Annotated in this window: 55 protein-coding genes (1 of these 55 cut by a window edge); 48 read left to right on the top strand and 7 right to left on the bottom strand. The window is 71.0% G+C overall.

The genetic code is table 11. From position 1 onward, the window contains the following. Positions 1 to 376 carry the 5' portion of a potassium channel family protein gene (locus ACIQ7D_RS31595; protein ID WP_403943502.1) on the bottom strand. The gene continues 290 nt to the left of window position 1, outside the view, so the window shows 376 of its 666 coding nt (coding positions 1-376); its start codon is at positions 374 to 376; the stop codon falls past the left edge of the window. 66 nt (positions 377 to 442) lie between these two features. On the opposite strand from ACIQ7D_RS31595, the gene ACIQ7D_RS31590 reads away from it, so the two are divergent. Further along, on the top strand, positions 443 to 1,006 hold the full coding sequence (locus ACIQ7D_RS31590; protein ID WP_403943500.1) for an HIT family protein: 564 nt from the start codon (positions 443 to 445) through the stop codon (positions 1,004 to 1,006). A 125-nt stretch (positions 1,007 to 1,131) separates the two neighbouring features. On the opposite strand, the gene ACIQ7D_RS31585 is transcribed toward ACIQ7D_RS31590, so the two are convergent. Then, on the bottom strand, positions 1,132 to 2,787 hold the full coding sequence (locus ACIQ7D_RS31585) for a hypothetical protein (RefSeq protein WP_403943498.1): 1,656 nt from the start codon (positions 2,785 to 2,787) through the stop codon (positions 1,132 to 1,134). Between the two features lie 237 nt (positions 2,788 to 3,024). After that, a complete protein-coding gene (locus ACIQ7D_RS31580; protein ID WP_403943497.1) occupies positions 3,025 to 5,241 on the bottom strand; it encodes an elongation factor G-like protein EF-G2 in 2,217 nt (738 codons plus the stop codon). Positions 5,242 to 5,494: 253 nt separating this feature from the next. Between ACIQ7D_RS31580 and pgsA the strand changes: the two genes are divergently transcribed. The 15 genes from pgsA (at position 5,495) to ACIQ7D_RS31505 (ending at position 20,687) form a co-directional block, all read left to right on the top strand. Beyond that, positions 5,495 to 6,184 carry a phosphatidylinositol phosphate synthase gene (pgsA, locus tag ACIQ7D_RS31575; protein WP_403943608.1) on the top strand — a complete coding sequence of 230 codons (690 nt, stop codon included), beginning with the start codon at positions 5,495 to 5,497 and terminating at the stop codon, positions 6,182 to 6,184. Beyond that, complete coding sequence (locus ACIQ7D_RS31570) at positions 6,181 to 7,086, top strand: phosphatidylinositol mannoside acyltransferase (RefSeq protein ID WP_403943495.1); 906 nt, start codon at positions 6,181 to 6,183, stop codon at positions 7,084 to 7,086. The genes pgsA and ACIQ7D_RS31570 overlap by 4 nt, the downstream gene beginning before the upstream one ends. Next, positions 7,083 to 8,243 carry a glycosyltransferase family 4 protein gene (locus tag ACIQ7D_RS31565; RefSeq protein ID WP_403943493.1) on the top strand — a complete coding sequence of 387 codons (1,161 nt, stop codon included), beginning with the start codon at positions 7,083 to 7,085 and terminating at the stop codon, positions 8,241 to 8,243. The genes ACIQ7D_RS31570 and ACIQ7D_RS31565 overlap by 4 nt, the downstream gene beginning before the upstream one ends. Before the next feature lie 58 nt (positions 8,244 to 8,301). Beyond that, positions 8,302 to 8,853, top strand: a complete 552-nt coding sequence (locus ACIQ7D_RS31560; RefSeq protein ID WP_403943606.1) for a hypothetical protein — start codon at positions 8,302 to 8,304, stop codon at positions 8,851 to 8,853. 92 nt (positions 8,854 to 8,945) lie between these two features. Continuing rightward, on the top strand, positions 8,946 to 9,848 hold the full coding sequence (gene pdxS / locus ACIQ7D_RS31555) for a pyridoxal 5'-phosphate synthase lyase subunit PdxS (protein ID WP_384997154.1): 903 nt from the start codon (positions 8,946 to 8,948) through the stop codon (positions 9,846 to 9,848). Next, on the top strand, positions 9,848 to 10,438 hold the full coding sequence (pdxT, locus tag ACIQ7D_RS31550) for a pyridoxal 5'-phosphate synthase glutaminase subunit PdxT (RefSeq protein ID WP_403943489.1): 591 nt from the start codon (positions 9,848 to 9,850) through the stop codon (positions 10,436 to 10,438). Before pdxS ends, pdxT begins: the two co-directional genes overlap by 1 nt. 63 nt (positions 10,439 to 10,501) lie before the next feature. Beyond that, complete coding sequence (locus ACIQ7D_RS31545; RefSeq protein ID WP_403943486.1) at positions 10,502 to 11,254, top strand: YebC/PmpR family DNA-binding transcriptional regulator; 753 nt, start codon at positions 10,502 to 10,504, stop codon at positions 11,252 to 11,254. A 122-nt stretch (positions 11,255 to 11,376) separates the two neighbouring features. Continuing rightward, positions 11,377 to 11,934 carry a crossover junction endodeoxyribonuclease RuvC gene (ruvC, locus tag ACIQ7D_RS31540; RefSeq protein WP_403943485.1) on the top strand — a complete coding sequence of 186 codons (558 nt, stop codon included), beginning with the start codon at positions 11,377 to 11,379 and terminating at the stop codon, positions 11,932 to 11,934. Further along, a complete protein-coding gene (ruvA, locus tag ACIQ7D_RS31535; RefSeq protein ID WP_403943482.1) occupies positions 11,931 to 12,554 on the top strand; it encodes a Holliday junction branch migration protein RuvA in 624 nt (207 codons plus the stop codon). The genes ruvC and ruvA overlap by 4 nt, the downstream gene beginning before the upstream one ends. 78 nt (positions 12,555 to 12,632) lie before the next feature. Next, positions 12,633 to 13,700, top strand: coding sequence for a Holliday junction branch migration DNA helicase RuvB (gene ruvB, locus ACIQ7D_RS31530; protein ID WP_403943480.1), 1,068 nt, complete (start codon positions 12,633 to 12,635; stop codon positions 13,698 to 13,700). A gap of 164 nt (positions 13,701 to 13,864) precedes the next feature. Continuing rightward, positions 13,865 to 14,368, top strand: a complete 504-nt coding sequence (gene yajC, locus ACIQ7D_RS31525) for a preprotein translocase subunit YajC (protein WP_403943478.1) — start codon at positions 13,865 to 13,867, stop codon at positions 14,366 to 14,368. Positions 14,369 to 14,512: 144 nt separating this feature from the next. Further along, the gene (gene secD, locus ACIQ7D_RS31520; protein ID WP_403943476.1) at positions 14,513 to 16,312 is read left to right on the top strand and encodes a protein translocase subunit SecD; all 1,800 of its coding nucleotides are present in this window, start codon (positions 14,513 to 14,515) and stop codon (positions 16,310 to 16,312) included. A 1-nt stretch (position 16,313) separates the two neighbouring features. Further along, complete coding sequence (secF, locus tag ACIQ7D_RS31515; RefSeq protein WP_403943474.1) at positions 16,314 to 17,450, top strand: protein translocase subunit SecF; 1,137 nt, start codon at positions 16,314 to 16,316, stop codon at positions 17,448 to 17,450. Next, complete coding sequence (locus ACIQ7D_RS31510; protein ID WP_403943472.1) at positions 17,447 to 18,007, top strand: adenine phosphoribosyltransferase; 561 nt, start codon at positions 17,447 to 17,449, stop codon at positions 18,005 to 18,007. Before secF ends, ACIQ7D_RS31510 begins: the two co-directional genes overlap by 4 nt. A 181-nt stretch (positions 18,008 to 18,188) precedes the next feature. Then, a complete protein-coding gene (locus ACIQ7D_RS31505; RefSeq protein ID WP_403943470.1) occupies positions 18,189 to 20,687 on the top strand; it encodes a RelA/SpoT family protein in 2,499 nt (832 codons plus the stop codon). A 92-nt stretch (positions 20,688 to 20,779) separates the two neighbouring features. Here the strand turns inward: ACIQ7D_RS31505 and ACIQ7D_RS31500 are convergent, their stop codons facing one another. After that, the gene (locus tag ACIQ7D_RS31500; RefSeq protein WP_403943469.1) at positions 20,780 to 22,009 is read right to left on the bottom strand and encodes a DUF349 domain-containing protein; all 1,230 of its coding nucleotides are present in this window, start codon (positions 22,007 to 22,009) and stop codon (positions 20,780 to 20,782) included. Between the two features lie 149 nt (positions 22,010 to 22,158). Beyond that, a complete protein-coding gene (locus ACIQ7D_RS31495; protein WP_403943466.1) occupies positions 22,159 to 22,950 on the bottom strand; it encodes a peptidylprolyl isomerase in 792 nt (263 codons plus the stop codon). A 203-nt stretch (positions 22,951 to 23,153) separates the two neighbouring features. Here ACIQ7D_RS31495 and ACIQ7D_RS31490 point away from each other — a divergent pair, with 203 nt between their 5' ends. From ACIQ7D_RS31490 to ACIQ7D_RS31475, 4 genes are all read left to right on the top strand, one after another. After that, the gene (locus tag ACIQ7D_RS31490) at positions 23,154 to 23,867 is read left to right on the top strand and encodes an MBL fold metallo-hydrolase (RefSeq protein WP_403943464.1); all 714 of its coding nucleotides are present in this window, start codon (positions 23,154 to 23,156) and stop codon (positions 23,865 to 23,867) included. Positions 23,868 to 23,880: 13 nt separating this feature from the next. Then, positions 23,881 to 25,143: a histidine--tRNA ligase gene (hisS, locus tag ACIQ7D_RS31485; protein WP_403943462.1), complete on the top strand. Its 1,263-nt coding sequence runs from the start codon at positions 23,881 to 23,883 to the stop codon at positions 25,141 to 25,143. A gap of 119 nt (positions 25,144 to 25,262) precedes the next feature. Next, complete coding sequence (locus ACIQ7D_RS31480; RefSeq protein ID WP_403943460.1) at positions 25,263 to 25,898, top strand: vitamin K epoxide reductase family protein; 636 nt, start codon at positions 25,263 to 25,265, stop codon at positions 25,896 to 25,898. 59 nt (positions 25,899 to 25,957) lie between these two features. Continuing rightward, complete coding sequence (locus ACIQ7D_RS31475; RefSeq protein WP_403943458.1) at positions 25,958 to 27,313, top strand: replication-associated recombination protein A; 1,356 nt, start codon at positions 25,958 to 25,960, stop codon at positions 27,311 to 27,313. A 63-nt stretch (positions 27,314 to 27,376) separates the two neighbouring features. Here ACIQ7D_RS31475 and ACIQ7D_RS31470 read toward each other — a convergent pair whose 3' ends face one another. Then, a complete protein-coding gene (locus ACIQ7D_RS31470) occupies positions 27,377 to 28,069 on the bottom strand; it encodes a DUF2470 domain-containing protein (protein WP_403943603.1) in 693 nt (230 codons plus the stop codon). Positions 28,070 to 28,254: 185 nt separating this feature from the next. On the opposite strand from ACIQ7D_RS31470, the gene rpsD reads away from it, so the two are divergent. The 15 genes from rpsD to nusB all read left to right on the top strand — a co-directional run bounded on the left by rpsD (position 28,255) and on the right by nusB (position 42,606). Next, positions 28,255 to 28,869 (top strand): 30S ribosomal protein S4, encoded by a 615-nt coding sequence (gene rpsD / locus ACIQ7D_RS31465; protein WP_114622954.1) that lies wholly within the window; start codon positions 28,255 to 28,257, stop codon positions 28,867 to 28,869. Between the two features lie 211 nt (positions 28,870 to 29,080). Continuing rightward, positions 29,081 to 29,527, top strand: a complete 447-nt coding sequence (locus tag ACIQ7D_RS31460; protein WP_403943455.1) for a DUF948 domain-containing protein — start codon at positions 29,081 to 29,083, stop codon at positions 29,525 to 29,527. A gap of 8 nt (positions 29,528 to 29,535) precedes the next feature. Next, positions 29,536 to 29,862 carry a DUF6167 family protein gene (locus ACIQ7D_RS31455; RefSeq protein WP_403943453.1) on the top strand — a complete coding sequence of 109 codons (327 nt, stop codon included), beginning with the start codon at positions 29,536 to 29,538 and terminating at the stop codon, positions 29,860 to 29,862. Beyond that, a complete protein-coding gene (gene alaS / locus ACIQ7D_RS31450) occupies positions 29,862 to 32,531 on the top strand; it encodes an alanine--tRNA ligase (RefSeq protein WP_403943452.1) in 2,670 nt (889 codons plus the stop codon). Before ACIQ7D_RS31455 ends, alaS begins: the two co-directional genes overlap by 1 nt. A gap of 6 nt (positions 32,532 to 32,537) precedes the next feature. Next, entirely contained in the window at positions 32,538 to 33,002 is a 465-nt protein-coding gene (ruvX, locus tag ACIQ7D_RS31445; protein WP_403943451.1) for a Holliday junction resolvase RuvX, read from the top strand. A gap of 122 nt (positions 33,003 to 33,124) precedes the next feature. Then, positions 33,125 to 34,948 carry an endolytic transglycosylase MltG gene (gene mltG / locus ACIQ7D_RS31440; RefSeq protein WP_403943450.1) on the top strand — a complete coding sequence of 608 codons (1,824 nt, stop codon included), beginning with the start codon at positions 33,125 to 33,127 and terminating at the stop codon, positions 34,946 to 34,948. Next, complete coding sequence (locus tag ACIQ7D_RS31435; protein ID WP_403943447.1) at positions 34,948 to 35,772, top strand: shikimate dehydrogenase; 825 nt, start codon at positions 34,948 to 34,950, stop codon at positions 35,770 to 35,772. Before mltG ends, ACIQ7D_RS31435 begins: the two co-directional genes overlap by 1 nt. 155 nt (positions 35,773 to 35,927) lie before the next feature. Next, positions 35,928 to 37,112 carry a chorismate synthase gene (gene aroC, locus ACIQ7D_RS31430; protein ID WP_403943445.1) on the top strand — a complete coding sequence of 395 codons (1,185 nt, stop codon included), beginning with the start codon at positions 35,928 to 35,930 and terminating at the stop codon, positions 37,110 to 37,112. Then, positions 37,109 to 37,708, top strand: a complete 600-nt coding sequence (locus ACIQ7D_RS31425; protein ID WP_403943442.1) for a shikimate kinase — start codon at positions 37,109 to 37,111, stop codon at positions 37,706 to 37,708. Before aroC ends, ACIQ7D_RS31425 begins: the two co-directional genes overlap by 4 nt. Next, complete coding sequence (aroB, locus tag ACIQ7D_RS31420; RefSeq protein ID WP_403943440.1) at positions 37,705 to 38,799, top strand: 3-dehydroquinate synthase; 1,095 nt, start codon at positions 37,705 to 37,707, stop codon at positions 38,797 to 38,799. Before ACIQ7D_RS31425 ends, aroB begins: the two co-directional genes overlap by 4 nt. Next, the gene (gene aroQ / locus ACIQ7D_RS31415) at positions 38,796 to 39,236 is read left to right on the top strand and encodes a type II 3-dehydroquinate dehydratase (RefSeq protein ID WP_403943438.1); all 441 of its coding nucleotides are present in this window, start codon (positions 38,796 to 38,798) and stop codon (positions 39,234 to 39,236) included. The genes aroB and aroQ overlap by 4 nt, the downstream gene beginning before the upstream one ends. A gap of 130 nt (positions 39,237 to 39,366) precedes the next feature. After that, complete coding sequence (locus ACIQ7D_RS31410; protein WP_403943436.1) at positions 39,367 to 40,311, top strand: AAA family ATPase; 945 nt, start codon at positions 39,367 to 39,369, stop codon at positions 40,309 to 40,311. A gap of 75 nt (positions 40,312 to 40,386) precedes the next feature. Further along, on the top strand, positions 40,387 to 41,490 hold the full coding sequence (locus tag ACIQ7D_RS31405; RefSeq protein ID WP_403943433.1) for an aminopeptidase P family protein: 1,104 nt from the start codon (positions 40,387 to 40,389) through the stop codon (positions 41,488 to 41,490). Positions 41,491 to 41,608: 118 nt separating this feature from the next. Further along, positions 41,609 to 42,175, top strand: coding sequence for an elongation factor P (gene efp / locus ACIQ7D_RS31400; RefSeq protein WP_365813198.1), 567 nt, complete (start codon positions 41,609 to 41,611; stop codon positions 42,173 to 42,175). A gap of 2 nt (positions 42,176 to 42,177) precedes the next feature. Beyond that, the gene (gene nusB, locus ACIQ7D_RS31395) at positions 42,178 to 42,606 is read left to right on the top strand and encodes a transcription antitermination factor NusB (RefSeq protein ID WP_403943430.1); all 429 of its coding nucleotides are present in this window, start codon (positions 42,178 to 42,180) and stop codon (positions 42,604 to 42,606) included. 185 nt (positions 42,607 to 42,791) lie between these two features. On the opposite strand, the gene bldD is transcribed toward nusB, so the two are convergent. Beyond that, positions 42,792 to 43,292 (bottom strand): transcriptional regulator BldD, encoded by a 501-nt coding sequence (bldD, locus tag ACIQ7D_RS31390; protein WP_329828429.1) that lies wholly within the window; start codon positions 43,290 to 43,292, stop codon positions 42,792 to 42,794. Positions 43,293 to 43,569: 277 nt separating this feature from the next. Here bldD and pyrR point away from each other — a divergent pair, with 277 nt between their 5' ends. The 13 genes from pyrR to ACIQ7D_RS31325 all read left to right on the top strand — a co-directional run. Continuing rightward, positions 43,570 to 44,187 (top strand): bifunctional pyr operon transcriptional regulator/uracil phosphoribosyltransferase PyrR, encoded by a 618-nt coding sequence (pyrR, locus tag ACIQ7D_RS31385; protein ID WP_403943428.1) that lies wholly within the window; start codon positions 43,570 to 43,572, stop codon positions 44,185 to 44,187. Between the two features lie 91 nt (positions 44,188 to 44,278). Next, positions 44,279 to 45,316 carry an aspartate carbamoyltransferase catalytic subunit gene (locus tag ACIQ7D_RS31380; RefSeq protein WP_403943426.1) on the top strand — a complete coding sequence of 346 codons (1,038 nt, stop codon included), beginning with the start codon at positions 44,279 to 44,281 and terminating at the stop codon, positions 45,314 to 45,316. Positions 45,317 to 45,318: 2 nt separating this feature from the next. After that, positions 45,319 to 46,611, top strand: a complete 1,293-nt coding sequence (locus ACIQ7D_RS31375; RefSeq protein ID WP_403943424.1) for a dihydroorotase — start codon at positions 45,319 to 45,321, stop codon at positions 46,609 to 46,611. Next, complete coding sequence (locus ACIQ7D_RS31370) at positions 46,608 to 47,204, top strand: hypothetical protein (RefSeq protein ID WP_403943422.1); 597 nt, start codon at positions 46,608 to 46,610, stop codon at positions 47,202 to 47,204. The genes ACIQ7D_RS31375 and ACIQ7D_RS31370 overlap by 4 nt, the downstream gene beginning before the upstream one ends. Continuing rightward, entirely contained in the window at positions 47,201 to 48,373 is a 1,173-nt protein-coding gene (carA, locus tag ACIQ7D_RS31365; RefSeq protein WP_403943419.1) for a glutamine-hydrolyzing carbamoyl-phosphate synthase small subunit, read from the top strand. The genes ACIQ7D_RS31370 and carA overlap by 4 nt, the downstream gene beginning before the upstream one ends. Further along, the gene (gene carB / locus ACIQ7D_RS31360; RefSeq protein ID WP_403943416.1) at positions 48,366 to 51,677 is read left to right on the top strand and encodes a carbamoyl-phosphate synthase large subunit; all 3,312 of its coding nucleotides are present in this window, start codon (positions 48,366 to 48,368) and stop codon (positions 51,675 to 51,677) included. The genes carA and carB overlap by 8 nt, the downstream gene beginning before the upstream one ends. Positions 51,678 to 51,700: 23 nt before the next feature. Next, entirely contained in the window at positions 51,701 to 52,837 is a 1,137-nt protein-coding gene (locus ACIQ7D_RS31355; RefSeq protein ID WP_403943601.1) for a quinone-dependent dihydroorotate dehydrogenase, read from the top strand. After that, the gene (pyrF, locus tag ACIQ7D_RS31350; protein WP_403943414.1) at positions 52,834 to 53,730 is read left to right on the top strand and encodes an orotidine-5'-phosphate decarboxylase; all 897 of its coding nucleotides are present in this window, start codon (positions 52,834 to 52,836) and stop codon (positions 53,728 to 53,730) included. Before ACIQ7D_RS31355 ends, pyrF begins: the two co-directional genes overlap by 4 nt. Before the next feature lie 233 nt (positions 53,731 to 53,963). Continuing rightward, positions 53,964 to 54,287, top strand: coding sequence for an integration host factor (locus ACIQ7D_RS31345; protein WP_329828420.1), 324 nt, complete (start codon positions 53,964 to 53,966; stop codon positions 54,285 to 54,287). A 38-nt stretch (positions 54,288 to 54,325) separates the two neighbouring features. Next, entirely contained in the window at positions 54,326 to 54,889 is a 564-nt protein-coding gene (gene gmk / locus ACIQ7D_RS31340; protein ID WP_403943411.1) for a guanylate kinase, read from the top strand. A gap of 141 nt (positions 54,890 to 55,030) precedes the next feature. Next, a complete protein-coding gene (gene rpoZ / locus ACIQ7D_RS31335; RefSeq protein WP_003970369.1) occupies positions 55,031 to 55,303 on the top strand; it encodes a DNA-directed RNA polymerase subunit omega in 273 nt (90 codons plus the stop codon). Between the two features lie 162 nt (positions 55,304 to 55,465). Further along, entirely contained in the window at positions 55,466 to 56,674 is a 1,209-nt protein-coding gene (gene coaBC / locus ACIQ7D_RS31330; protein WP_403943599.1) for a bifunctional phosphopantothenoylcysteine decarboxylase/phosphopantothenate--cysteine ligase CoaBC, read from the top strand. 310 nt (positions 56,675 to 56,984) lie between these two features. Next, positions 56,985 to 57,157: S-adenosylmethionine synthetase N-terminal domain-containing protein (locus tag ACIQ7D_RS31325; protein ID WP_403943596.1), on the top strand; the 173-nt coding region annotated here is incomplete at its 3' end.

Below are 57,157 nucleotides of genomic sequence, written 5' to 3'. Positions count from 1 at the left end.
CGCCCGCGTACAGCATCACCCGCCCGTACAGGCTCAGCCGGGGGCGGTCGCGCCGCCGCTGGATCGCGATGTACGTGTTCACGATCCGCAGCGGCCGCAGCAGCGGCAGCACCGTCACGACCGTGTCCAGCCAGTGTGTCCGGACGAAGCGCGCGCCCTGGCCGCTGAGGACCAGCCGCACGCAGAAGTCCACCACGAAGACCCCCCAGATCAGCAGGACCAGGGCCAGCGCGACATCCCGCCAGAACGGGGCGGCGCCCTCGGCGAGGACGCGTACCGCGTAGCAGGCGAGGAAGAGCGGCGAGGCCACGAGCAGCGGCAGCTCCGTACGCCGCTCCCAGCCGCGCAGCCGGTCGGGGCCGTTGCGGACGTGCATCGGCCCAGCATCGCCGGGCGGCGGCCGGTGCGGGCCCGGCGACACGCTTCACACGGGCGAAGTCATATGCTGCACAGCATGACGAGTGAGCCGGAGCAGCAGATCGGAGTGGGGACCCAGGACGCGTTCCAGCGCCTGTGGACGCCCCATCGGATGGCCTACATCCAGGGTGAGAACAAGCCCACCGGGCCGGGCGCCGAGGACGGCTGTCCCTTCTGCTCCATCCCGTCCAAATCCGACGAGGACGGGCTGGTCATCGCGCGTGGCGAGCGGGTCTACGCCGTGCTCAACCTCTACCCGTACAACGGCGGGCACCTGATGATCGTCCCCTTCCGCCATGTCGCCGACTACACGGAGCTGGACGAGGCGGAGACCGCCGAGCTCGGGCTCCTCACCCAGCGGGCGATGACCGCGCTCCGTACCGCGTCGGGGGCGCACGGCTTCAACATCGGGATGAACCAGGGCGTTTCGGCGGGCGCCGGGATCGCCGCGCATCTCCACCAGCATGTGGTGCCGCGCTGGGGCGGGGACACCAACTTCATGCCCGTCGTCGGCCACACGAGGGTGCTGCCACAGCTTCTGGCGGACACCCGGGCGATGCTGGCCGACGCCTGGCCGACCGGCGCGTAGCCCCTGCCCCGAGCGCCCGCCGCGGCGTGGGCGCATGGTCCGTGGGATTCCACGCCGTGAGCCGTGGGATCCCGCGCCGTGAGTGCCCGCCCCGGCCGGCCGGCCGGGGCGGGCACTCACGGGTTCTACGCGTCGTACGCGTCGATCTTCTTCGGTGACGGGTCCTGCACCGCCCCTATCAGCGACGACGAACGGTTGCTGAAGCGCTCGGTGTCCACCCCGTGCTCGTCCAGCACGCGCATCGCCGCGTTGTGCGCCACCCGCAGGACCGGGGTGGCGGCGCGCATCGCGTCGTCGGCCATGAAGCGGTGACGCCACGGCTGGTCGGCCCAGGCGTGCCGCATACCGAACGGCTCGGGCAGGCTGAGCTTGCCGCCGAGGAAGTCCAGGACCGGCGGGTACCAGGTGAACGGGGCCCGCACCGCGAGCCTGACCGCCTCACGCGGCTCGACCAGGGGCAGGTTCCTCGACGTGGTCTCCCAGAACCGGACGGTCTTGGGGCGCGAGACCTTCTTGGGCGACGGCTTCGCGAAGAACAGCGAGTGCACCGGGCCCAGCGCGTACCCCGAGACCTCGATGCGCAGCGTCTCGTGGAGGACCGTGACCGAGATCATCATCGTGATGACCAACTGGCTCTCCCAGAGCGTGAACTGCACCCCCAGATAGTGCCGGTTCCCGCTGCCGAACTGCTGGTGGTTGCAGATCCGCTGTATCTCGTGGCTCTTGATCTGGAACGCCTCCACCTCCGGGCCCTCGGGCCAGGAGACCGAGCCGGCGCCCTCACCGATCGGTGACACGATCCAGTGCTTGACCGAAGGCGTCGGGAAGCCGCCGGAGTTGAGGGGGCCGCGCTCCAGCAGCTTCATCTGGTCGTGGATCGCCCGTATCACGTCGTAGCTGCGGAACTGGTGGATCTCCTTGCCGGCGTCCTTGGGGATCAGCTCCTCCGCGAGCTGCCAGCTTCCCCAGCGCGTGCCCATGCCGAGTATCCCCTTGGGGCCGGCGTAGAAGACCACATTGGAGCGCTGCTCGGCGCTCAGCTTCTCCAGCCCCTGGCGCAACACCTCCCGCGAGGTGTCGCCGGGGTTCCCCGGGACGGCCTCGGGGATCTTGGCGCCGGTGCCGCCGCCGGAGAGCAGGCTCTCCCAGCGGGCCCGCAGGTCCTTGGCGGTCGACTCGCAGATCTGCTTGGCGAGCAGCCAGCCGATGACCGGGGCGACGAGCATGGCCCGCAGATACCAGTTCAGCAGGCCGTCCAGCGGCAGCTTGACCAGGACGATCACCGCGAGTACGGCGACCGCCGCGAGCAGGGCGCTGCCGATGGCCCCGGCCCGGCGGTCCTTGGCGCCCGCCAAAGTGCGGCGCAACTGGAAGACGCCCAGCCAGATCAGCAGCCCGGGCAGGAAGAGCAGCCCGAAGAGCGCGGTCACCGCCGTGAGCTTCTGGTCCCGCTCCTTGCGGATGTGGTTCGCGGCGAGGCAGTGCTCGACCACGGCCTGCGGGTCCATGCCGAAGGACTGGATGATCGGGCCCCGGCCGCCGCCCAGCGTCCTGAGCTGGACGGCCCGCGCGAACGCCTCGCCGAGATTCGGTTCGAAGAGCGAGAACTTGCCTTTGGTCACACCCGACTTGTGCCAGTCGTTGTCGGCCTTGGAGATCTCTTCGAGCGGACTGTCCCGGTACGCGGCCGAGGCGAGGGCGAACGTCGCCGCCGTACCCCCCGCCGCACCCTGGAGGGGAACCTGTGCCCCCGGGCTGAAGTCGAATAGATCGTCCGCCACTGCCGCCCCCTCGCCGCAAGGATTCGCTGCCGCGGCCTCTTCCCGGCCCGCGCGCCCCGCACACCTGCTGGAGCTGGGCACCCCAGCGTAACGGTGCGATGCCGCCCGCGTCAGGGGAGTGGCCCTCTTTCGCCAACCGGCATCAAGGGCCCGCCCGCCGGGTATCAGGTGCCGCCGAACGGACGTGCGGACGCGACCTGTTGACCGGTCGGCCGGGCGGGACGTCTCGGACAGCTCCTACACCGTGCTCTCCTCGCGGGCGAGCTGACGGTCCGCCACCGCCCGCGGCATCGGCTCGTGGCGGGCGTACGCGCGGCTGAAGCGGCCGGCGCCGTGCGAGAGCGAGCGCAGGTCCACCGCGTACCGCCCGATCTCCAGTTCGGGCACCTCGGCCCGGACCAAGGTCCGTCCGGGGCCCGCCTGTTCGGTGCCCACCACCCGGCCGCGCCGACCCGACAGATCGCTCATGACGGGCCCCACGTACTCGTCGGGCACCAGGACCGCCACCTCGGCGACCGGCTCCAGCAGATGGATCGCCGCCGCGCCCGCCGCCTCCCGCAGGGCCAGCGCGCCCGCCGTCTGGAACGCGGCGTCCGAGGAGTCCACCGAGTGGGCCTTGCCGTCGAGCAGCGTCACCCGGATGTCGACCAGCGGATGGCCGGCCGCGACCCCGCGCGCCGCCTGCGCCCGTACGCCCTTCTCGACGGACGGGACGAACTGCCGGGGCACCGCCCCGCCCACCACCTTGTCGACGAACTCGACCCCGGACCCGGCGGGCAGCGGCTCCACCTCGATCTCGCAGATCGCGAACTGGCCGTGACCGCCGGACTGCTTCACGTGCCGACCGCGCCCCGTGGCGCCCGCGCCGAACGTCTCGCGCAGGGCGACCCGGAACGGTACGGCGTCGACCTGGACCCCGTACCGGCCGCGCAGCCGGTCCAGCGCCACGTCCCGGTGCGCCTCGCCCAGGCACCAGAGCACCACCTGATGGGTGTCCGGGTTCTGTTCGAGCCGCATCGTCGGATCCTCCGCCACCAGCCGCGCGAGCCCCTGGGACAGCCGGTCCTCGTCCGCCTTGCTGTGCGCGCGTACGGCGAGCGGCAGCAGCGGGTCCGGCATGGTCCACGCCTCCACCAGCAGCGGATCGTCCTTCGCGGAGAGCGTGTCCCCGGTCTCGGCGCGCGCCAGCTTCCCCACGCACGCGAGATCGCCCGCCGCACAGTGCGCCAGCACCCGCTGCTGCTTGCCGAAGGGCGAGGAGAGCGAACCCACCCGCTCCTCGACGTCGTGGTCCTCGTGCCCCCGGTCGGTGAGCCCGTGCCCGGACACGTGCACCGTCTCGTCGGGGCGCAGCGTCCCCGAGAAGACCCGTACGAGAGAGATCCGGCCGACATAGGGATCGGAGGCGGTTTTGACCACCTCGGCGACCAGCGGCCCCTGGGGGTCGCAGCAGATCTCCGGACGCGGGGCGCCGAGCGGTGTGGTGACGGCGGGCGTCGGGCGCTCCATCGGGGTCGGGAAACCGCCGGTGACCAGATCGAGCAGTTCGACCGTGCCCAGCCCCTGCCGGGCCCCGGGCCGCGCGGGCGCCGCGGCGAGCACCGGATGGAAGACCCCGCGCGTCACCGCCTTCTCCAGGTCCTCCATCAGCGTCTTGACGTCGACCTCGCCGCCGCCCAGATAGCGGTCCATGAGGGTCTCGTCCTCGCTCTCGGCGATGATCCCCTCGATCAGCCGGGCCCTGGCCTGCGCGATCTCCGGCAGCCGGGCGGGATCGGGCGGGTCCACCCGCCGCTCCCCGGAGGAGTAGTCGAAGATCTTCCGCGAGAGCAGCCCCACGAGCCCGGTGGCCGGCGCGTGCCCGTCGGGGCCCTCCGCGCCGTGCACCGGAAGGTAGAGCGGCAGGACGGCGTCCGGGTCGTCCCCGCCGAAGATCCGGGCGCACAGCCCGGTCATCTCGTCGAAGCCGGTGCGCGCCGTGTCGAGATGCGTGACGACGATGGCCCGCGGCATCCCCACCGCCGCGCACTCCTCCCAGACGGCCCGGGTCGCCCCCGCCACCGCGTCCGCCTCCTGGGCCGCCGAGACCACGAAAAGGGCCGCGTCCGCGGCGCGCAGACCGGCCCTGAGCTCCCCGACGAAATCGGCGTAGCCGGGGGTGTCCAGCAGGTTTATCCTGCACCCGCCCCACTCCACCGGGACGAGCGAGAGCTGTACGGAGCGCTGCTGGCGGTGCTCGATCTCGTCGTAGTCGGAGACCGTCGCACCGTCCTCGACCCGGCCCGCCCGGTTCACGGCCCCCGCGGTGAGCGCCAGGGCCTCGACGAGGGTGGTCTTGCCCGAACCGCTGTGGCCCACCAGCACCACGTTCCGCACGGACGCGGGCCGGTCGGCCGCCGTAGCCCTGCCGGCGGCCCCGGGGTGTGTCGGTTCCTTGGCGACTTTGTCACCCATGACTGCTGCCTCCCGATCGGTTCCACCGAGTGGGTCGGTGAGGGGATGGAGAGAGGCGGGCCGGGGGAGCCGCGGGGCAGCTCCGGCGATGCCCGCGGTGGTCCTTCGAGCTTCGCACTCCCGTCATGGCGCGTCCATACGTCGTACGGCGCGGCATGGGCCGGGTACCCGGCGGTGCCCCGTGGCGGTCGTGGCTACGATGGGCCAGCCGACGGCCGCAGGGGCCCTCGGCCCACCGAACCTCGGGAAGGCCATGCTGAACAAGTACGCGCGTGCATTCTTCACGCGTGTCCTCACACCGTTCGCGGCGTTTCTGCTCCGTCGCGGAGTCACTCCGGACGCGGTCACGCTCATCGGCACGGCCGGAGTGATGGCGGGTGCGCTGGTCTTCTTCCCCCGCGGGGAGTTCTTCTGGGGCACGATCGTCATCACCCTCTTCGTCTTCTCCGACCTCGTCGACGGCAACATGGCACGCCAGGCCGGCATCTCCAGCCGCTGGGGGGCCTTCCTCGACTCGACCCTCGACCGGGTCGCGGACGGTGCGATCTTCGCCGGCTTCGCGCTCTGGTACGCGGGCGACGGTGACAACACCATGCTGTGCGCGGTCGCCATCTTCTGCCTGGCCAGCGGTCAGGTCGTGTCGTACACGAAGGCCAGGGGCGAGTCCATCGGGCTGCCGGTGGCGGTGAACGGGCTGATCGAGCGCGCGGAGCGGCTGGTCATCTCCCTCGTCGCGGCCGGCCTCGCCGGGCTGCACGCCTTCGGCGTCCCCGGTATCGACATCCTGCTGCCGATCGCGCTGTGGATCGTCGCCGCGGGCAGCCTCGTCACCCTCGGCCAGCGCGTGGTGACCGTACGCCGTGAGTCCGCCGAGGCCGATGCCGCCGCGGCGGCCGGCCCCGCCGGGACCGACCACGCCCGGGGGAGTGGAGCCACGTCATGAGCACGGCGAGCGACCGGCTGACCGACGCGCTGTACGGGCTCGGCTGGAGCACGGTCAAGAAGCTCCCCGAACCCGTGGCCGCGGCCCTCGGCAGGACCATCGCGGACACCGTGTGGAAACGGCGCGGCAAGAGCGTGCTGCGGCTGGAGTCCAATCTGGCCCGGGTCGTGCCCGACGCGGGCCCACAGCGTCTCGCCGCCCTCTCCAAGGCGGGCATGCGCTCCTACACGCGGTACTGGATGGAGTCGTTCCGGCTGCCCGCCTGGAGCCGGGAACGGGTACGCGACGGCGTCGAGATCAAGGACATCGACCGGCTCTTCGACGGGCTCACCACCGGGCGGGGTGTTGTCCTGGCACTGCCCCACATGGCCAACTGGGACCTGGCGGGAGCCTGGCTCACCCGGGCCCGCGACGTGCCCTTCACGACCGTCGCTGAGCGGCTCAAGCCCGAGACGCTGTACGACCGCTTCGTCGCCTACCGCGAGAGCCTGGGCATGGAGGTCCTTCCGCACACCGGCGGCTCCGCCTTCGGCACCCTGGCCCGGCGGCTGCGGGGCGGCGGTCTCGTCGCCCTCGTCGCCGACCGTGACCTGTCGTCGTCCGGCGTCGAGGTCGAGTTCTTCGGGGACACCGCCCGGATGCCGGCGGGCCCCGCGCTGCTGGCGCAGCAGACCGGGGCGCTGCTGCTGCCCGTCTCGCTGTGGTTCGACGACTCCCGGGTGATGCGGGGGCAGGTCTTTCCCGCCGTCCCCGTACCGGAGACAGGCACCCGCGCCGAGAAGACGTCTGTGATGACACAGGCGGTGGCCGACGCCTTCGCCACGGGAATCGCCGAACACCCGGAGGACTGGCACATGCTGCAACGGCTGTGGGTCGCCGACCTGGACCGGGGGCCCGAGTGAAGATCGGCATCGTCTGCCCGTACTCCTGGGACGTACCGGGCGGCGTCCAGTTCCACATCAGGGACCTCGCGGAACACCTCATCCGGCTCGGCCACGACGTCTCCGTACTGGCCCCCGCGGACGACGAGACACCGCTCCCGCCGTACGTCGTCTCGGCGGGCCGCGCCGTACCCGTCCCGTACAACGGCTCGGTCGCCCGCCTCAACTTCGGCTTCCTGTCGGCGGCGCGGGTACGGCGCTGGCTGCACGAGGGCACGTTCGACGTCATCCACATCCACGAGCCCGCCTCGCCGTCGCTGGGGCTGCTGAGCTGCTGGGCGGCGCAGGGGCCGATCGTCGCGACGTTCCACACCTCCAACCCGCGCTCGCGCGCCATGATCGCGGCGTACCCGATCCTCCAGCCCGCGCTGGAGAAGATCAGCGCCCGGATCGCGGTGAGCGAGTACGCCCGGCGCACGCTGGTGGAACACCTCGGTGGTGACGCCGTGGTCATCCCGAACGGCGTCGACGTCGACTTCTTCGCCGAGGCCGAGGCCGAACCGGCCTGGCAGGGCGGCACGATCGGCTTCATAGGACGCATCGACGAGCCGCGCAAGGGGCTGCCGGTGCTGATGCGGGCCCTCCCGAAGATCCTCGACGTCCACCCGGAGACCCGGCTGCTGGTGGCGGGGCGCGGGGACGAGAAGGAGGCGGTGGAGTCCCTGCCGAAGGAGATGCGCCGCCGCGTCGAGTTCCTCGGGATGGTCAGCGACGAGGACAAGGCGCGGCTGCTGCGCAGCGTCGACCTGTACGTCGCGCCCAACACCGGCGGCGAGAGCTTCGGCATCATCCTCGTCGAGGCGCTGTCGGCGGGCGCGGCGGTCCTGGCGAGCGACCTGGACGCGTTCGCGCAGGTCCTGGACCACGGGGCGGCGGGCGAACTCTTCACCAACGAGGACGCGGACGCGCTCGCCGGCGCGGCGGTACGGCTCCTGGGCGACCCGGGCCGGCGGGCGGAGCTGCGCGAACGGGGCAGCGCGCATGTACGGCGCTTCGACTGGTCGACGGTCGGCGCGGACATCCTCGCGGTGTACGAGACGGTGACGGACGGGGCGGCGTCGGTGGCGGCGGACGAACGGACCGGGCTCCGGGCGCGGTTCGGGCTGGCCCGGGAGTAGGACCTGGGCGGTCCGCCGTCCCGGCTGAGGTGGGTGGCCAGGTGGCCGTCCGCGTAATCTGCCGTGCGTGACCACCTTCGTCTGGATCGCCGTCGCCGTTGTCGCGATCGCGCTCTACCTCAGTTGGACCGCCGGCCGCCTCGACCGTCTGCACACCCGGATCGACGCCGCCCGTGCCGCCCTCGACGCCCAACTGCTGCGGCGTGCCTCGGTCGCCCAGGAGCTGGCCACCTCCGGGGTGCTCGATCCGGCCGCCTCGATCGTGCTGTACCAGGCCGCGCACGCCGCGCGGCAGTCCGAAGAGGAGCAGCGGGAGGTCGCCGAGAGCGAGTTGAGCCAGGCGCTGCGGGCCGTGTTCGGGGAGGCCGCCCAGGTGGAGGCCGTACAGGAGGCGCCCGGAGGGGAGGACGCCGCCGGGGAACTCGCCGCGGCGGTACGGCGCGTGCCCATGGCGCGGCGGTTCCACAACGACGCCGTACGCGCCGCCCGTGCGCTGCGGCGCCACCGGAAGGTGCGGTGGTTCCGGCTCGCGGGGCACGCGCCGTTCCCGCTCGCCTTCGAGATGGACGACGAGCCGCCCGTCGCGCTCGCGGACCGGCCGGGGTCCTGAACGATCCACCGGCTTCCCATTGGCCCTTGCTGTGGACTGGTTCCGGGGCGTTCTCTGGAGATCCACCGCCGTACGAGTCAGTGAGGTCGCCCGTGTCCACCACCGCCCAGAACCCCGAGACCGGCACCGCGCGCGTCAAGCGCGGTATGGCCGAACAGCTCAAGGGCGGTGTGATCATGGATGTGGTCACACCGGAGCAGGCGAAGATCGCCGAGGATGCCGGCGCGGTCGCCGTGATGGCGCTGGAGCGGGTGCCCGCAGACATCCGCAAGGACGGCGGCGTCGCGCGGATGTCCGACCCCGACATGATCGAGGGGATCATCGACGCGGTCTCGATCCCGGTCATGGCGAAGTCCCGGATCGGCCACTTCGTCGAGGCCCAGGTGCTCCAGTCGCTGGGCGTGGACTACATCGACGAGTCGGAGGTGCTGACCCCGGCCGACGAGGTCAACCACTCGGACAAGTGGGCGTTCACCACTCCCTTCGTCTGTGGTGCCACCAACCTCGGCGAGGCGCTGCGCCGGATCGCCGAGGGCGCGGCCATGATCCGTTCGAAGGGCGAGGCCGGGACGGGCAATGTCGTCGAGGCGGTCAGGCACCTGCGGCAGATCAAGAACGAGATCGCCCGGCTGAGGGGGTACGACAACAACGAGCTGTACGCGGCCGCCAAGGAGCTGCGTGCCCCGTACGAGATCGTCAAGGAGGTCGCCGAGCTGGGCAAGCTGCCGGTGGTCCTCTTCTCCGCGGGCGGTGTCGCCACCCCCGCCGACGCCGCGCTGATGCGCCAGCTCGGCGCCGAGGGCGTCTTCGTGGGCTCCGGCATCTTCAAGTCGGGCGACCCCGCCAAGCGCGCCGCCGCGATCGTCAAGGCCACCACGTTCTACGACGACCCGAAGATCATCGCGGAGGCGTCGCGGAACCTGGGCGAGGCGATGGTCGGCATCAACTGCGACACGCTGCCCGAGACCGAGCGCTACGCGAACCGCGGCTGGTGATGAGTACCCCCGCGATCGGCGTCCTGGCGCTCCAGGGGGACGTCCGGGAGCACTTGGGCGCCCTGGCCGCGGCGGGAGCCGTGGCCAGGACGGTCCGGCGGCCCGAGGAGCTGGCCGAGGTCGACGGCCTGGTGATCCCGGGCGGCGAGTCCACCACGATGTCCAAACTGGCCGCGCTCTTCGGCATGCTGGAGCCGCTGCGCGCCCGGGTGCGGGCCGGGATGCCGGTGTACGGCACCTGCGCCGGGATGATCATGCTCGCCGAGAAGATCCTCGATCCGCGGTCGGGCCAGGAGACCGTCGGCGGCATCGACATGATCGTGCGGCGCAACGCCTTCGGCCGGCAGAACGAGTCCTTCGAGGCGGCCGTGGAGGTCGCCGGGGTGGAGGGCGGCCCTGTGGAGGGCGTCTTCATCCGGGCCCCGTGGGTCGAGTCGGTGGGGGCCGAGGTCCAGGTGCTCGCCGAGTACGGGGGGCATGTCGTCGCCGTACGGCAGGGCGGCGCGCTGGCGACGTCCTTCCACCCCGAACTGACGGGCGACCACCGGCTGCACCGTTTCTTCACCGACATGGTGCGCTCCGCACAGTGACCTCCGCCCGGTAGGATCGCTGCCGAACGGGAGCAGTACCGGTTACGCGAAGGAGACAGGCAGATGTCCGGCCACTCTAAATGGGCTACGACGAAGCACAAGAAGGCCGTGATCGATGCCAAGCGCGGCAAGCTCTTCGCGAAGCTGATCAAGAACATCGAGGTCGCGGCGCGGACCGGCGGCGCGGACGTCGACGGCAACCCGACTCTTTTCGACGCCATCCAGAAGGCGAAGAAGAGTTCGGTCCCGAACAAGAACATCGACTCGGCCGTCAAGCGCGGCGCCGGCCTGGAGGCCGGTGGCGCCGACTACGAGACGATCATGTACGAGGGGTACGGCCCGAACGGTGTCGCGGTGCTCATCGAGTGCCTCACCGACAACCGCAACCGCGCCGCCTCCGACGTGCGGGTGGCGATGACCCGCAACGGCGGCTCGATGGCCGACCCCGGCTCCGTCTCGTATCTCTTCAACCGCAAGGGCGTCGTGATCGTCCCCAAGGGTGAGCTGGGCGAGGACGACGTGCTCGGCGCGGTGCTGGACGCGGGCGCCGAAGAGGTCAACGACCTCGGCGAGTCCTTCGAGGTGCTCAGCGAGGCCACCGACCTGGTCGCGGTCCGCACCGCGCTCCAGTCGGCCGGCATCGACTACGACTCGGCCGACGCCAACTTCGTGCCGACCATGCAGGTCGAGCTGGACGAGGAGGGGGCGCGCAAGATCTTCAAGCTGATCGACGCCCTGGAGGACAGTGACGACGTCCAGAACGTCTTCGCCAACTTCGACGTCTCCGACGACGTGATGGAGAAGGTCGACGCCTGACCCCGCCCTTCGCACCCCCCTCTCCTCGATGTCGGTCCGGTCCGTTGTCAGTGCCGACCGATACTGTCTGATCAGGGCTTCTCCCCTCGGGGGGAACGTATGACCGAGAGAGTGGGGGCGCGATGCGGGTGCTGGGTGTGGACCCCGGACTGACGCGGTGCGGGATCGGTGTCGTCGAGGGGGTCGCCGGACGGCCGCTGACCATGCTGGGCGTCGGCGTGGTGCGCACGCCCTCCGACGAGGAGATCGGCCCCCGTCTCGTCGCCATCGAGCAGGGCATCGACGCCTGGCTGGACGAGCACCGGCCCGAACACGTCGCCGTGGAGCGGGTGTTCGCGCAACACAATGTGCGTACGGTCATGGGCACCGCCCAGGCCAGCGCGGTCGCCGTGCTCTGCGCCTCGCGCCGCGGCATCCCCGTCGCCCTGCACACCCCCAGCGAGGTCAAGGCCGCCGTCACCGGCAGCGGCCGGGCCGACAAGGCGCAGGTCGGCGCGATGGTCACCCGGCTGCTGCGGCTCGCGGCGCCGCCCAGGCCGGCCGACGCGGCGGACGCCCTCGCGCTCGCCATCTGCCACATCTGGCGCGCCCCGGCCATGAACCGCCTCCAGCAGGCCCAGGCCCAGGCCCAGGCCGCGGCCCGTCCCTCCCGTATCCCCGTCCGGAAGGTCACGCGATGATCGCGTTCGTCAGCGGCCCGGTCGCCGCCCTCGCCCCGACCACCGCGGTCATCGAGGTCGGCGGGATCGGCATGGCCGTCCAGTGCGCCCCCGGCACCCTCGCGGCGCTGCGCGTCGGCCAGGAGGCCAGACTCGCCACCTCGCTGGTCGTCCGGGAGGACTCCCTGACGCTGTACGGCTTCGCCGACGACGACGAACGCCAGGTGTTCGAGCTGCTCCAGACCGCCAGCGGCGTCGGCCCCCGGCTCGCACAGGCGATGCTCGCCGTGCACAGCCCCGACGCGCTGCGCCTCGCCGTCTCCACCGGCGACGAGAAGGCGCTGACGGCGGTCCCCGGCATCGGGAAGAAGGGCGCCCAGAAGCTGCTGCTGGAGCTGAGGGACCGGCTCGGCGCGCCACGGGGCGCCACCGTGGGACGGCAGGCCGGCGCGGCGGCCGCGGCCTCCTGGAGCGACCAGCTCCACGCCGCGCTCATCGGCCTGGGGTACGCCGGACGCGAGGCCGAGGAAGCGGTCGCCCAGGTCACCCCCGAGGCCGAGGCAGCCCTCGCCGCGGGCTCCCGGCCACCGGTGCCCCAACTGCTGCGCGCCGCGCTCCAGAGCCTCAACCGCACCCGTTGAGCCCACCGGGCCGGACCCGCTCCCGCCGTACTCCATTCGGGCCGTTCTCGTACGCGCCCTCCCCCGAGGTGAGACTGAGTGAACTGGGACGACACCGCCGACGACGCGGCCGAGCGACTGGTCGGCGCCGCCGCGGACGGTGAGGACCAGGCCGTCGAGGCGGCGCTGCGGCCCAAGTCGCTGGACGAGTTCGTCGGACAGGAGCGGGTACGGGTCCAGCTCGACCTGGTGCTCAAGGCGGCCCTCGCACGCGGCGCCACCGCCGACCACGTGCTGCTCTCCGGCGCGCCGGGGCTCGGCAAGACGACCCTCTCGATGATCATCGCGGCGGAGATGAACGCCCCGATCCGCATCACCTCGGGCCCGGCGATCCAGCACGCGGGCGATCTCGCCGCGATCCTCTCCTCCCTCCAGGAGGGCGAGGTCCTCTTCCTCGACGAGATCCACCGCATGTCCCGGCCCGCCGAGGAGATGCTCTACATGGCGATGGAGGACTTCCGCGTCGACGTGATCGTCGGCAAGGGCCCCGGCGCCACCGCCATCCCGCTGGAACTGCCGCCCTTCACCCTGGTCGGCGCCACCACCCGGGCCGGACTGCTGCCGCCCCCGCTGCGCGACCGCTTCGGCTTCACCGGCCACATGGAGTTCTACGAGAGCGTCGAACTGGAGCGCGTCATCCACCGCTCCGCCCAGCTCCTGGACCTGGAGATAGACGCCGAGGGGGCCGCGGAGATCGCCGGACGCTCCCGCGGCACGCCCCGTATCGCCAACCGGCTGCTGCGCCGCGTACGGGACTACGCCCAGGTCAAGGTGGACGGGCGGATCACCCGTGAGGTGGCCGAGGTGGCCCTCGCGGTGTACGAGGTCGACGCGCGCGGTCTCGACCGGCTCGACCGGGCCGTGCTCCAGGCGCTGCTCAAACTCTTCGGCGGCGGGCCCGTGGGGCTCTCGACCCTGGCGGTGGCCGTGGGGGAGGAGCGCGAGACGGTCGAGGAGGTCGCCGAGCCCTTTCTCGTACGGGAAGGACTGCTCGCCCGTACACCGCGCGGCCGGGTCGCGACCCCGGCGGCGTGGGCGCATCTCGGGCTCGTCCCGCCCCAGCAGGCGTCCGGTGCGCCCGGACAACCCGGCCTGTTCGGGGCGTGACGGCATGAACACGCGCACGGCAGGAACCCCGGTGCGACGCTGGGCGTTGTTCCAACGAAGCGGACTCGCTTAGACTCCGCCGATGCCGCCCTTCCGGAGCGGCATGCCCACCCCCGTATATCAGGCCGCTCGACAGCGCGGTCGTGCGAAGGAAGTTCCCTCCCGTGAGTCTCGTGACCCTTCTCCCCTTCATCGTGCTCATCGGGGCCATGTTCCTGATGACCCGGTCCGCCAAGAAGAAGCAGCAGGCCGCCGCGCAGATGCGCGACGAGATGCAGCCCGGCACCGGCATCCGCACCATCGGGGGCATGTACGCCACCGTCAAGGAGGTGCACGCTGACATGGTCCTCCTGGAGGTGGCTCCCGGCGTCCACGCGGTCTACGCCAAGAACGCCATCGGCGCGGTGCTGGACGACGACGAGTACAACCGCATCGTGCACGGCGACGACCCGAGCGACTCCGAGACGCCGGTCGTGCCCGACGACGCCTCCTCGCTGACCGGTCCCGCCGACTCCGACTCCGCGGACGAGGCCAGGATCGACCTTGGCAAGAAGCCCGAGGAGACCACGGACGCCGAGTCCGCCGACGCCACGACCGAGGCGAAGGCCGACGAGAAGGCCGAGAACAAGGCCGAGGGCAAGACCGACGGCGAGTCCGGCGCGAAGTAGCCGGGTCCGCGCCGACCGGCCGCACCACGGCCGCCGGCGACTCACGGTCGCGCTGATTTCTGCGGGGGCAGGTCCCCACAACACTTCGTGGCCGCTCCGGCGCACACCCGGCGTGGGGGCGGTTGGACAGGGAGAAACGAGAAGGTGGCAGCACCTAATAAGGGCCGAAGGCAAGCGGGGTCCCCAGGCAGGCCAGGGCGCACCCTGGCGCTGTTCCTGATTGCCATGGTGGCCCTCACGGGCGGGATGTTCTGGTCCGGCCATGTCACGCCACGTCTGGGGATCGACCTCGCGGGCGGCACCAGCATCACGCTCCAGGCGAAGAACACGCCGGGCAAGCCGAACGCGATCAACAAGACCAACATGGACACCGCCGTCAGCATCATCGAGCGGCGCGTCAACGGTCTTGGTGTCTCGGAGGCCGAGGTTCAGACCCAGGGCAACGAGAACATCATCGTCAACATCCCCCGGGGCACGAACGAGAAGCAGGCCCGTGAGCAGGTCGGCACCACCGCCCAGCTCTACTTCCGGCCGGTGCTGACCGTCGCCGCCGGGAGCCCGACGAAGCCGCAGCCCTCGGGCAGCGGCTCGCCGAGGGCGACCCCCTCCTCCTCGACCAGCGCCTCGACCGGCGACAAGGCGGGCGACAAGGCCGGGTCCACGGCGTCGCCCGAGACGTCCACCACCTCCCAGGGCCGGGCCGTCACGGACGCGCTGAAGGCGGACGCCACGCCGTCGCCCGACGCCTCCGCCTCGGACACGTCGTCGGACAAGCCGTCGGACAAGAAGAACGAGTCCCCGGCCCCCGCCCCCTCCGCGAGCGCGTCCAGCGACCCGGCCACCGCCGCCCTGGAGAAGAAGTTCACGGAGCTGGACTGCACCAACAAGAAGGCGCGCACCGAGGTCAACCAGAGCGCGGCCCCCAAGGACACGATCGTCGCCTGCGGCCAGAACTCCGGCGGCGAGTGGGAGAAGTACGTCCTGGGCCCGGCCGAGCTGGAGGGCACGGACGTCGACGACGCCAAGGGCGTGCTCGACCAGCAGCGCGGTATGTGGATCGTCACGATGGACTTCACCGGTGCCGGCACCAAGAAGTTCCAGTCGATCACCGGCAAGCTCTCGCAGCAGCAGGCGCCGATGAACCAGTTCGCCATCGTCCTCGACGGCAACGTCGTCTCCGCGCCGTCGGTGAGCCAGACGCTCGGCGGCAGCGCCGAGATCTCCGGCAGCTTCACCCAGCAGTCCGCCCAGGACCTGGGCAACATCCTGTCGTACGGCGCGCTGCCCCTGACCTTCCAGGAGCAGTCCGTCACCACGGTCACCGCCGCGCTCGGCGGGGAGCAGCTCGAAGCGGGCCTGATCGCCGGCGCGATCGGTCTCGTCCTGGTCATCATCTACCTGGTGGCGTACTACCGGGGTCTCTCCGCGATCGCCATCCTCAGCCTCGGCGCCTCCGGCATCATGACGTACACGATCATGTCGCTCCTCGGCCCCGGCATCGGCTTCGCGCTGAACTTGCCCGCGGTCTGCGGCGCCATCGTCGCCATCGGTATCACCGCGGACTCGTTCATCGTGTACTTCGAACGCATCCGGGACGAGATCCGCGAGGGCCGTACGCTGCGCCCAGCCGTCGAGCGGGCCTGGCCACGCGCCCGGCGCACCATCCTCGTCTCCGACTTCGTGTCGTTCCTCGCCGCCGCGGTGCTCTTCCTCGTCACCGTCGGCAAGGTCCAGGGCTTCGCGTTCACCCTGGGTCTGACCACGCTCCTCGACGTGGTCGTGGTGTTCTTCTTCACCAAGCCCGTGATGACGCTCCTGGCCCGTACGAAGTTCTTCTCCAGCGGCCACCCGTGGTCCGGTCTGGACCCGAAGCGCCTCGGTGCCAAGCCGCCGCTGCGCCGCGCCCGCCGTGTCAGCGCCCCCACCGACCCGAAGGAGGCGTGAGATGTCCCGACTCGGCGATCTCGGCGCCCGGCTCTACCGAGGCGAAGTCGGCTACGACTTCATCGGGAAGCGCAAGATCTGGTACGGAATCTCGATCCTGATCACCATCACGGCCATCGCGGCCCTGGCGGTGCGCGGGCTCAACATGGGCATCGAGTTCAAGGGTGGTGCCGTCTTCACCATCCCGAGCACGAGCATCTCGGAGGTCCAGGCCCGCGAGGACGCCCAGAAGGCGTCCGGGCACGACGCGATCGTCCAGAAGCTCGGCAACGGCGGCATGCGGATCCAGGTCACGGAGCTGGACACCAAGCAGGCCGACGCGGTGAAGACCCAGCTCGCCAAGGACCTGAAGGTCGACGAGACGAAGATCAACGCGGACCTGGTCGGTCCGAGCTGGGGCGCGACCATCGCCAACAAGGCGTGGATGGGCCTCGGGATCTTCATGGTCCTGGTGGTGATCTATCTGGCGATCGCCTTCGAATGGCGGATGGCGGTCGCCGCGCTCATCGCCCTGATCCACGACCTCACGATCACCGTCGGCGTCTACACCCTGGTCGGCTTCGAGGTCACCCCGGGTACGGTGATCGGTCTGCTGACCATTCTCGGTTACTCCCTCTACGACACGGTCGTCGTCTTCGACAGCCTCAAGGAGGGGGCGAACGGGATCACCAAGCAGAGCCGCTGGACCTACAGCGAGGTCGCCAACCGGTCGATCAACAGCACGCTGGTGCGTTCCATCAACACCACCGTCGTCGCGCTGCTGCCCGTGGGCGCGCTGCTCTTCATCGGCGGCGGCTTCCTCGGCGCCGGCATGCTGAACGACATCTCCCTCTCGCTCTTCGTCGGCCTCGCCGCCGGCGCGTACTCCTCGATCTTCATCGCCACGCCGCTCGTCGCCGACCTGAAGGAACGCGACCCGCAGATCAAGGCGCTGAAGAAGCGGGTGCTCGCCAAGCGCGCGACGGCCGCCGCCAAGGGCGAACAGGCCGACGCCACCGCCGACGCCACCGCCGAGGCCACCGCCGACGGTGACGACGGCGCCGAGGACGGCCCGCAGGACGCCGCACCGGCCGCCGTGGCGGGTCCGCGCGGTCGCGGTGGCCGGGGCCGCCCCTCGGGATCGGGGAGGCGTCGATGAGCGACACCAGCACAAGCGACATCAGCACGCGGGAGCTGCTGCTCAGCCGCATCCGTGACGTGGCGGACTACCCCAAGCCGGGCGTGGTGTTCAAGGACATCACCCCGCTGCTGGCCGATCCCAAGGCGTTCACGGCACTGACGGACGCCCTCGCCGACCTGTGCGTACGGTTCGGCGCGACGAAGATCGTCGGCCTGGAGGCGCGCGGCTTCATCCTGGCCGCCCCCGTGGCGGTCCGGGCGGGCGTCGGGTTCATCCCCGTACGCAAGGCCGGCAAGCTCCCCGGCGCGACACTCTCGCAGTCGTACGACCTGGAGTACGGCTCCGCGGAGATCGAGATCCACGCCGAGGACCTGGACCAGGGCGACCGGGTCCTCGTCATCGACGACGTCCTGGCCACCGGCGGTACGGCCGAGGCATCCCTGGAGCTGGTCCGGCGGGCCGGCGCCGAGGTCGTGGGCGTCGCGGTCCTCATGGAGCTGGGCTTCCTGGGCGGCCGGGAGCGACTGCTCCCCGCGCTCGACGGCGCCCCGCTGGAGGCGCTGATCACGCTCTGAGCCGCGCCGGAACACGGATTCCGGGCGGCATGGGAACACGGCAGGACGGGCACCCGTGCACCATCGGGTGCCCGTCCCGCGTCCGGCCGAGCCCGGCCTTGGGGCGAGAGAGGCGCCCGAGGTCGATACCATGGAACCTCCGGGCCTGACCGGGGGACCTGGATCCGCACGAGGAGCGCTCTTGCCAGACGAGGTCCAGCCACTGGCCGCCGCGACGCCCGATCACCCCGCCGACCGGGCCGCCGCCGGCTCCGGCACGCCCCCGCACAAGGCCCCGGTCGGCGCCGAGCCCCCCGCCTCGGCCCCCACGCCGTCCGAGCGCCCCCTGGTGCCCGTGAGCGCCCCCAAGCCGGGCGCCACGGCCGCGCCGCGCTCCGGAGGCTCCTCCAACCGGGTGAGGGCCCGCCTCGCACGTCTGGGCGTCCAGCGCTCCTCCCCGTACAACCCCGTCCTGGAGCCGCTGCTGCGGACCGTACGGGGGAACGACCCCAAGATCGAGACCGCGACGCTGCGCCAGATCGAGAGCGCCTACCAGGTCGCCGAGCGCTGGCACCGCGGACAGAAGCGCAAGAGCGGCGATCCGTACATCACGCATCCCCTCGCGGTCACCACGATCCTCGCCGAGCTGGGCATGGACCCCGCCACCCTGATGGCCGGCCTGCTGCACGACACCGTCGAGGACACCGAGTACGGCCTGGACACCCTGCGCCGAGACTTCGGCGACCAGGTCGCGCTCCTGGTCGACGGGGTCACCAAGCTCGACAAGGTCAAGTTCGGCGAGGCCGCGCAGGCCGAGACCGTACGCAAGATGGTCGTCGCCATGGCCAAGGACCCGCGCGTCCTGGTCATCAAGCTCGCCGACCGGCTCCACAACATGCGCACCATGCGCTACCTCAAGCGGGAGAAGCAGGAGAAGAAAGCCCGCGAGACGCTGGAGATCTACGCGCCCCTCGCCCACCGGCTGGGCATGAACACCATCAAGTGGGAACTGGAGGACCTCGCCTTCGCGATCCTCTACCCCAAGATGTACGACGAGATCGTCCGGCTGGTCGCCGAGCGCGCCCCCAAGCGCGACGAATACCTGGCCATAGTGACCGACGAGGTCCAGTCGGACCTGCGCGCGGCCCGGATCAAGGCCACCGTCACCGGACGGCCGAAGCACTACTACAGCGTCTACCAGAAGATGATCGTCCGCGGCCGGGACTTCGCGGAGATCTACGACCTGGTGGGCATCCGGGTCCTGGTCGACACGGTCCGCGACTGCTACGCGGCGCTCGGCACCGTCCACGCGCGGTGGAATCCGGTCCCCGGCCGGTTCAAGGACTACATCGCGATGCCCAAGTTCAACATGTACCAGTCGCTGCACACGACGGTCATCGGGCCCAACGGCAAGCCGGTCGAACTCCAGATCCGTACGTTCGACATGCACCGCCGCGCCGAGTACGGCATCGCCGCGCACTGGAAGTACAAGCAGGAGGCCGTCGCGGGCGCCTCCAAGGTCCGCACCGACGTCCCCCGGAGCGCGGGCCGGGGCGCGAGCCAGGACACCGTCAACGACATGGCGTGGCTGCGCCAGCTCCTGGACTGGCAGAAGGAGACCGAGGACCCCAGCGAGTTCCTGGAGTCGCTCCGCTTCGACCTCTCGCGCAACGAGGTCTTCGTCTTCACTCCCAAGGGCGATGTCATAGCGCTGCCCGCGGGAGCCACCCCCGTCGACTTCGCCTACGCCGTCCACACGGAGGTCGGCCACCGCACCATAGGGGCACGGGTCAACGGGCGCCTCGTACCGCTCGAATCGACCCTCGACAACGGCGACCTGGTGGAGGTCTTCACCTCCAAGGCGTCCGGGGCCGGCCCCTCGCGCGACTGGCTCGGCTTCGTCAAGTCGCCGCGGGCCCGCAACAAGATCCGCGCCTGGTTCTCCAAGGAGCGCCGCGACGAGGCGATCGAGCAGGGCAAGGACGCCATCGCGCGGGCCATGCGCAAACAGAACCTGCCGATCCAGCGCATCCTCACCGGGGACTCCCTGGTCACGCTCGCGCACGAGATGCGCTACCCCGACATCTCGTCCCTGTACGCGGCGATCGGCGAGGGCCATGTGGCCGCGCAGGGCGTTGTGCAGAAGCTGGTCCAGGCCCTCGGCGGCGAGGAGGCCGCCAACGAGGACATCGCGGAGAACTCCCCGCCCTCCCACAGCCGGAACAAACGCCGCTCCAACGCCGACCCCGGCGTGGTCGTCAAGGGCGTCGAGGACGTCTGGGTGAAGCTCGCCCGCTGCTGTACGCCCGTCCCCGGCGACCCGATCATCGGCTTCGTCACCCGAGGCAGCGGCATCTCCGTCCACCGCGCCGACTGCGTCAACGTGGACGCGCTCTCCCAGCAGCCCGAGCGGATCAAGGAGGTCGAGTGGGCGCCCACCCAGTCCTCGGTCTTCCTCGTCGCCATCCAGGTCGAGGCGCTGGACCGCTCGCGGCTTCTGTCGGATGTCACCCGAGTCCTCTCCGACCAGCATGTCAACATCCTCTCCGCCGCCGTCCAGACCTCCAGGGACCGGGTCGCCACCTCACGCTTCACCTTCGAGATGGGCGACCCGAAACACCTGGGCCACGTACTGAAGGCGGTACGGGGCGTGGAGGGCGTCTACGACGTCTACCGCGTCACTTCGGCGCGCAGGCCCTGAGCGGACCGAAGCGGACCAGGGCGGACCACGCACGACGGCGGGCGGCCCGGCAGTGGAATCCACTGCCGGGCCGCCCGCCGTTGTGCGTTGCGTCAGCCGCCGAACTCCTGAAGGCCCTTGAGCGCCTGGTCCAGCAGCGCCTGCCGTCCCTCCAGCTCCCGGCCCAGCTTGTCGGCCTTCGCGTTGTTGCCCGCCGCGCGCGCCGTGTCGATCTGCTTGCGCAGCTTGTCGACGGCCGCCTGGAGCTGCCCCGTCAGACCCGCGGCCCGCGCACGGGCCTCCGGGTTCGTCCGGCGCCACTCGTTCTCCTCGGACTCCTGGAGCGCCCGCTCCACCGCGTGCATCCGGGCCTCGACCTTGGGCCTCGCGTCGCGCGGTACGTGCCCGATGGCCTCCCAGCGCTCGTTCAGCGCGCGGAAGGCGGCCCGGGCCGTCTTGAGGTCCGTGACCGGCACCAGCCGCTCGGCCTCGACCGCCAGCTCCTCCTTGAGCTTCAGATTCTCCGTCTGCTCGGCGTCGCGCTCGGCGAAGACCTCACCGCGCGCCGCGAAGAAGACGTCCTGCGCACCGCGGAAGCGGTTCCACAGCTCGTCCTCGGCCTCGCGCTGCGCGCGGCCCGCCGCCTTCCAGTCCGTCATCAGCTCGCGGTACCGCGCGGCCGTACCGCCCCAGTCGGTGGAGCCGGAGAGCGCCTCCGCCTCGGCGACCAGCTTCTCCTTGGCCTTACGGGCCTCCTCGCGCTGCGCGTCGAGCGCCGCGAAGTGCGCCTTGCGCCGCTTGGAGAACGCCGAGCGCGCGTGCGAGAAGCGGTGCCACAGCTCGTCGTCGGACTTCCGGTCCAGCCTGGGCAGGCCCTTCCAGATGTCCACCAGTGCCCGCAGCCGCTCACCGGCCGACCGCCACTGGTCGCTCTGCGCCAGCTCCTCCGCCTCGGTGACCAGCGCCTCCTTGGCGTGACGCGCCTCGTCGGTCTGCTTGGCCCGCTGCACCTTGCGCTCCTCGCGGCGCGCCTCGACCGTGGCGACCAGCGCGTCGAGCCGCGTCCGCAGCGCGTCGAGGTCGCCGACGGCATGGTGCTCGTCCACCTGCCCGCGCAGATGGTCGATGGCCGTCGTCGCGTCCTTCGCGGACAGGTCGGTGGTCTTCACGCGCTTTTCCAGGAGGCCGATCTCGACCACCAGGCCCTCGTACTTGCGCTCGAAATAGGCCAGGGCCTCCTCCGGAGAGCCTGCCTGCCACGATCCGACGACCTGCTCGCCCTCGGCCGTCCGCACGTACACGGTGCCCGTCTCGTCGACGCGGCCCCACGGGTCGCTGCTCACAGCGCCTCCTCCACCTGATGCCCGTGAGGGGAATGGCCCCCGGGCATCATCCACAGTTCCTGGGACGGGCTGCGCCCGCCCTGCACAACGCCAATCTAGGCGACCGGCCGCCCGGCTGTCCGCACTCAGCGCGGCCGAAATTCACAGGGTCACGCCGTGTCGACCGTGCCCTTCTCCACGGTGACGGTCTTCTTCGGCGCGCCGTCGCCCGCCCCGCCCTCCACGCCGGCCTTGCCCACCGCTTCCACCGTCTTCAGCCCGGCCTCGTCCATGGTCCCGAACGGGGTGTAGCTGGGCGGCAGTTTGGTGTCCTTGTAGACCAGGAAGAACTGGCTGCCGCCGGTGTGCGGCTGGCCGGTGTTGGCCATGGCCACCGTGCCCGCCGGATAGGTCACGCTGCCGTCCGCGCTGGCCTTGCCGAGAGCCGTCAGGTTCTCGTCCTCGATCGTGTAGCCGGGGCCGCCGGTGCCGTCACCCTTCGGGTCGCCGCACTGGAGCACGAAGATCCCCTCGGTGGTCAGCCGGTGACACTTCGTGTTGTCGAAGTACCCCTTGTCGGCGAGCGCCTTGAAGGAGTTCACCGTGTGCGGTGTCTTCTTCGCGTCCATGGCGATCGCGATGTCACCCTGGCTCGTCTTCAGGCCCAGTGTGTACTTCGCGTTCCGGTCGATGGTCATCTTCGGCTCGGGCTCGGCGCTCTCGCTCGTCGAGGGCGACGCCGACGGGTTCGCCTCCGCCGCGGCGTCGTCCTTCGAGCTGTCGCCGTCGCTCAGACCGATGGAGAAGTACGCCGCGCCTCCCGCGAGCACCACCACGGCCAGCACGGAAGCGATGATCGCGTTACGCCGCTTCGCCTTCTGCCGGGCCTCAACCCGCCGCTGCTGCTGCCGCTCGAACTTCTCCCTGGCGAGCTGCCGCCGCCGCTGATCGCTCTTGACCACCGGGTCCACTCCTCGTGTCTGTGTGTGATCCTGTTCGGTCCCATCCGGCCTGACCAGTGCCACGACCGGGCAAGCCTTTCCGGGAGGGGCACCAGGTGCGTACGGTATATGGGTTGGCTGTGGAATGAGGAGCGCCGGTATCCTCTCCGAACAGCCGCATTCTCCGCCGGACCACGCGCGCCGGACGACATATAAGGACGATCGTGCTCATTGCCGGGTTCCCCGCCGGAGCCTGGGGGACCAATTGCTACCTGGTCGCCCCCGCCGCGGGTGAGGAGTGCGTGATCATCGACCCGGGCCACCAGGCCGCCCAGGGGGTCGGGGAAGCGGTCAGGAAGCACCGTCTCAAGCCCGTCGCCGTCATCCTCACCCACGGCCACATCGACCATGTCGCCTCCGTCGTCCCGGTGTGCGGCGCGCACGACGTACCGGCGTGGATCCACCCCGCCGACCGCTACATGATGAGCGACCCGGAGAAGGCCCTCGGCCGCTCGATCGGGATGCCGCTCATGGGCGAACTGACCGTCGGTGAGCCGGACGACCTGCGGGAGCTGACCGACGGGGCAGGGCTGGCGCTGGCGGGGCTGGAGTTCACCGTCGCCCACGCGCCCGGCCATACGAAGGGGTCGGTGACCTTCGCGATGCCCGAGGCCGCGGACATTCCGCCGGTCCTCTTCTCGGGCGATCTGCTCTTCGCCGGCTCCATCGGACGCACCGACCTGCCCGGCGGTGACCACGCCGAGATCCTGGCGTCGCTGGGCCGCGTGTGCCTGCCGCTCGACGACTCGACCGTGGTGCTCTCCGGCCACGGCCCCCAGACGACCATCGGCCGGGAGCGCGCCACCAACCCGTATCTCCGGGACGTGGCCACCGGCCAGGGAGACGGCACGCACGCCGCTCCGCGACGAGGAATGTGAAACACCGATCTCCATGAGCACTTTTCAGGCACCCAAGGGCACCTACGACCTGATCCCGCCCGTCTCGGCGACCTTTCTCGCCGTACGCGAGGCGATCGCCGCGCCGCTGAAGAACTCCGGCTACGGCTATGTCGAGACGCCCGGATTCGAGAACGTCGAGCTGTTCGCCCGCGGCGTCGGAGAGTCCACCGACATCGTCTCCAAGGAGATGTACGCCTTCGAGACCAAGGGCGGCGACAAGCTGGCGCTGCGTCCCGAAGGCACCGCCTCCGTCCTGCGCGCCGCGCTGGAGGCCAACCTCCACAAGGCCGGCAACCTGCCCGTCAAGCTCTGGTACTCCGGCTCGTACTACCGCTACGAGCGCCCGCAGAAGGGCCGCTACCGCCACTTCTCGCAGGTCGGCGCCGAGGCGATCGGTGTCGAGGACCCTGCGCTCGACGCCGAGCTGATCGTCCTGGCCGACCAGGCCTACCGCTCGCTGGGCCTGCGGAACTTCCGTATCCTCCTCAACTCGCTGGGCGACAAGGAGTGCCGTCCCGTCTACCGCGAGGCCCTTCAGGGGTTCCTGCGCGGACTCGACCTGGACGAGGAGACGCGCCGCCGGATCGAGATCAACCCGCTGCGGGTCCTCGACGACAAGCGCGCCGACGTCCAGAAGCAACTCGTCGGCGCCCCCATGCTCCGTGACTACCTGTGCGACGCGTGCAAGGCGTACCACGAGGAGGTACGCGAGCTGCTGACCGTCCAGGGCGTCGCCTTCGAGGACGACGAGAAGCTCGTCCGCGGCCTCGACTACTACACGCGCACCACCTTCGAGTTCGTCCACGACGGCCTCGGGGCGCAGTCCGCGGTCGGCGGCGGCGGCCGGTACGACGGCCTCTCCGAGATGCTCGGCGGCCCCGCACTCCCGTCGGTCGGCTGGGCGCTCGGCGTGGACCGTACGGTACTGGCCCTGGAGGCCGAGGGCGTCGAGCTGGACATCCCGCCGGCCACCAGCGTGTACGCGATCCCGCTCGGCGAGGAGGCGCGCCGGAAGCTGTTCGGCGTCGTCATGGAGTTGCGCGCGGCGGGCGTCGCGACGGACTTCGCGTTCGGCGGCCGGGGCCTCAAGGGCGCGATGAAGTCGGCGAACCGGTCGGGCGCGCGCTATACGCTCGTCGCGGGGGAGCGCGACCTCGCGGAGGGCGTGGCCCAGCTCAAGGACATGGAGAGCGGCGAGCAGACGGCGCTCGCGCTCGACACCCTGGTGGCCGAGGTGACCCGGCGGCTCGGCTGAATGCCGCGGGGCGGGGCACCGGGCTCGGGGGCCGGGCGGCCGGGACCTGGTCCGGCGCGATGACCCGTACGGCAGAATGAGCCTGTCCGTACTGGCCTCTTCAGCGATGGAACGGCGATATGACGAGTGCAGCGGTTGACGGCGTCTCCTCCGACCGGCAGGACGGGAATCCCCCCGGCACGGTCGGCGGCGGGCGGGCGCTGGCCCTGCTGCTGGTGGTCACGGGGGCGGCGGGGCTGCTGGCCGCGTGGGTGATCACGATCGACAAGTTCAAGCTGCTGGAGGACCCCAACTTCACGCCGGGGTGCAGCCTGAACCCGGTCGTCTCCTGCGGCAACATCATGAAGAGCGCGCAGGCGTCGGTCTTCGGCTTCCCCAACCCGATGCTCGGCCTCGCCGCCTACTCCGTGGTCATCGCCATCGGGATGGGGCTGCTGGCCGGGGCCCGCTACCGGGGCTGGTTCTGGCTGGGGCTCAACGCGGGGACGCTCTTCGGTGTCGGATTCTGCACCTGGCTCCAGTACCAGTCGCTGTACAACATCAACTCGCTCTGCCTCTGGTGCTGTCTGGCCTGGGTCGCCACGATCCTGATGTTCTGGTACGTCACCGCCCACAACGTCGGTACCGGAGTGCTCCCCGCCCCCTCCTGGCTGCGCGGCTTCCTCGCCGAGTTCACCTGGGTCCTCCCCGCCCTGCACATCGGGATCATCGGAATGCTGATCCTGACGCGCTGGTGGGACTTCTGGACGAGCTGACCGCCCGGCCCGCCCCAGGGCGGGAGGGCGTTGTCAGTGGCTGGGCATAGGCTTCACCCGTGGAGCCCGACCTCTTTACCGCCGCCGCGGAAGACCGCCAGGAGAAGGACCCGACCGCCAGCCCGCTGGCCGTCCGGATGCGCCCCCGTGTCCTCGACGAGGTCGTCGGCCAGAAACATCTGCTGAAGCCGGGATCACCGCTGCGCCGGCTGGTGGGCGAGGGCAGCGGCGGCCCCGCGGGGCCCTCGTCGGTGATCCTCTGGGGCCCGCCGGGGACCGGCAAGACGACCCTCGCGTACGTCGTCTCCAAGGCCACCAACAAGCGCTTCGTCGAGCTGTCGGCGATCACCGCGGGCGTCAAGGAGGTCAGGGCCGTCATCGACGGGGCGCGGCGCGCCTCCGGCGGCTTCGGCAAGGAGACGGTCCTCTTCCTCGACGAGATCCACCGCTTCAGCAAGGCCCAGCAGGACTCCCTGCTGCCCGCGGTGGAGAACCGCTGGGTGACCCTGATCGCCGCCACCACGGAGAATCCGTACTTCTCGGTGATCTCCCCGCTGCTCTCCCGCTCGCTGCTGCTCACGCTGGAGCCGCTCACGGACGAGGACCTGCGCGCCCTGCTGCGGCGGGCGCTCCCCGAGCAGCGCGGTCTCGGTGGCGCGGTCACGCTGCCCGAGGACGCCGAGGCGCATCTGCTGCGGGTCGCGGGCGGGGACGCCCGGCGGGCGCTGACCGCGCTGGAGGCGGCGGCCGGCGCCGCGCTCGCCAAGAGCGAGAAGGAGATCACCCTCCTGACCGTGGAGGAGACGGTCGACCGCGCTGCGGTGATGTACGACCGGGACGGCGACCAGCACTACGACGTGGCGAGCGCCCTGATCAAGTCGATCCGCGGCTCCGACGTCGACGCGGCGCTGCACTACCTGGCCCGGATGATCGACGCGGGGGAGGACCCCCGGTTCATCGCGAGACGGCTGATGATCTCGGCGAGCGAGGACATCGGCCTCGCCGATCCGACCGCGCTGCCGATAGCGGTCGCCGCCGCGCAGGCCGTGGCCATGATCGGCTTCCCGGAGGCCGCCATCACCCTCAGCCACGCCACCATCGCGCTGGCCCTCGCCCCCAAGTCAAACGCCGCCACGATGGCGGTCTACGCGGCGCTGGAGGATGTGAAGAAGGGACTGACGGGGCAGGTCCCGGCGCATCTGCGGGACGGCCATTACAAGGGCGCGGCGAAGCTCGGCCATGCCCAGGGCTACATCTATCCGCACGACGTCCCGGGCGGGATCGCGGCCCAGCAGTACGCACCGGAGGCGGTGCGTGACAAGCGTTATTACGAGCCCACGCGGTACGGCGCGGAAGCGCGCTACGCGGACGTGGTCGACAAGGTGCGCGAGCGGCTGCGCGGCGACTCCGGCTGAACCCTCGGCGCGGCCGGCCTCCCCCGGTGGCTCTCCGCCGGGTATGGCCGTGCGGGCGCCGTGCTACCGGGCGGCCGCGTCGAAGAGCGTGTGCATCGCGTAGCGCAGCTCGTTGACGTTCCGTACCGGCTCGGGGAAGTCGAAGCGGGCGTCGAAGCACTGGACACCGGTGAAGCGCACCCGCAGCCCGAAGCGGTCGATCGCGACCGGTACGGCCGCGGTCCCGGCGGCGGACGCGGACGCGGTCCGCTCGCCGAGCAGTCCGCGCAGGGACCGCACCTCGGCGCCGTGCGCGGAGTGGAGGTGCTGGAGCAGCTCCGCCTCGTGCTCCACCAGCGGGTCGGGGGCCGCCCGTACGAAGTCCTCGGGCTCCACGGACTCGGCGCCCCACAGGTCGTCCACGCACGCCTCGCCGACCTCCAGGCGCAACGTCATCCGGCCGGCGTCCGCCCGGCCGGGTTCGCGGGTGAGCCAGCCGGAGAGCCAGGCCCGGCCGCGGATACGGTGGGGTACGGAGACGGGCGCCACGTCCGTCAGCTCCAGCACCGCGTGGAGTTCGTCGTCCTGCGCGTGGGTGGCGGCCCGTACCGCGGGGGAGTCCGACGGGAAGGCGAGGAACACCTCGCCGTCCGGGCCCACGGACCGCATGTCGGGCATGAGCTGGAAGGGCCTGGCCCCGTCCAGGCCCGGGATGAGCAGCGCCGCGGAGCATGTACCCTGTACGAGAGTTCGTGTGCGTTCGGCTGCTGACGGCATCCGGTCGATTTCAAGCCCGCTGGGACGCGGCTGACCATGAGCTGATCGGACCTCCGTCGATTCGTCGCTCTCCGCGCCGAGCTTGTCTGTGATGTCCGTGATGCGCGTGGTGTTCCCAGGGCGAGACATGCGATCTCCTTAAGTAAGGTGAGCCTAACCTAACCTACAACGGAGGTCTGGAGAACGTGCCTAACCAGTCGCGTCCCAAGGTCAAGAAGTCGCGTGCGCTCGGTATCGCGCTGACGCCCAAGGCGGTCAAGTACTTCGAGGCCCGTCCTTACCCGCCGGGTGAGCACGGTCGTGGACGCAAGCAGAACAGTGACTACAAGGTCCGTCTGCTGGAGAAGCAGCGCCTGCGCGCCCAGTACGACATCAGCGAGCGCCAGATGGCCCGCGCCTACGACCGCGCCAAGAAGGCCGGCGGCAAGACGGGCGAGGCCCTGGTCGTCGAGCTGGAGCGCCGTCTCGACGCGCTCGTCCTGCGGTCGGGCATCGCCCGCACCATCTACCAGGCCCGTCAGATGGTCGTGCACGGTCACATCGAGGTCAACGGCGGCAAGGTCGACAAGCCGTCGTTCCGCGTCCGTCCCGACGACGTCGTGATGGTCCGCGAGCGCAGCCGCGACAAGGTCCCCTTCCAGGTCGCCCGCGAGGGTGGCTACGACACGGACGGCGAGACCCCGCGCTACCTCCAGGTCAACCTGAAGGCGCTGGCGTTCCGCCTGGACCGCGACCCGAACCGCAAGGAAATCCCGGTCATCTGCGACGAGCAGCTCGTCGTCGAGTACTACGCCCGCTGACCCGGACGCGGTAGCTCCACCACGCTTCAGCCCGCCGTCTCCCCGCCCTCCAGGCCGGAGAGCCGGCGGGCTTTCGCGTGGCTCCTCCGGCCTCCCCGCACACCGCCCGCACACCGCTAATCCGGTACGGGGCCGGGTCCGCGGCGCGATAGGCTCGGAGAGCGACTTTCCAGTTGTTCAGTGACCTTCGACGATCAGGGAGCGGTGCGGCGTGACCGGTGGAGAGGTTGCCGGAATCCTGGTGGCCGTGTTCTGGGCCATCCTGGTCTCCTTCCTGGCCGTGGTGCTGGTGAGACTGGCGCAGACGCTCAAGGCGACCACCCGGCTGGTGGCGGACGTCACCGAACAGGCCGTCCCCCTGCTGGCGGACGCCTCCGCGACGGTGCGCTCCGCGCAGACCCAGCTCGACCGGGTCGACGCCATCGCGTCCGACGTCCAGGAAGTCACCTCCAACGCCTCGGCGCTCTCCACCACGGTCGCCTCGACGTTCGGCGGCCCGCTCGTCAAGGTCGCGGCGTTCGGTTACGGAGTACGCCAGGCGATGGGACGCCGGGGCGCACCCGCCGCCGGGAACGAGCCCGCGGAGCGGGCGAACCGCCGTACGGTCGTCGTCGGCCGTACGCTCCCCGCCGCCCGGTTCCGGAAGAAGAAGGGCTGACCGCAGCGATGTTCCGCCGTACGTTCTGGTTCACCGCGGGCGCCGCCGCCGGCGTCTGGGCCACCGCCAAGGTCAACCGCAAGCTCAAGCAGCTCACCCCGGAGAGCCTTGCCGCCCAGGCGGCGAACAAGGCGATCGACGCCGGGCACAAGGCCAGGGAGTTCGCCGTCGACGTCCGCTCCGCGATGGTGCGGCGCGAGGCCGAACTGGGCGAGGCGCTGGGCCTGGACGCACCCGCGGACCACGCGCTGCCCGCCCCGCGGCGGCTCGCCGCGATCGACCGCCCCCGGACCACGCACTCCTACAACTCGCACAACCGGAATGAGGACCACTGATGGAGTCGGCTGAAATTCGTCGCCGCTGGCTGAGCTTCTTCGAGGAGCGCGGTCACACCGTCGTCCCTTCGGCGTCGCTCATCGCCGACGACCCGACTCTGCTGCTGGTCCCGGCGGGCATGGTGCCCTTCAAGCCGTACTTCCTCGGCGAGGTCAAGCCGCCGTACGCCCGCGCCACCAGCGTGCAGAAGTGCGTCCGTACCCCGGACATCGAAGAGGTAGGCAAGACCACCCGGCACGGCACGTTCTTCCAGATGTGCGGCAACTTCTCCTTCGGCGACTACTTCAAGGAAGGCGCCATCACGCTCGCCTGGGAGCTGTTGACCAGCTCCGTGGCGGACGGCGGCTACGGACTCGACCCGGAGCGCCTGTGGGTCACCGTCTACCTGGACGACGACGAGGCCGAGCAGATCTGGCGCGAGAAGATCGGCGTCCCCGCCGAGCGCATCCAGCGCCTCGGCAAGAAGGACAACTACTGGTCCATGGGCGTGCCGGGCCCCTGCGGCCCCTGCTCGGAGATCAACTACGACCGCGGCCCCGAGTTCGGCGTCGAGGGCGGGCCGGCCGTCAACGACGAGCGCTACGTGGAGATCTGGAACCTGGTCTTCATGCAGTTCGAGCGCGGCCCCGGCGAGGGCAAGGACGACTTCCCGATCCTCGGTGAGCTGCCCTCCAAGAACATCGACACCGGCCTCGGCCTCGAACGTCTCGCCATGATCCTCCAGGGCGTACAGAACATGTACGAGACCGACACCCTGCGGGTCGTCATGGACAAGGCCACCGAGCTGACGGGCGTACGGTACGGCGCCGACCACGGCTCCGACGTCTCGCTGCGCGTGGTCGCCGACCACATCCGTACGTCCACGATGCTCATCGGGGACGGCGTCACCCCCGGCAACGAGGGGCGCGGTTACGTCCTGCGCCGCATCATGCGCCGCGCCATCCGCAACATGCGCCTCCTCGGCGCCACGGAGCCGGTCGTCGCCGCGCTGGTCGACGTGGTCATCAGGACCATGGGCGAGCAGTACCCGGAGCTGGAGACCGACCGCAAGCGCATCGAGACCGTCGCCCTCGCCGAGGAGGCCGCCTTCCTCAAGGCCCTCAAGGGCGGCACGAACATCCTCGACACCGCCGTCACCGAGACCAAGGCCACCGGCGGCCGGGTGCTCCCCGGCGACAAGGCGTTCCTGCTCCACGACACCTGGGGCTTCCCCATCGACCTCACCCTGGAGATGGCCTCGGAGCAGGGCCTGACCGTGGACGAGGAGGGCTTCCGCCGGCTCATGAAGGAGCAGCGGGAGCGGGCCAAGGCCGACGCCAAGGCCAAGAAGTCCGGCCATGCCGATCTCTCCGCCTACCGCTCGGTCGCGGACACCAGCGGCTCCACCGAGTTCACCGGCTACACCGCCACCGAGAACGAGTCGATCGTCGTCGGCCTGCTGGTCGACGGGGTGCCCTCGCCGGCCGCCACCGAGGGCGACGACGTCGAGATCGTCCTCGACCGCACACCGTTCTACGCCGAGGGCGGCGGCCAGCTCGCCGACCAGGGCCGGATCCGGCTCGACAGCGGCGCCGTCGTCCAGATCCGCGATGTCCAGCAGCCGGTCCCCGGTGTCTCCGTGCACAAGGGAACGGTGCAGGTCGGCGAGGTGACGGTGGGCGCCTCCGCGTACGCCGCCATCGACCTGACCCGCCGCCGGGCCATCGCCCGCGCCCACAGCGCCACGCACCTCACGCACCAGGCCCTGCGCGACGCCCTCGGCCCGACGGCCGCCCAGGCCGGTTCCGAGAACTCCCCGGGCCGCTTCCGCTTCGACTTCGGCTCGCCCGCCGCCGTACCCGGCACGGTGCTTCTGGATGTCGAGCAGAAGATCAACGAGGTGCTCGCCCGGGAGCTGGACGTCCAGGCCGAGGTCATGTCGATCGACGAGGCCAAGAAGCAGGGCGCCATCGCCGAGTTCGGCGAGAAGTACGGCGAGCGGGTCCGTGTCGTCACCATCGGCGACTTCTCCAAGGAGCTGTGCGGCGGTACGCACGTCCACAACACCGCCCAGCTCGGGTTGGTGAAGCTGCTCGGCGAGTCGTCGATCGGCTCCGGGGTACGGCGTATCGAAGCCCTGGTGGGTGTGGACGCGTACAATTTCCTCGCCAGGGAGCACACCGTCGTCGCCCAGCTCCAGGAGCTGGTCAAGGGCCGCTCCGAGGAGCTGCCCGAGAAGATCGCCGGGATGCTCGGCAAGCTCAAGGACGCCGAGAAGGAGATCGAGAAGTTCCGCGCGGAGAAGGTGCTCGCCGCCGCCGCCGGACTGGCCGGTTCCGCCCAGGACGTCCGGGGCACGGCCCTGGTCACCGGGCAGGTCCCGGACGGCACCTCGGCCGACGACCTGCGGAAGCTGGTCCTCGACGTACGCGGCCGTATCAGCGGGGACCGGCCGGTGGTCGTCGCCCTGTTCACCACGGCGGGCGGCCGTCCGCTGACGGTCATCGCCACCAACGAGGCCGCCCGTGCGCGCGGGCTCAAGGCCGGTGACCTGGTGCGTACCGCCGCCAAGACGCTCGGTGGCGGCGGGGGCGGCAAGCCGGACCTCGCCCAGGGCGGCGGCCAGAACCCGGAGGCCATCGGGGACGCCGTCGCCGCCGTCGAGCGCCTCGTCGCCGAAACGGCCTGACGCCGGATGAGGCGGGGACGCCGGCTCGCGATCGATGTCGGGGACGCCCGGATCGGGGTCGCCTCGTGCGACCCCGACGGGATCCTCGCCACGCCGGTGGAGACCGTGCCGGGACGCGATGTCCCGGCCGCCCACCGGAGGCTGCGGCAGCTCGTCGAGGAGTACGAACCCATCGAAGTGCTGGTCGGGCTGCCACGCTCCCTCAACGGGGGCGAGGGGCCCGCCGCCGCGAAGGTACGAGTGTTCGTTCAGGAGCTCGCACGGGGGGTCGCACCGGTGCCGGTGCGGCTGGTCGATGAGCGAATGACCACAGTGACGGCCAGTCAGGGGCTGCGCGCTTCGGGCGTTAAGTCCAAGAAAGGACGGTCCGTTATCGACCAAGTGGCGGCAGTTGTCATCCTCCAGAGCGCGCTGGAGGCCGAACGGGTATCAGGTAATCCTCCCGGCGAGAGCGTCGAAGTGGTCATCTGATCGCGGTACGGTAACGTTCCGCGCGATGCGGCGGTGTTCGAACAGCCGCCGCACAGCAAAGAGGCGACACGGACGCCGTGCCACTGCGCTCAGCGGTCACGCCTCGCGGCTCAAGGGGATCGATGACTGACTATGGCCGGGGCCCGGGCTCCGAACCGTGGCACCCTGGGGACCCTCTGTACGGGGACGCGGGGTGGGCGGCACAGCAGGCCACCGACGGCAGCGGCTCCTCCTACGGAGGGCAGCAGCAGTACCCGCAGCAGTCGCAGGCTCCCGCGCAGTACGGGGCGGTCCAGGACCCGTACCAACAGCAGTACCAGCAACAGCCGCAGCACCCCCAGTACCAGGGCGGGCAGCCCGAGTACGGTGCTCAGCTGTACGGCGATCAGCAGTACGGCACGCCGCAGCAACCACAGCAGCCCCATCAGCAGCAGCCCCATCAACAGCAGGGGCATCAGCAGTACGCGGAGCAGCAGTACGCGCCGCAGCACCCCCAGCCGCAGTACGGCGATCCCCAGTACAACGACCCGCAGTACAACGGCGGTTGGGACAACGGCCAGCAGGCCGAGATGCCGTACGGAGCGAACTCCTCGGCCCCCTACGCGGGCGAGTACGGCACCTACGCGGAGAACCACGACCAGTACGGCACCCCCGACGCCTACCCGCCCCCACAGCCCCCTGGCAGACGTCAGGCCGAGCCGGAACCCCAGCCGGAACCCGACCAGGCCGAGGCGGCCGGGGACGTGCCGGAGAAGGAGACGCACCCCTTTTTCACCGGCGGGGGCGGCGACGGGGAGGACGACGAGCCGGGCTCGGGGCGCGGCGGCGCGGGCCGTGAGCGCCGAGGCAAGACGAAGAAGAAGAAAAAGGGCCACAACGGCATCGCCTGTCTGGTCGTCGCCGTGGTCTTCCTCGGCGGCGCCGGTGGGATCGGCTATGTCGGCTACCAGTTCTGGCAGAGCAGGTTCGGCCCGCCGCCGGACTACGCGGGCGCGGGCTCCGGCGATATCGAGGTGGAAATCCCTCCGGGGGCCGGCGGATATGAGATCGGTGCCATTCTGGTGAAGAAGGGCGTGGTGAAGAGCCAGCGCGCCTTTGTCGCCGCACAGAACCAGAATCCCAAGGGGAATACCCTCCAGGCGGGCGTCTACATTCTCGCCAAGGAGATGTCCGCGCGGAACGCGGTCACGAAGATGCTCAGCCCGAGCAGCAGAAACGCGCTGATCTTCCCCGAAGGCAAGCGCAACGAATTCGTCTACGCGCAGATCGACAAACGGCTCGGACTCAAGAAGGGCGAGACCGCGGCCGTCGCCAAGGCGCAGGTGAAGAACCTGGGCCTGCCGAAATGGGCGAACGACAGCACCGCCGTAAAGGATCCGCTGGAGGGCTTCCTCTTCCCCGCCAGCTACCCGGTCGCTAAGGGGACGAAACCGGAGACCGTCCTCAAGAAGATGGTCGCCCGCGCCAAGGCCGAATACGAGAAGCAGGACATCGAGGCCGAGGCGAAGAAGCTGAAGCTGAACTCGCCGCTCCAACTGCTCACCGTCGCGAGTCTCGTCCAGGCGGAGGGCAAGTACAAGCACGACTTCGACAAGGTCGCCCGCGTCGTCTACAACCGCCTGCAGCCGGAGAACACCGAGACCGTCGGGCGCCTTGAGTTCGACTCAACCGTCAACTACATCAAGGCCCAGAGCAGACTGGACCTCGGCGCGGTCGACGACCTGCGCAGGATCAAGGACCCGTACAACACCTACGACATCAAGGGCCTGCCGCCCGGTCCCATCGGAAACCCGGGTGCCGACGCCCTGCACTCGGCGATCAACCCGGCGGAAGGCCCCTGGTACTACTTCGTCTCGGTGACCTCGGACAAGACGCTCTTCGCCGTCACCAACGAGGAGCACGAGGCGAACCGCCAGGAGTACGAGAGGGAAAGCAAGAAACCGTGATGTCACACCGGCGGGCGGCGGTCCTCGGATCGCCCATCGCTCATTCCCTCTCCCCGACGCTGCACCGCGCCGCGTACGGAGAGCTCGGTCTGAGCCAGTGGTCGTACGACCGTTTCGAGGTGGACGAGGCCGGGCTGCCCGGTTTCCTCGAAGGGCTGCGGGACGACCCCTCCTGGGCGGGGCTGTCGTTGACCATGCCACTCAAGCGGGCCGTCATCCCGCTGCTGGACGAGGTCACCGACACCGCTGCCTCCGTGGAAGCGGTCAACACCGTCGTCTTCGGCGAGGACGGGCGGCGCACCGGTGACAACACCGACATCCCCGGCATGATCGCCGCCCTGCGGGAGCGCGGTGTGGAGAAGGTGGATTCCGCGGCGATCCTGGGGGCGGGCGCGACCGCCTCGTCCGCCGTCGCCGCGCTCTCCCGTATCTGTACGGGGCCGGTCACCGCGTATGTACGGAGCAAGGCCCGCGCCGCCGAGATGCGCGGCTGGGGCGACCGCCTCGGGGTCGAGGTCCGGATCGCCGACTGGGCGGAGGCGGACCGGGCGCTCGGCGCGCCGCTGGTGATCGCCACCACCCCGGCGGGCACCACCGACGCCCTCGCCGACGCGGTCCCGGACGCGGCCGGCACGCTCTTCGACGTGCTGTACGAGCCCTGGCCGACAGCGCTCGCCGCGGCCTGGGCGGGGCGCGGGGGAGCCCTGGTGAGCGGGCTCGATCTGCTGGTCCACCAGGCGGTGCTCCAGGTGGAGATGATGACGGGCCGCTCGCCCGCGCCGCTCGACGCGATGCGGAAGGCGGGCGTCGCGGCGCTCGGCTGACCCGTACCGCGCCGGGCGGCCGGGTGGCAGGCGGTCCGCTCCGCGGACCGCTGCCCGCCGCTGATCCCCGCCGTGGGAGAATCGGACATGGCGGGCCAGGGCCGCGCACCCGGTCGCGCCGTTGTAGTTCCAGGCGCGAGCATGAGGGAGCACCGTTGAGCAGGTTGCGCTGGCTGACCGCGGGGGAGTCCCACGGACCCGCACTCGTGGCGACGCTGGAGGGTCTTCCCGCCGGTGTGCCCATCACCACGGAGATGGTGGCGGACCACCTGGCCCGGCGCCGCCTCGGCTACGGCCGTGGTGCTCGGATGAAGTTCGAGCGGGACGAGATCACCTTCCTCGGCGGTGTACGCCACGGCCTGACCATGGGCTCGCCCGTCGCGATCATGGTGGGCAACACCGAGTGGCCCAAGTGGGAGCAGGTCATGTCGGCCGATCCGGTCGACCCCGCCGAGCTGGCCCAGCTCGCCAGGAACGCCCCGCTGACCCGCCCCCGGCCCGGCCACGCGGACCTCGCGGGCATGCAGAAGTACGGCTTCGACGAGGCCCGTCCCGTCCTGGAGCGCGCCAGCGCCCGGGAGACCGCGGCGCGTGTCGCGCTCGGCGCCGTGGCGCGCTCGTACCTGAAGGAGACGGCCGGGATCGAGATCGTCTCCCACGTAGTCGAGCTGGCCTCGGCCAAGGCCCCGTACGGCGTCCTCCCGGAGCCGTCCGATGTGGCGAAGCTCGACGCGGACCCGGTGCGCTGTCTGGACGCCGACGCCAGCAAGGCGATGGTCGCGGAGATCGACCAGGCCCACAAGGACGGCGACACCCTCGGCGGGGTCGTCGAGGTGCTGGCGTACGGCGTGCCCGTCGGGCTCGGCTCGCACGTCCACTGGGACCGCAGGCTCGACGCCCGGCTCGCCGCCGCGCTCATGGGCATCCAGGCCATCAAGGGTGTCGAGGTCGGCGACGGCTTCGGACTCGCCCGGGTGCCGGGCTCCAAGGCGCACGACGAGATCGTCCCGACCGCCGACGGCCTGCGGCGCGCCTCCGGCCGCTCCGGCGGCACCGAGGGCGGGCTGACCACCGGTGAGGTGCTGCGCGTACGGGCCGCGATGAAGCCGATCGCGACCGTGCCGCGCGCGCTGGCCACCGTCGACGTGGCCACCGGCGAGGCGACCAGCGCCCACCACCAGCGCTCCGACGTGTGCGCCGTGCCGGCCGCCGGGATCGTCGCCGAGGCCATGGTCGCGCTGACCCTCGCGGACGCGGTCGCGGAGAAGTTCGGCGGCGACAGCGTCACCGAGACGCGCCGCAACGTCGCCTCGTACCTCGACAACCTCCGGATCCGATGAGCGCCCCGGACCCGGCGAGCGGGCCGGTGAACGGTCCGGCCGTCGTGCTCGTCGGCCCCATGGGCGTCGGCAAGTCCACCGTCGGTGAACTGCTCGCCGCCCGGCTCGGCATGGCCTTCCGCGACAGCGACGCCGACATCGTCGCCGCCCAGGGGCGGTCCATCGCGGAGATCTTCGTGGACGAGGGCGAGACGCACTTCCGCGAGCTGGAGCGCGCGGCGGTGCGGCGCGCCCTCACCGAGCACACCGGCGTCCTCGCGCTCGGCGGCGGCGCGATCCTCGACGAGACCACCCGCGCGGCGCTGACCGGGCTGCCGGTCGCCTATCTCTCGATGGAGGTCGCCGAGGCGGCCCGGCGGACCGGGCTGAACACGGCGCGCCCACTGCTGGCCGTCAACCCCCGCCAGCAGTGGAAGCTGCTGATGGAGGGGCGCCGCCATCTGTACACGGAGGTGGCCCGGGTCTCCGTCGCCACCGACGACCGCACGCCCGAAGAGGTCGTGGACGCCGTCCTCGACGCGCTGGAGCAGACCCCTCCTCCGGCGGACCAGCTCAGGATCCCCGGCACGATCCCCGGCAAGGAGAACCCCGTATGACGGACCAGGCAGTCACCCGTATCCAGGTCGGCGGCACGGCGGGACACGACCCGTACGAGGTACTGGTCGGACACCGGCTCCTCGGCGAGCTGCCCGCCCTGATCGGGCCTCGGGTCCGGCGGATCGCCGTCATCCATCCCGAGGCGCTGGAGGGGACCGGCGAGGCGCTGCGCGCGGACCTCGCCGACCAGGGGTACGAGGCCGTCGCGATCCAGGTGCCGAACGCGGAGGAGGCGAAGACCGCCGAGGTCGCCGCGTACTGCTGGAAGGCGCTCGGGCAGACCGGCTTCACCCGTAGCGATGTGATCATCGGTGTGGGCGGTGGCGCCACCACCGACCTGGCCGGATTCGTCGCCGCGACCTGGCTGCGCGGGGTGCGCTGGATCGCCGTACCGACGACCGTGCTCGCCATGGTCGACGCGGCCGTGGGCGGCAAGACGGGCATCAACACCGCCGAGGGCAAGAACCTCGTCGGCGCCTTCCACCCGCCCGCCGGGGTGCTCTGCGACCTCGCCGCGCTGGAGTCCCTGAGCGTCAACGACTACGTCAGCGGCATGGCGGAGATCATCAAGGCGGGGTTCATCGCGGACCCGGCCATCCTGGAGCTGGTCGAGGCCGACCCGGAGGGCGCCCGTACGCCGTCGGGGCCGCACACCGCCGAGCTGATCGAGCGTTCGATCCGGGTCAAGGCCGAGGTCGTCTCCAACGACCTCAAGGAGTCCGGTCTCCGGGAGATCCTGAACTACGGCCACACCCTGGCGCACGCCATCGAGAAGAACGAGCGCTACAAGTGGCGGCACGGCGCCGCCGTCTCCGTCGGCATGGTCTTCGCCGCCGAACTGGGGCGGCTGGCCGGCCGGCTCGACGACGCGACCGCCGACCGGCACCGCGCCGTACTGGAGTCCGTCGGTCTCCCGCTGACCTACCGCGGCGACCAGTGGCCCAAGCTGCTGGAGACCATGAAGGTCGACAAGAAGTCCCGCGGCGACCTGCTGCGCTTCATCGTGCTCGACGGCCTCGGCAAGCCGACCGTGCTGGAGGGCCCGGACCCGGCGGTGCTGCTCGCCGCGTACGGGGAGGTGTCGGCGTGAGCCGACGGGTCCTCGTCCTCAACGGACCCAACCTGGGCCGCCTCGGCTCACGCGAGCCCGATGTGTACGGCGCGACCTCGTACGCCGGGCTGGTGGACGCCTGCCAGACCCTGGGCAAGGAGCTGGGGTTCGACGTCGACGTACGGGAGACCAACGACGAGGGCGAGCTGATCCGCTGGCTCCACGAGGCCGCGGACGGCGCCCTGCCGGTCGTCCTCAACCCGGGCGCGTTCACCCACTACTCGTACGCGATGCGGGACGCGGCGGCGCAGCGCACCGCGCCGCTGATCGAGGTGCACATCTCGAACCCGTACGCGCGCGAGGAGTTCCGGCACACCTCGGTGGTCGCGGCCGTCGCCAGTGGTACGGTCGCGGGCTTCGGCATCGGCTCGTACCGGCTGGCACTGCGCGCGCTCGCGGAGGAGCTGACCGCCTGACGGGGCGCCGGCCGGCACCCCCCGGGCATCCCGGCCGTTCCCACGAGGACGGCCGGGGGCGGTACCGTTCGGTAGCGCGGCCCGCGGGGCCGCCGACCAGCGTCAGTCGTACGAGACGGAGTGGCACCGGATGCAGCACTCAGTGGGGGCTCCGTTGCCGCCTCCCCAGGGACCGGGGCACGGAACCGGATGGGTGCCCCCGGCACCGGGCGTACCTCAGGCGCACGGAGCGCACCAGGCACAGGGACCGCAGCCGGCGCACGGGTCCCACCAGCCTCCCGGCCCCCCTCGGCCCTCAGGGCCCCCTGGGCCGCCCCAGCCTCCGGGACAGCACCCGGTCCCGGGACAGCACCCCGGGCCGGCGCACGGGCCCGCGCAGGAGCACCGACACCCCCCCGTGCCGCCGCCCGGCGGGCAGACCGGACAGCCCTCCACCGACGTGACCGGACATGTCCAGCTCCCGCCCGGCGGCCCCGTACCGGTCCCCGCCGCACGGCCCGCCGACAGCGGTACGGGCACCGCGACCCTCGCCGTCCTGCTGATCGGGCCCGCCGGCGCGGGCAAGACGACCGTGGCCCGGCACTGGGCGAGCAGCCGCCGGGTGCCCACCGCGCACATCAGCCTGGACGACGTACGCGAATGGGTCTGCGCCGGATTCGCCGACCCGCAGTCCGGCTGGAACGACCACTCCGAGGCGCAGTACCGGCTGGCCCGTCGCACCTGCGGCTTCGCCGCCCGTAACTTCCTCGCCAACGGCATCTCCTGCATCCTGGACGACGCGGTCTTCCCGGACCGCCCGGTCGTCGGACTCGGCGGCTGGAAGCGCCATGTCGGCCCCGGACTGCTCCCGGTCGTCCTGCTCCCCGGGCTGGAGATCGTGCTGGAGCGCAACGCCGAGCGCAGCGGCAACCGCCGGCTGGCGGACGAGGAGGTCGCGGGCATCCACGGCCGGATGGCCGGCTGGTACGGCTCGGGGCTGCCCATCATCGACAACTCCAAGTACGACGTGGAGACCACGGCCCGGGTCCTGGACGACGTCCTGGCCCGCGCCCTGGCCTCCCCGCCGAGCTGGTGAGCCGGCGGCCCCGGAGGTTCCCCGGTCGGACGCGCTGAACCGGCCGGGTGAGGCGGTCACTCGTACGATCGGGTCATGTCAGACGTGTATGCGGTCCGCCGCGCGCGGCTGCGTGACCGGTGCGCCGCCGCGGGCAACCCGGCGGCCCTGGTCTCCCGGCCCGCCAACGTCCGCTACCTCGCGGGCGGGGCGCCGCCCGGCGCCGTGCTGCTGCTCGGCCCGTACGACAACGACACCCTGCTCTGCCCCCGCGTCCCCGGCCACGAAGGACCGGCGGGGCTCGACGAACGGCTGCGCCTCACCACCGTCCCCATCAGCGGGGACCCGGCCGTGGCCGCCGCGGGGATCCTCACCCCGTCGTCCGCCGGTTCGCTCGCCGTCGAGGAGCACCACCTCACCGTCGCCCGCCACCGGGCCATCGGCGCCGTCGCGCCCGGGCTGCGCCTCACGGACCTCGGCTGCGCCGTGGAGCAGCAGCGGATCGTCAAGGACGAGGCGGAGATCGCCTGTCTGCGGATCGCCGCCGAGATCGCCGACCACGCGCTGGGGGAGCTGCTGGAGTCGATCCTGGTGGGCCGCACGGAGCGGCATCTCGCGCTGGAGCTGGAGCGGCGGCTCGTCGACCACGGCGCCGACGGCCCGGCCTTCCCGACCGTCGTGGCCACCGGGCCGCACTCGGGCCGCCCCGGGCACCGTCCCTCGGACCGCCGGGTCGAGGAGGGTGATTTCCTCTCCGTCGGCCTCGGCGCCGACTACCGCGGATACCGCTGTCTCATCGGCCGGACCTTCGTCATCGGAACGTCTCCCGCCGACTGGCAGATCGAGCTGTACGAGCTGGTCTTCGCGGCACAACGGGCAGGTCGGGAGGGGCTGGTGCCGGGCGCGGGCTATCGCGACGTGGACCGCGCGACGCGGTATCCGCTGGAGGCCGCCGGGCACGGCGAGGGGCTCGCACCCCGTACGGGGCACGGGGTCGGACTGGAAATCGACGAGGACCCGCAGCTCGCCCCCGCGGCCATGGGTAAACTGGACGCTTGTGTGCCGGTCACCGTCGGACCGGGGGTCCACCTCCCGGGCCGGGGCGGTGTCCGGATCGATGACACGCTCGTCGTCCGCCCCGAGGCGGACGGCGGACCCGAGCTACTCACCATCACGACCAAGGAGCTGCTCGCGCTCTAGTCCGGCGCCGGTGCCGGGTACCGCCCGCGCCATGGCGCGGGTGTCGCCCAGGTATCCGCCGGGACGGCGCGCGGCCCTCGGTCGTCCACCTGCTTTCAGTCCAGGAGATTCCGCAACCGTGGCTTCCACGAACGACCTCAAGAACGGCCTGGTGCTCAAGCTCGACGGAGGCCAGCTCTGGTCCGTCGTCGAGTTCCAGCACGTCAAGCCCGGCAAGGGCCCGGCCTTTGTGCGCACCAAGCTCAAGAACGTGCTCTCCGGCAAGGTCGTCGACAAGACCTTCAACGCCGGCGTGAAGGTCGAGGTGGCCACCGTTGACCGCCGCGACATGCAGTTCTCGTACATGGACGGCGAGTACTTCGTCTTCATGGACATGACCACGTACGACCAGCTCATGATCGACCGCAAGTCGGTCGGTGACGCGGCGAACTTCCTGATCGAGGGCTTCACCGCCACGGTCGCCACGCACGAGGGCGAGGTGCTCTACGTCGAGCTGCCCGCCGCGGTCGAGCTGGTCATCAAGCACACCGACCCGGGCGTCCAGGGCGACCGCTCGACCGGTGGCACCAAGCCGGCGACGCTGGAGACCGATTACGAGATCGGCGTCCCGCTCTTCATCACCACCGGCGAGAAGATCAAGGTCGACACCCGTACGGGCGACTACCTCGGCCGGGTGAACAGCTAACCGTGGCTGCCAGGAGCAATGCCCGTAAGCGCGCGTTCCAGATCCTCTTCGAGGCCGATCAGCGCGGTACGTCCGTACAGAACGTTCTCGCGGACTGGATCAGGCACTCCCGCTCCGACGACCGGCAGCCGCCCGTCAGCGAGTTCACCATGGAACTGGTCGAGGGATACGCGGAGCACGTGGCCCGTATCGACGAACTCATCGCCACCTACGCGGTGGACTGGGACCTCGACCGGATGCCGGTCGCCGACCGCAACATCGTCCGGCTCGGCACGTACGAACTGATCTGGCTGGACGGGACCCCGGACGCCGTGGCGATCGACGAGGCGGTCCAGCTCGCCAAGGAGTTCTCCACCGACGAGTCCCCGTCGTTCGTGAACGGCCTTCTCAGCCGCTTCAAGGACCTCAAGCCGAGTCTGCGCCGCGCCTGAGCGGCGGTCCGCCCTCACGTACCGGACGGGAGCAGTCGCCCCGCCCGGTACGTGAGGGCGTCCGTGTCTCCAGTACCCGGCGCGCGGGTGCCGGACGCGCCGGAGGGCGGTCCCGTACACGCGTACGGGACCGCCCCCCGGGAGGTGACGTTTCTGCCGATCCGCGGGCCGGGCCCGCGGGGCGGTCAGCTCTCGTCGTGCGCGACCGCGCGCCGCGCGTCCGCGTCGAGCACACCCCAACTGATGAGCTGCTCGGTCAGGACCGACGGCGACTGGTCGTAGATGACGGCCAGGGTGCGCAGGTCGTCCTGGCGGATCGACAGCACCTTGCCGTTGTAGTCGCCCCGCTGGCTCTGGATCGTCGCCGCGTACCGCTGGAGCGGGCCGGCCTTCTCCTGCGGCACGTGGGCCAGGCGCTCCAGGTCGAGAACGAGCTTCGGCGGCGGCTCGGCGGCGCCGCCGGGCGTCGTGCCGGGAAGAAGCTCCTGCACCGGGACACCGTAGAAGTCCGCCAGCTCGGCGAGGCGCTGCACCGTGACGGCACGGTCTCCACGCTCGTACGAACCCACCACGACGGCCTTCCAGCGGCCCTGGGACTTCTCCTCCACGCCATGGAGCGAGAGGCCCTGCTGGGTGCGGATGGCGCGGAGTTTGGCCCCGAGCTGCTTTGCGTATTCGCTGGACATATAGCTCCCCGGACGAAGTCTGGTAACTCACTGTGAGGTTACGCAGCGTTACTTGGATGCGTCAAGCCGGGGGAGCCGTACCGGGGTCCGTACCGGCCTCCGTACCGCGCACCGTACCGCCGTCCGTACCGCGCTCGCACCGTCCGCGGGCCGCTCACGGGCGGGGGCGGGGTCAAATGTGCCGCGGACCCCCTGCTAGCCTGGGTGGCGTAGTTTCTGGCATTTCCGACGTCCTTTAAGGTCCGTCCCGTGAGGCGGAGAAGGAGGTCCGTTTCTTATGGACGCAAGCAAGAACGTGAGCGGCGACGCGAGCGCCACGGACACGACGGCCGGACCCGGTGCGGCCCGCCCGGTCCTGGAGGCCCCCGACATCGCGCGGGTCCTGACCCGTATCGCCCACGAGATCGTCGAACGCGCCAAGGGCGCCGACGACGTGGTGCTGCTCGGCATTCCGACCCGCGGGGTCTTCCTGGCCCGCCGGCTCGCCGGGAAACTCGCCGAGATCACCGGCCGCACCATCCCGGTCGGCTCCCTCGACATCACCATGTACCGCGACGACCTGCGGCTGCGGCCCGCCCGCGCGCTGGCCCGCACCGACATCCCCGGGGACGGCGTCGACGGACGGCTGGTCGTCCTCGTCGACGACGTGCTCTTCTCCGGCCGCACGATCCGCGCCGCCCTCGACGCGCTCGGAGACATCGGCCGCCCGCGCGCCGTCCAGCTCGCGGTCCTCGTCGACCGCGGCCACCGCGAGCTGCCGATCCGCGCCGATTACGTCGGCAAGAACCTCCCCACCTCGCTGCGGGAGACGGTCAAGGTCCAGCTCGCGGAGGAGGACGGCCGCGACACCGTGCTGCTCGGTCTCCAGCGGCCCGCCACGTCCGGCGAGCGGTAGCTGACCCGCCCGTACGCCGTCCCACCCCGTACGGCTGCCTCAGCGCGCCCGCACGCCCGCACACCCCACCACATCCGGAGCGCTCTTTCCGATGCTGCGTCTTCCCGGGGCGAACCCCCGCACACCCGGCCACCTGATCTCCGCCGCCGATCTCAGCCGCGACGACGCCGTGCTGATCCTCGACACCGCCGAGGAGATGGCCCGGGTCGCCGACCGGCCCATCAAGAAACTGCCCACCCTGCGCGGCCGTACCGTCGTCAACCTCTTCTTCGAGGACTCGACCCGCACCCGGATCTCCTTCGAGGCCGCCGCCAAGCGCCTCTCCGCCGACGTGATCAACTTCTCGGCCAAGGGCTCGTCCGTCTCCAAGGGCGAATCGCTCAAGGACACCGCGCTCACCCTGGAGGCGATGGGTGCCGACGCCGTCGTCATCCGGCACGGTGCCTCCGGCGCCCCGTACCGCCTCGCCACCTCCGGCTGGATCGACGGCGCGGTCGTCAACGCGGGCGATGGCACCCACGAACACCCGACCCAGGCCCTCCTCGACGCCTTCACCCTGCGCCGCAGGCTGGTCGGCGCCGACGAGGGGATCGGCCGCGACCTGGCCGGGCGGCGGGTCACCATCGTCGGTGACGTACTGCACAGCCGCGTCGCCCGCTCCAACGTCCTGCTGCTCGACACGCTCGGCGCCCGGGTCACCGTCGTCGCGCCGCCCACCCTGGTACCGATCGGCGTCGAGCACTGGCCCTGCGAGGTCAGCTACGACCTCGACCGGGTGCTGCCCACGTCCGACGCCGTGATGATGCTGCGGGTGCAGCGCGAGCGGATGAACGCCGCCTTCTTCCCGACCGAGCGCGAGTACTCCCGGCGCTACGGCCTGGACGGCGAGCGGATGCGCCGGATGCCCGGCGACTCCGTCGTCATGCACCCCGGACCGATGAACCGCGGCATGGAGATCACCGCCGAGGTCGCCGACTCCGATCGCTGCACAGCCGTCGAGCAGGTCGCCAACGGCGTCTCCATCCGGATGGCCGTGCTCTACCTGCTGCTGGGCGGCAACGAGCCCGCCGTCACCACGTCCCGCCCGGCCCCCGGGCCGTCCCGCCCGTCACCCGAGGAGAACAAGTAACCATGAGCAAGATCCTGATCCGGGGCGCCCAGGTGCTCGGCGACTTCCAGGGTGTACAGGACGTACTGATCGACGGCGAGGTGATCGAGGCGGTGGGCACCGGCCTGGACGCCGAGGACGCCACCGTCGTGGCGGCCGCCGGGCAGATCCTGCTGCCCGGCCTGGTCGACCTCCACACCCATCTGCGCGAGCCCGGCCGCGAGGACTCCGAGACCGTTCTGACCGGTACGAAGGCCGCTGCGCTCGGCGGCTTCACCGCCGTCCACGCCATGGCGAACACCTTCCCCGTCGCCGACACGGCCGGCGTCGTCGAGCAGGTCTGGCGGCTCGGCAGGGAGTCCGGCTACTGCGATGTGCAGCCCGTCGGCGCCGTCACCGTCGGCCTGGAGGGCAAGCACCTCGCCGAGCTGGGTGCCATGAACGACTCCGCCGCGGGCGTCCGGGTCTTCTCCGACGACGGCAAGTGCGTCGACGACGCGGTGATCATGCGCAGGGCGCTGGAGTACGTGAAGGCGTTCGACGGCGTCGTCGCCCAGCACGCCCAGGAGCCGCGCCTCACCGAGGGCGCCCAGATGAACGAGGGCGTCGTCTCCGCGGAGCTGGGGCTCGGCGGCTGGCCCGCCGTCGCCGAGGAGTCGATCATCGCGCGCGATGTGCTGCTCGCCGCGCACGTCGGCTCCCGCGTGCACATCTGCCACCTCTCCACCGCCGGCTCGGTCGAGCTGGTCCGCTGGGCGAAGTCCAAGGGGTGGGACGTCACCGCCGAGGTCACCCCGCACCACCTCCTCCTCACCGACGAACTCGTACGGTCGTACAACCCCGTCTACAAGGTGAACCCGCCCCTGCGCACCGAGGCCGACGTCCTCGCCCTGCGCGCGGCCCTCGCGGACGGCACGATCGACTGCGTCGCCACCGACCACGCCCCCCACCCGCACGAGGACAAGGACTGCGAGTGGGCCGCGGCCGCCATGGGCATGGTCGGCCTGGAGACCGCCTTGTCGGTGGTCCAGGAGACGATGGTCGAGACCGGACTGCTGGACTGGGCGGGTGTCGCCGACCGGATGTCGTTCCGTCCGGCACGCATCGGCCGCCTCGAAGGCCACGGCCGACCCGTCTCGGCAGGCGAGCCCGCCAACCTCACCCTGGTCGATCCGGCATACCGTGGAGCCGTGGACCCCGCGGGATTCGCCTCCCGCAGCCGTAACACCCCCTACGAGGGGCGTGAGCTGCCGGGACGCGTGACCCACACCTTCCTGCGGGGCCGTGCCACGGTCGTCGACGGGAATCTGGCGTGAGAACTGCGAACCTTCTGCTTCCACTGGCCGCCGAACAGAAATCGGCGGACGTGACCGACTGGGCCGCCCGGATCGGCTGGGTGGCCGGACTGCTGCTCTTCGTCGTCCTCGTGTACTGGCTGATGCGCCAGGGCTGGAAGTGGCGCGGCAGCCTCCAGTCGGACCTGCCCGAGCTGCCGACGGTGCCGGCCGACCCCGGCGAGGCGAGACTGACGATGACGGGCCGCTACCACGGCTCCACGACCGCCGGGCAGTGGCTCGACCGGATCGTGGCGCACGGCCTCGGCGCCCGCAGCCGCGTGGAGCTGACACTCACCGACGCCGGGCTCGACGTCGTACGCCCCGGCGCGAACGACTTCTTCGTACCGGTGGAGCGGCTGCGCGAGGCCCGGCTGGACAAGGGCATCGCGGGCAAGGTCCTCGCCGAGGGCGGGCTGCTGATCGTCACCTGGGAGCACGGGGACCGGCTGATCGACTCCGGCTTCCGCTCGGACCGCTCGGCCGAACACGCCGCCTGGGTCGACGCCCTCAACTCCATGAACAAGTCCGTCGCGACACACCGCACCAGCACTACGGAAGGCCCCGCACGATGACCACCTCCGCCCGGGAAACCGCCCGCGTAAAGGCGTCTCCCGCCGTACTCGTCCTGGAGGACGGCCGCAGCTTCCGCGGCCGCGCCTACGGGGCCGTGGGGGAGACCTTCGGCGAGGCCGTCTTCTCCACCGGCATGACCGGCTACCAGGAGACCCTCACCGACCCGTCGTACCACCGCCAGGTCGTCGTGATGACCGCCCCGCACATCGGGAACACCGGCGTGAACGACGAGGACCCCGAGTCCCGGCGGATCTGGGTCTCCGGCTATGTCGTACGGGATCCCGCGCGCACCCCGTCCAACTGGCGCTCGCGCCGCTCCCTCGACGACGAACTGGTCGCCCAGGGCGTCGTCGGCATCAGCGGCGTCGACACCCGCGCCCTCACCCGCCACCTCCGCGAGCGCGGCGCCATGCGCGTCGGCATCTTCTCCGGGGAGTCCCTGGCCGACGAGGCGGCGCTGCTCGCCCGGGTCCGGCAGGCTCCGGAGATGACCGGCGCCGACCTCTCCGCCGAGGTCGCCACCGAGCAGCCGTACGTCGTCCCCGCGATCGGCCCCGACGGCGTAGCGGTCCCCTTGGGCACCGCGCGCTTCACCGTCGCCGCGCTCGACCTCGGCATCAAGGGCATGACCCCGCACCGGATGGCCCAGCGCGGCATCGAGGTGCACGTACTGCCCGCCACCGCCACGCTGGACGAGGTGTACGCGACCGAGCCCGACGGGGTCTTCCTCTCCAACGGGCCCGGCGACCCCGCCACCGCCGACCTCACCGTCGTCCGGGGCGTGCTGGAGCGCGGTACGCCGCTCTTCGGCATCTGCTTCGGCAACCAGCTCCTCGGCCGCGCCCTCGGCTTCGGCACGTACAAGCTGAAGTACGGGCACCGGGGGATCAACCAGCCCGTGCAGGACCGGACGACCGGCAAGGTCGAGGTGACCGCCCACAACCACGGGTTCGCCGTCGACGCCCCGCTCGACCGGGTCACCGACACCCCCTACGGCCGCGCCGAGGTCTCCCACGTCTGCCTCAACGACAACGTGGTCGAAGGGCTCAGGCTGCTCGACCGGCCGGTCTTCAGCGTCCAGTACCACCCCGAGGCGGCCGCCGGCCCGCACGACGCCGCGTACCTCTTCGACCGCTTCGTTTCCCTGATGGAGGACCAGCGTGCCTAAGCGCACCGATATCCAGTCCGTCCTGGTCATCGGTTCAGGACCGATCGTCATCGGCCAGGCCGCTGAATTCGACTACTCCGGTACCCAGGCGTGCCGCGTGCTCAGGTCCGAGGGCCTGCGCGTCATCCTGGTCAACTCCAACCCCGCCACGATCATGACGGACCCGGAGATCGCCGACGCCACGTACGTCGAGCCGATCACCCCCGAGTACGTCGAGAAGATCATCGCGAAGGAGCGCCCCGACGCGCTGCTGCCCACCCTCGGCGGCCAGACCGCGCTGAACACGGCGATCTCGCTGCACGGCGCGGGCACCCTCGACAAGTACGGCGTCGAACTGATCGGCGCCAACGTCGAGGCCATCAACAAGGGCGAGGACCGCGACCTCTTCAAGGACGTCGTCAAGGCCGTGTACGAGAAGATCGGCCACGGCGAGTCCGCGCGCTCGGTCATCTGCCACTCCATGGACGACGTCCTCGCCGGCGTCGACACGCTCGGCGGCTACCCCGTCGTCGTCCGCCCCTCCTTCACGATGGGCGGCGCCGGTTCCGGCTTCGCCCACACCGAGGAGGACCTGCGCCGGATCGCCGGACAGGGCCTGATGCTCTCGCCGACCACCGAGGTGCTCCTGGAGGAGTCCATCCTCGGCTGGAAGGAGTACGAGCTGGAGCTGATGCGCGACAAGCACGACAACGTCGTGGTCGTCTGCTCCATCGAGAACTTCGACCCGATGGGCGTGCACACCGGCGACTCGATCACCGTCGCGCCCGCGATGACCCTCACCGACCGCGAGTACCAGATCCTGCGGGACGTCGGCATCGCCGTGATCCGCGAGGTCGGCGTCGACACCGGCGGCTGCAACATCCAGTTCGCGATCAACCCGGACGACGGCCGCGTCATCGTCATCGAGATGAACCCGCGTGTCTCCCGCTCCTCCGCGCTCGCCTCCAAGGCCACCGGTTTCCCGATCGCCAAGATCGCCGCCAGGCTCGCCGTCGGCTACACGCTGGACGAGATCCCCAACGACATCACCGAGAAGACCCCGGCGTCCTTCGAGCCCACGCTCGACTACGTCGTCGTCAAGGTGCCCCGGTTCGCCTTCGAGAAGTTCCCGGCCGCCGACGCCAGCCTCACCACCACCATGAAGTCCGTCGGCGAGGCCATGGCCATCGGCCGCAACTTCACCGAGGCCCTCCAGAAGGCCCTGCGCTCGCTGGAGAAGGCCGGCAGCCAGTTCGCCTTCACCGGGGACCCGGGCGACCGCGCCGAGCTGCTGGAGACCGCCAAGATCCCCACCGACGGCCGGATCAACACCGTCATGCGGGCCATCAGGGCCGGGGCCACCCCCGAGGAGGTCTTCGACGCCACGAAGATCGACCCCTGGTTCGTCGACCAGCTCTTCCTGATCAAGGAGTACGCGGACGAGCTGGCCGCCGCGGAACGGCTCGACCCCGACCTGCTCGCCGAGGCCAAGCGGCACGGCTTCTCCGACGCCCAGATCGCCGCGATCCGCGGACTGCGCGAGGACGTCGTCCGCGAGGTCAGGCACGCCCTCGGCGTACGCCCCGTCTACAAGACGGTGGACACCTGCGCCGCCGAGTTCGCCGCGAAGACCCCGTACTTCTACTCCTCGTACGACGAGGAGAGCGAGGTCGCGCCCCGCGAGAAGCCCGCCGTGATCATCCTCGGCTCCGGTCCCAACCGGATCGGCCAGGGCATCGAGTTCGACTACTCCTGCGTCCACGCCTCCTTCGCGCTGAGCGACGCCGGGTACGAGACCGTCATGGTCAACTGCAACCCGGAGACCGTCTCCACCGACTACGACACCTCCGACCGGCTCTACTTCGAGCCGCTCACCCTGGAGGACGTCCTGGAGATCGTGCACGCCGAGACCCTGGCAGGACCGATCGCGGGCGTCGTCGTCCAGCTCGGCGGCCAGACCCCGCTGGGCCTCGCGCAGGCCCTCAAGGACAACGGCGTACCCGTGGTCGGCACGCCACCCGAGGCGATCCACGCCGCCGAGGACCGGGGCGCCTTCGGCCGGGTCCTCGCCGAGGCCGGACTGCCCGCGCCGAAGCACGGCACCGCCACCACCTTCGCCGAGGCCAAGGCGATCGCCGACGAGATCGGCTACCCGGTCCTCGTCCGTCCCTCGTACGTCCTCGGCGGACGCGGTATGGAGATCGTCTACGACGAGACCCGGCTTTCCTCGTACATCGCCGAGTCCACCGAGATCAGTCCCACCCGCCCGGTCCTGGTGGACCGGTTCCTCGACGACGCCATCGAGATCGACGTGGACGCGCTCTACGACGGTACGGAGCTGTACCTCGGCGGTGTCATGGAGCACATCGAGGAGGCCGGCATCCACTCCGGCGACTCGGCGTGCGCCCTGCCGCCCATCACGCTCGGCGGCTTCGACATCAAGCGGCTGCGCGCCTCCACGGAGGCCATCGCGCGCGGTGTCGGCGTGCGCGGACTGATCAACATCCAGTTCGCGATGGCCGGCGACATCCTCTACGTCCTGGAGGCCAACCCGCGCGCCTCCCGTACCGTCCCCTTCACCTCGAAGGCGACCGCCGTACCGCTCGCGAAGGCCGCCGCCCGTATCTCGCTCGGCGCCACCGTCGCGGAGCTGCGCGCGGAGGGGCTGCTGCCCGCGCAGGGCGACGGCGGCACGCTGCCGCTCGACGCGCCGATCTCCGTCAAGGAGGCCGTGATGCCGTGGTCGCGCTTCCGCGACATCCACGGACGCGGTGTGGACACCGTCCTCGGCCCGGAGATGCGCTCCACCGGCGAGGTCATGGGCATCGACTCGGCCTTCGGCACGGCGTACGCCAAGTCGCAGGCCGGCGCGTACGGTCCGCTGCCCGTCAAGGGCCGCGCCTTCATCTCCGTCGCCAACCGCGACAAGCGCTCGATGATCTTCCCGGCGCGCGAGCTGGTCGCCCACGGCTTCGAGCTGCTGGCCACCTCGGGCACCGCCGAGGTCCTCAAGCGCAACGGCATCAAGGCCACCGTCGTACGCAAGCAGTTCGAGGGCGAGGGCCCGGACGGTGAGAAGACCATCGTCCAGCTCATCCACGAGGGGGGAGTCGACCTCATCGTCAACACCCCGTACGGCACCGGCGGCCGGCTCGACGGCTACGACATCCGTACGGCTGCCGTGGCGCGCGGTGTGCCCTGCCTCACGACGGTCCAGGCGCTGGCCGCCGCCGTCCAGGGCATCGACGCCCTGAAACACGGTGACGTCGGCGTCCGCTCCCTCCAGGAGCACGCACGCCACCTCACCGCGGCGCGCGAGGACTGATCCCCATGAACATGACGGACACGATGTACCGGATCCTCTTCCGGCTGGTCTTCCGGCGGATGGACCCCGAACAGGCGCACCACCTGGCCTTCCGGTGGATCCGGCTGGCCGCCCGCGTCCCCGGCTTGCGCACCTTCGCCGCCGCCGCGCTCGCCCCCCGCTTCGCGGAACTGCGCACGGAGGCGTTCGGGCTGCGCATGCACGGCCCCTTCGGGCTCGCCGCGGGGTTCGACAAGAACGCCGTGGGCATCGACGGCCTGGCCATGGCCGGTTTCGACCATGTCGAGATCGGCACCGTCACCGGCGAGCCACAGTCCGGCAACCCGAAGCAGCGGCTCTTCCGGCTCGTCCCCGACCGGGCGCTGATCAACCGCATGGGCTTCAACAACGAGGGCTCCGCCGCCGTGGCGGAGCGCCTCGCGGCCCGTACGGCGCGTGGGCCCGTCTTCAGGACGACCGTCGGCGTCAACATCGGCAAGACCAAGGTCGTCCCCGAGAGTGAAGCCGTCGCCGACTACGTGCTCTCCACGGAGCGGCTGGCCCGGCACGCCGACTACCTCGTGGTCAACGTCAGTTCGCCGAACACACCCGGGCTGCGCACCCTCCAGGCCGTCGACCGGCTCAGGCCGCTGCTCACCGCCGTACGCGAGGCCGCCGACCGTACCGTCACCCGGCGGCGCGTCCCCCTCCTGGTCAAGATCGCGCCCGATCTCGCCGACGAGGACATCGACGCCGTCGCCGACCTGGCCGTGGAACTGGGCCTGGACGGCATCATCGCCACCAACACCACCATCGCCCGCGAGAGCCTGGGCCTCAGGTCAGGCCCCGCCCTGACCGCCGAGACGGGCGGACTGTCCGGCGCGCCTCTCAAGGAGCGCTCGCTGGAGGTGCTGAGCCGCCTGTACGCGCGGGTGGGCGACCGGATCACCCTGGTGGGCGTCGGGGGCGTGGAGGACGCCGAGGACGCCTGGCAGCGCATCCTGGCCGGTGCCACGCTCGTCCAGGGGTACAGCGCGTTCATCTACCGGGGCCCGTTCTGGAGCCGCGAGATCCACAAGGGGCTCGCGGCCCGGCTCGCCCTCTCCCCGTACGCCACCCTCGCCGAGGCCGTGGGCGCTGCCACCCGCGACGCACGGAGCCGGAAGAAGGCCGACGCATGACCGAGCGGATCCTCCCGGGCCCTTGGGGCCCCACGCGTCCCACGGCACCCTTCGGAGCGCGGCTGCGGCAGGCGATGGACCGCCGCGGTCCGCTCTGCGTGGGCATCGACCCGCACGGCTCGCTCCTCACCGACTGGGGGCTCGACGACGATGTCGCGGGCCTGGAGCGGTTCACCCGTACGACGGTGGAGGCGCTGGCCGACCGGGTCGCCGTGCTCAAACCGCAGTCGGCCTTCTTCGAGCGCTTCGGGTCGCGCGGCATCGCCGTCCTGGAGAAGGCCGTCGCGGAGGCGCGGGAGGCCGGGGCGCTGGTCCTGATGGACGCCAAGCGCGGCGACATCGGCTCCACGATGGGCGCGTACGCGGCGGCCTACCTGGATCCGGCCTCGCCGCTCTTCTCGGACGCCGTGACGCTCTCCCCGTATCTCGGCTTCGGCTCGCTGCGCCCGGCGCTGGACGCGGCCTCGGCGGCCGGCTGCGGGGTCTTCGTCCTGGCGCTGACCTCCAACCCGGAGGGCGCCGAGGTGCAGCGGGCCACCGCCGCCGACGGGCGCCCGCTCGCGCGGCTCATGCTCGACCACATCGCCGCCGAGAACGCGGGCGCGGAGCCGCTCGGATCGGTCGGCGCGGTCGTGGGGGCCACCCTCGGGGACCTCGGGGAGACGGTGGACCTCGCGATCAACGGGCCGCTGCTGGCCCCGGGGATCGGCGCGCAGGGCGCGACGCCCGCCGATCTGCCCGGTGTCTTCGGCGCGGCGGCCGGGAACGTCGTACCGAGCGTCAGCCGGGGTGTTCTGCGTCACGGTCCCGACGCCGGGGCCCTGCGGAAGGCCGCCGACCGCTTCGCGGACGAGGTGAGAACGGCTGTCGGCGGTGGCACGGCCGGCAGGTGACGAAGGCAATGAGCGGCTTCCTGTCCAAAAAGTTGGGCAAAATGACCAAAATGTCACCCCTGGCCGATGCTGACCAGGACTTTTCGTCTGTTCTCGCTGACTCGGACGGACTTGGCCGCTAGTCTCCGTCGAGAGCCAACGCGCAGTTCGTTGCCCGTTGCTCGCCTGGTGTGGGGCGATTAGGTTCCTCACCGGTCCGTATCCGACAGTTCGACATCCGAGGTGACGTAGGCGTGGCTCTTCCGCCCCTTACCCCTGAACAGCGCGCAGCCGCGCTCGAAAAGGCCGCCGCGGCTCGCCGGGAGCGGGCCGAGGTCAAGAATCGACTCAAGCATTCCGGCGCTTCGCTCCATGACGTGATCAAGCAGGGTCAGGAGAACGACGTCATCGGGAAGATGAAGGTCTCCGCCCTCCTGGAGTCGCTGCCCGGCGTGGGCAAGGTCCGCGCCAAGCAGATCATGGAGCGGCTCGGGATCTCCGAGAGCCGCCGCGTGCGGGGTCTTGGCTCCAATCAGATCGCGTCCCTGGAGCGCGAGTTCGGCGGTGGCGGCGCCTGACGTTTCCGGGCACCCCCGGGAACCTGGATAATCGCCGCATGGCAGCAGACGTACGACCGCGGCTGACCGTGCTCTCCGGCCCCTCCGGGGTCGGTAAGAGCACGGTCGTCGCCCATATGCGCAAGGTCCACCCCGAGGTATGGCTCTCGGTGTCGGCCACCACGAGAAAGCCGCGCCCCGGTGAGCGTCACGGGGTCCAGTACTTCTTCGTCACCGACGACGAGTTCGACAAGTCGGTGGCCAACGGCGAACTGCTGGAATGGGCGGAGTTCGCGGGCAACCGGTACGGGACCCCTCGGCAGGCGGTCCTGGACCGCCTGGCCGCGGGGGAGCCCGTACTCCTGGAGATCGACCTCCAGGGCGCCCGGCAGGTCAAGGAGTCGATGCCGGACTCCCGGCTGGTCTTCCTGGCCCCGCCGAGCTGGGACGAGCTGGTGCGCCGGCTCACCGGCCGGGGCACGGAGTCGGCCGAGGTGATCGAGCGCAGGCTGGCCGCAGCGAAGGTGGAACTGGCCGCCGAGTCGGAGTTCGACACGACCCTGGTCAACACCTCGGTCGAGGACGTCGCACGCGAGCTGCTAGCCTTGATGGCAGTTGCATGATCTTTTGTGTGCTGTCCTCAGGGACCGCCCGGTACGCCGGGGCGGCGAGAAGCCGCCGGTCCATGAGAATTCCCCGGTCCACGGGGTGCGGCAGTACGCGATCCCCTGTTTTTCCCTGAATTTTCTTCGGAAGGCAAGAGAGTGTCCTCTTCCATCACCACGCCCGAGGGCATCATCAACCCGCCGATCGATGAGCTGCTCGAGGCCACGGACTCGAAGTACAGCCTCGTGATCTACGCGGCCAAGCGCGCGCGCCAGATCAACGCGTACTACTCGCAGCTCGGTGAGGGCCTGCTCGAGTACGTCGGTCCGCTGGTGGACACCCACGTCCACGAGAAGCCGCTCTCGATCGCCCTGCGCGAGATCAACGCGGGCCTGCTGACCTCCGAGGCCATCGAGGGCCCCGCCCAGTAGGCACCCCACGGCACACGCTTTCTCACCACGGGCCCGGCAGCGCGACTGCCGGGCCCGTGGTGTGTCATGGGAGCTGTCACGATCGTGCGGGACACCCCCGCACGGCCGGCTCCGGCCGGCTTCGGTGCAGCGGAGGGGAGAGACACGGTGGAGAAAGACACGGTGGAGAAGCCGAAGGTCGTTCTGGGGGTCGCCGGGGGGATCGCCGCGTACAAGGCGTGCGAGCTCCTGCGCCGGCTGACCGAATCGGGCCATGACGTACGGGTCGTACCGACCGAGTCCGCGCTCCACTTCGTGGGGGCGGCGACCTGGTCGGCGCTCTCGGGCCACCCCGTCTCCACAGAGGTCTGGTCCGACGTCCACGAGGTGCCCCACGTACGGATCGGCCAGGGCGCCGACCTGGTCGTGGTGGCCCCGGCCACCGCAGACCTGCTCGCGAAGGCGGCGCACGGCCTCGCGGACGACCTGCTGACCAACACGCTCCTCACGGCCCGCTGTCCGGTCGTCTTCGCGCCCGCCATGCACACCGAGATGTGGGAGCACCCCGCCACCCAGAAGAACGTCGCGACGCTGCGCGCCCGGGGCGCCGTCGTGATCGAACCCGCCGTGGGCCGGCTCACCGGCGTCGACACCGGCAAGGGGCGGCTGCCGGACCCGGGCGAGATCTTCGAGCTGTGCCGCCGGACCCTGGCCCGTGGCGTACCCGTACCCGACCTGGCGGGACGCCATGTGGTGATCAGTGCCGGGGGGACGCGTGAACCGCTCGACCCGGTCCGCTACCTGGGCAACCGCTCCTCCGGCAAACAGGGGTACGCCCTGGCCCGTACGGCCGTGGCCCGGGGCGCCAGGGTCACGCTCGTCGAGGCGAACACGGGGCTGCCGGACCCGGCGGGCGTCGACATGGTCCATGTCGGTACGGCGCTCCAGCTCCGCGAGGCCGTACTGAAGGCCGTCGCCGAGGCCGACGTGGTGGTCATGGCGGCGGCCGTGGCCGATTTCCGCCCCGCTGTCCAGGCCGAGGGAAAGATCAAGAAGAAGGACGGCGAGGAGCCCGCGCCGGTCGCTCTCGTCCGTAATCCGGACATCCTCGCCGAGCTGTCCGCCACGCGCGCCCGCCCCGGACAGGTCGTCGTCGGGTTCGCGGCGGAGACGGACGACGTCCTCGCCAACGGCCGGCGCAAGCTGCGGCGCAAGGGATGCGACCTCCTTGTCGTCAACGAGGTCGGGGAGCACAAGGTGTTCGGCACGGAGGGGAACGAGGCGGTCGTCCTCGCGGCGGACGGCACCGAGACGCCCGTACCGTACGGTCCGAAGGAGGCCCTGGCGGACGTGGTCTGGGACCTCGTGGCGCTACGGAAGGTGTCCGGATGACAACGGTGCGGCCGAGGGGACGGGACGGGCGGTGACCGACCTCCGGCCGTATGAATTCTCCATTGCGCCCCCTTTCTTCCCCTTTGCCGTTTCTGCGCCCTTCGTCACATCTCTCTCAGGGCTCTGGCCAGGGGCGATCACCGTGGCGCATAATGCGAGACCGCGACCCCGGGGGCTCCCACAGATCGAGACACTTGCCCCCGTGGCCCGATTCGACCGATAAAGTGGTCGAGGAACGTCGCGGGGCGTGCAGCGCCCCGTACGATCCGCCAATGATCAGCCAGCAGCCGCTGCAACCTCAGGGAGCGATGTGTCCCGCCGTCTCTTCACCTCGGAGTCAGTGACCGAAGGTCACCCCGACAAGATCGCTGACCAGATCAGCGACACCATTCTTGACGCGCTCCTCCAGGAGGATCCGTCCTCCCGGGTCGCCGTGGAGACCTTGATCACCACTGGTCTGGTGCATGTCGCCGGTGAGGTGAC

Origin of the sequence: Streptomyces sp. NPDC096310, assembly GCF_044763125.1 — a bacterium.
Classification (GTDB): domain Bacteria; phylum Actinomycetota; class Actinomycetes; order Streptomycetales; family Streptomycetaceae; genus Streptomyces.
This window is presented reverse-complemented; position numbering and strand designations above follow the sequence as displayed.

What these genes read in the sequence shown, in the direction of transcription:
- ACIQ7D_RS31590 (WP_403943500.1), top strand. Translation starts at nt 443, where the DNA reads ATGCTGCACAGCATGACGAGTGAGCCGGAGCAGCAGATCGGAGTGGGG.
- ACIQ7D_RS31580 (WP_403943497.1), bottom strand. Translation starts at nt 5,241, where the DNA reads ATGGGTGACAAAGTCGCCAAGGAACCGACACACCCCGGGGCCGCCGGC.
- pgsA (WP_403943608.1), top strand. Translation starts at nt 5,495, where the DNA reads ATGCTGAACAAGTACGCGCGTGCATTCTTCACGCGTGTCCTCACACCG.
- ACIQ7D_RS31570 (WP_403943495.1), top strand. Translation starts at nt 6,181, where the DNA reads ATGAGCACGGCGAGCGACCGGCTGACCGACGCGCTGTACGGGCTCGGC.
- pdxT (WP_403943489.1), top strand. Translation starts at nt 9,848, where the DNA reads ATGAGTACCCCCGCGATCGGCGTCCTGGCGCTCCAGGGGGACGTCCGG.
- ACIQ7D_RS31545 (WP_403943486.1), top strand. Translation starts at nt 10,502, where the DNA reads ATGTCCGGCCACTCTAAATGGGCTACGACGAAGCACAAGAAGGCCGTG.
- ruvC (WP_403943485.1), top strand. Translation starts at nt 11,377, where the DNA reads ATGCGGGTGCTGGGTGTGGACCCCGGACTGACGCGGTGCGGGATCGGT.
- ruvA (WP_403943482.1), top strand. Translation starts at nt 11,931, where the DNA reads ATGATCGCGTTCGTCAGCGGCCCGGTCGCCGCCCTCGCCCCGACCACC.
- secF (WP_403943474.1), top strand. Translation starts at nt 16,314, where the DNA reads ATGTCCCGACTCGGCGATCTCGGCGCCCGGCTCTACCGAGGCGAAGTC.
- ACIQ7D_RS31510 (WP_403943472.1), top strand. Translation starts at nt 17,447, where the DNA reads ATGAGCGACACCAGCACAAGCGACATCAGCACGCGGGAGCTGCTGCTC.
- hisS (WP_403943462.1), top strand. Translation starts at nt 23,881, where the DNA reads ATGAGCACTTTTCAGGCACCCAAGGGCACCTACGACCTGATCCCGCCC.
- ACIQ7D_RS31480 (WP_403943460.1), top strand. Translation starts at nt 25,263, where the DNA reads ATGACGAGTGCAGCGGTTGACGGCGTCTCCTCCGACCGGCAGGACGGG.
- ACIQ7D_RS31470 (WP_403943603.1), bottom strand. Translation starts at nt 28,069, where the DNA reads ATGCCGTCAGCAGCCGAACGCACACGAACTCTCGTACAGGGTACATGC.
- ACIQ7D_RS31455 (WP_403943453.1), top strand. Translation starts at nt 29,536, where the DNA reads ATGTTCCGCCGTACGTTCTGGTTCACCGCGGGCGCCGCCGCCGGCGTC.
- alaS (WP_403943452.1), top strand. Translation starts at nt 29,862, where the DNA reads ATGGAGTCGGCTGAAATTCGTCGCCGCTGGCTGAGCTTCTTCGAGGAG.
- ruvX (WP_403943451.1), top strand. Translation starts at nt 32,538, where the DNA reads ATGAGGCGGGGACGCCGGCTCGCGATCGATGTCGGGGACGCCCGGATC.
- mltG (WP_403943450.1), top strand. Translation starts at nt 33,125, where the DNA reads ATGACTGACTATGGCCGGGGCCCGGGCTCCGAACCGTGGCACCCTGGG.
- ACIQ7D_RS31435 (WP_403943447.1), top strand. Translation starts at nt 34,948, where the DNA reads ATGTCACACCGGCGGGCGGCGGTCCTCGGATCGCCCATCGCTCATTCC.
- ACIQ7D_RS31425 (WP_403943442.1), top strand. Translation starts at nt 37,109, where the DNA reads ATGAGCGCCCCGGACCCGGCGAGCGGGCCGGTGAACGGTCCGGCCGTC.
- aroB (WP_403943440.1), top strand. Translation starts at nt 37,705, where the DNA reads ATGACGGACCAGGCAGTCACCCGTATCCAGGTCGGCGGCACGGCGGGA.
- ACIQ7D_RS31410 (WP_403943436.1), top strand. Translation starts at nt 39,367, where the DNA reads ATGCAGCACTCAGTGGGGGCTCCGTTGCCGCCTCCCCAGGGACCGGGG.
- ACIQ7D_RS31405 (WP_403943433.1), top strand. Translation starts at nt 40,387, where the DNA reads ATGTCAGACGTGTATGCGGTCCGCCGCGCGCGGCTGCGTGACCGGTGC.
- bldD (WP_329828429.1), bottom strand. Translation starts at nt 43,292, where the DNA reads ATGTCCAGCGAATACGCAAAGCAGCTCGGGGCCAAACTCCGCGCCATC.
- pyrR (WP_403943428.1), top strand. Translation starts at nt 43,570, where the DNA reads ATGGACGCAAGCAAGAACGTGAGCGGCGACGCGAGCGCCACGGACACG.
- ACIQ7D_RS31380 (WP_403943426.1), top strand. Translation starts at nt 44,279, where the DNA reads ATGCTGCGTCTTCCCGGGGCGAACCCCCGCACACCCGGCCACCTGATC.
- ACIQ7D_RS31375 (WP_403943424.1), top strand. Translation starts at nt 45,319, where the DNA reads ATGAGCAAGATCCTGATCCGGGGCGCCCAGGTGCTCGGCGACTTCCAG.
- carA (WP_403943419.1), top strand. Translation starts at nt 47,201, where the DNA reads ATGACCACCTCCGCCCGGGAAACCGCCCGCGTAAAGGCGTCTCCCGCC.
- ACIQ7D_RS31355 (WP_403943601.1), top strand. Translation starts at nt 51,701, where the DNA reads ATGTACCGGATCCTCTTCCGGCTGGTCTTCCGGCGGATGGACCCCGAA.
- pyrF (WP_403943414.1), top strand. Translation starts at nt 52,834, where the DNA reads ATGACCGAGCGGATCCTCCCGGGCCCTTGGGGCCCCACGCGTCCCACG.
- gmk (WP_403943411.1), top strand. Translation starts at nt 54,326, where the DNA reads ATGGCAGCAGACGTACGACCGCGGCTGACCGTGCTCTCCGGCCCCTCC.